Origin of the sequence: Streptomyces sp. NPDC051041 (genome assembly GCF_044456065.1) — a bacterium.
Taxonomy (GTDB): domain Bacteria; phylum Actinomycetota; class Actinomycetes; order Streptomycetales; family Streptomycetaceae; genus Streptomyces; species Streptomyces glaucus.
Genome location: NZ_JBITFM010000006.1, coordinates 115,343 through 171,306 on the forward strand (window position 1 = coordinate 115,343; position 55,964 = coordinate 171,306).

At 72.9% G+C, this 55,964-nt stretch carries 50 protein-coding genes, 2 tRNA genes and 1 pseudogene (2 of these 53 running past the window's edge); 30 read left to right on the top strand and 23 right to left on the bottom strand.

The window, feature by feature from the left end:
* A protein-coding gene (locus ACIBAI_RS12925) for a protein kinase (protein WP_399033612.1) crosses the window boundary here: on the bottom strand, positions 1-293 show its beginning. Its footprint begins 1,414 nt before the window's first position; the window shows 293 of its 1,707 coding nt (coding positions 1-293); its start codon is at positions 291-293; its stop codon lies off the left edge, out of view.
* 203 nt (positions 294-496) lie between these two features.
* Complete coding sequence (locus ACIBAI_RS12930; RefSeq protein WP_344600595.1) at positions 497-1,045, bottom strand: DNA-binding protein; 549 nt, start codon at positions 1,043-1,045, stop codon at positions 497-499.
* Positions 1,046-1,227: 182 nt separating this feature from the next.
* Here ACIBAI_RS12930 and ACIBAI_RS12935 point away from each other — a divergent pair.
* A tRNA-Ala gene (locus ACIBAI_RS12935) sits at positions 1,228-1,300 on the top strand.
* Between the two features lie 555 nt (positions 1,301-1,855).
* Here ACIBAI_RS12935 and ACIBAI_RS12940 read toward each other — a convergent pair.
* Entirely contained in the window at positions 1,856-2,569 is a 714-nt protein-coding gene (locus ACIBAI_RS12940) for a DUF5324 family protein (RefSeq protein WP_399033614.1), read from the bottom strand.
* 374 nt (positions 2,570-2,943) lie between these two features.
* Between ACIBAI_RS12940 and ACIBAI_RS12945 the strand changes: the two genes are divergently transcribed.
* On the top strand, positions 2,944-3,477 hold the full coding sequence (locus tag ACIBAI_RS12945) for a peptidylprolyl isomerase (RefSeq protein WP_399033616.1): 534 nt from the start codon (positions 2,944-2,946) through the stop codon (positions 3,475-3,477).
* 106 nt (positions 3,478-3,583) lie between these two features.
* A complete protein-coding gene (locus tag ACIBAI_RS12950; RefSeq protein WP_399033618.1) occupies positions 3,584-4,471 on the top strand; it encodes a rhomboid family intramembrane serine protease in 888 nt (295 codons plus the stop codon).
* A 254-nt stretch (positions 4,472-4,725) separates the two neighbouring features.
* Here ACIBAI_RS12950 and crgA read toward each other — a convergent pair whose 3' ends face one another.
* Positions 4,726-4,980, bottom strand: a complete 255-nt coding sequence (gene crgA, locus ACIBAI_RS12955; RefSeq protein WP_344600588.1) for a cell division protein CrgA — start codon at positions 4,978-4,980, stop codon at positions 4,726-4,728.
* Between the two features lie 153 nt (positions 4,981-5,133).
* Here crgA and ACIBAI_RS12960 point away from each other — a divergent pair, with 153 nt between their 5' ends.
* The 5 genes from ACIBAI_RS12960 (at position 5,134) to ACIBAI_RS12980 (ending at position 8,909) form a co-directional block, all read left to right on the top strand.
* Positions 5,134-5,913 (top strand): DUF881 domain-containing protein, encoded by a 780-nt coding sequence (locus ACIBAI_RS12960; protein WP_399033621.1) that lies wholly within the window; start codon positions 5,134-5,136, stop codon positions 5,911-5,913.
* Between the two features lie 261 nt (positions 5,914-6,174).
* Complete coding sequence (locus tag ACIBAI_RS12965; RefSeq protein ID WP_344600584.1) at positions 6,175-6,372, top strand: hypothetical protein; 198 nt, start codon at positions 6,175-6,177, stop codon at positions 6,370-6,372.
* Positions 6,369-7,007, top strand: coding sequence for an aminodeoxychorismate/anthranilate synthase component II (locus ACIBAI_RS12970; RefSeq protein WP_399033622.1), 639 nt, complete (start codon positions 6,369-6,371; stop codon positions 7,005-7,007). The genes ACIBAI_RS12965 and ACIBAI_RS12970 overlap by 4 nt, the downstream gene beginning before the upstream one ends.
* Entirely contained in the window at positions 7,004-8,134 is a 1,131-nt protein-coding gene (locus ACIBAI_RS12975; RefSeq protein WP_399033624.1) for a class E sortase, read from the top strand. Before ACIBAI_RS12970 ends, ACIBAI_RS12975 begins: the two co-directional genes overlap by 4 nt.
* Before the next feature lie 13 nt (positions 8,135-8,147).
* Complete coding sequence (locus ACIBAI_RS12980; RefSeq protein WP_399033626.1) at positions 8,148-8,909, top strand: class E sortase; 762 nt, start codon at positions 8,148-8,150, stop codon at positions 8,907-8,909.
* 398 nt (positions 8,910-9,307) lie between these two features.
* On the opposite strand, the gene pknB is transcribed toward ACIBAI_RS12980, so the two are convergent.
* The 6 genes from pknB to ACIBAI_RS13010 all read right to left on the bottom strand — a co-directional run bounded on the left by pknB (position 9,308) and on the right by ACIBAI_RS13010 (position 18,060).
* The gene (pknB, locus tag ACIBAI_RS12985) at positions 9,308-11,335 is read right to left on the bottom strand and encodes a Stk1 family PASTA domain-containing Ser/Thr kinase (protein WP_399033628.1); all 2,028 of its coding nucleotides are present in this window, start codon (positions 11,333-11,335) and stop codon (positions 9,308-9,310) included.
* Positions 11,336-12,083: 748 nt separating this feature from the next.
* Entirely contained in the window at positions 12,084-13,562 is a 1,479-nt protein-coding gene (locus ACIBAI_RS12990; protein ID WP_399033629.1) for a peptidoglycan D,D-transpeptidase FtsI family protein, read from the bottom strand.
* Complete coding sequence (locus tag ACIBAI_RS12995; RefSeq protein ID WP_399033630.1) at positions 13,559-14,995, bottom strand: FtsW/RodA/SpoVE family cell cycle protein; 1,437 nt, start codon at positions 14,993-14,995, stop codon at positions 13,559-13,561. Before ACIBAI_RS12995 ends, ACIBAI_RS12990 begins: the two co-directional genes overlap by 4 nt.
* Positions 14,996-15,023: 28 nt before the next feature.
* Positions 15,024-16,574 carry a Stp1/IreP family PP2C-type Ser/Thr phosphatase gene (locus ACIBAI_RS13000; RefSeq protein ID WP_399033631.1) on the bottom strand — a complete coding sequence of 517 codons (1,551 nt, stop codon included), beginning with the start codon at positions 16,572-16,574 and terminating at the stop codon, positions 15,024-15,026.
* Positions 16,575-16,706: 132 nt separating this feature from the next.
* The gene (locus tag ACIBAI_RS13005) at positions 16,707-17,216 is read right to left on the bottom strand and encodes an FHA domain-containing protein (protein WP_399033632.1); all 510 of its coding nucleotides are present in this window, start codon (positions 17,214-17,216) and stop codon (positions 16,707-16,709) included.
* Between the two features lie 10 nt (positions 17,217-17,226).
* The gene (locus ACIBAI_RS13010) at positions 17,227-18,060 is read right to left on the bottom strand and encodes an FhaA domain-containing protein (protein ID WP_399033633.1); all 834 of its coding nucleotides are present in this window, start codon (positions 18,058-18,060) and stop codon (positions 17,227-17,229) included.
* Positions 18,061-18,733: 673 nt separating this feature from the next.
* Here ACIBAI_RS13010 and ACIBAI_RS13015 point away from each other — a divergent pair.
* A tRNA-Leu gene (locus tag ACIBAI_RS13015) sits at positions 18,734-18,820 on the top strand.
* 442 nt (positions 18,821-19,262) lie between these two features.
* Here the strand turns inward: ACIBAI_RS13015 and ACIBAI_RS13020 are convergent.
* Positions 19,263-19,794, bottom strand: a pseudogene (locus ACIBAI_RS13020) (NUDIX domain-containing protein).
* Between the two features lie 299 nt (positions 19,795-20,093).
* Positions 20,094-20,747 (bottom strand): FMN-dependent NADH-azoreductase, encoded by a 654-nt coding sequence (locus tag ACIBAI_RS13025; protein WP_399033635.1) that lies wholly within the window; start codon positions 20,745-20,747, stop codon positions 20,094-20,096.
* A gap of 236 nt (positions 20,748-20,983) precedes the next feature.
* Between ACIBAI_RS13025 and ACIBAI_RS13030 the strand changes: the two genes are divergently transcribed.
* The 4 genes from ACIBAI_RS13030 to ACIBAI_RS13045 all read left to right on the top strand — a co-directional run bounded on the left by ACIBAI_RS13030 (position 20,984) and on the right by ACIBAI_RS13045 (position 24,629).
* Positions 20,984-21,346 carry a winged helix-turn-helix transcriptional regulator gene (locus tag ACIBAI_RS13030; RefSeq protein ID WP_399033637.1) on the top strand — a complete coding sequence of 121 codons (363 nt, stop codon included), beginning with the start codon at positions 20,984-20,986 and terminating at the stop codon, positions 21,344-21,346.
* A gap of 276 nt (positions 21,347-21,622) precedes the next feature.
* Positions 21,623-23,056 (top strand): DUF2252 domain-containing protein, encoded by a 1,434-nt coding sequence (locus tag ACIBAI_RS13035; RefSeq protein WP_399033639.1) that lies wholly within the window; start codon positions 21,623-21,625, stop codon positions 23,054-23,056.
* Between the two features lie 217 nt (positions 23,057-23,273).
* Entirely contained in the window at positions 23,274-24,119 is an 846-nt protein-coding gene (locus ACIBAI_RS13040; protein ID WP_399033641.1) for a hypothetical protein, read from the top strand.
* Positions 24,120-24,299: 180 nt separating this feature from the next.
* Positions 24,300-24,629 (top strand): rhodanese-like domain-containing protein, encoded by a 330-nt coding sequence (locus ACIBAI_RS13045; RefSeq protein WP_399033967.1) that lies wholly within the window; start codon positions 24,300-24,302, stop codon positions 24,627-24,629.
* A 349-nt stretch (positions 24,630-24,978) separates the two neighbouring features.
* Here the strand turns inward: ACIBAI_RS13045 and ACIBAI_RS13050 are convergent, their stop codons facing one another.
* From ACIBAI_RS13050 to paaA, 5 genes are read right to left on the bottom strand one after another with little or no spacing between them, the layout of a single operon-like run.
* Entirely contained in the window at positions 24,979-26,037 is a 1,059-nt protein-coding gene (locus ACIBAI_RS13050; protein WP_399033642.1) for a 2Fe-2S iron-sulfur cluster-binding protein, read from the bottom strand.
* Positions 26,037-26,600 carry a 1,2-phenylacetyl-CoA epoxidase subunit PaaD gene (gene paaD, locus ACIBAI_RS13055; protein WP_399033969.1) on the bottom strand — a complete coding sequence of 188 codons (564 nt, stop codon included), beginning with the start codon at positions 26,598-26,600 and terminating at the stop codon, positions 26,037-26,039. Before paaD ends, ACIBAI_RS13050 begins: the two co-directional genes overlap by 1 nt.
* Entirely contained in the window at positions 26,597-27,328 is a 732-nt protein-coding gene (gene paaC, locus ACIBAI_RS13060) for a 1,2-phenylacetyl-CoA epoxidase subunit PaaC (RefSeq protein WP_399033644.1), read from the bottom strand. The genes paaD and paaC overlap by 4 nt, the downstream gene beginning before the upstream one ends.
* Entirely contained in the window at positions 27,325-27,612 is a 288-nt protein-coding gene (gene paaB, locus ACIBAI_RS13065) for a 1,2-phenylacetyl-CoA epoxidase subunit PaaB (protein ID WP_344600550.1), read from the bottom strand. Before paaB ends, paaC begins: the two co-directional genes overlap by 4 nt.
* A complete protein-coding gene (gene paaA / locus ACIBAI_RS13070) occupies positions 27,609-28,637 on the bottom strand; it encodes a 1,2-phenylacetyl-CoA epoxidase subunit PaaA (protein ID WP_399033647.1) in 1,029 nt (342 codons plus the stop codon). The genes paaB and paaA overlap by 4 nt, the downstream gene beginning before the upstream one ends.
* 324 nt (positions 28,638-28,961) lie before the next feature.
* Here paaA and ACIBAI_RS13075 point away from each other — a divergent pair, with 324 nt between their 5' ends.
* Genes ACIBAI_RS13075 through ACIBAI_RS13085 form a run of 3 tightly spaced genes read left to right on the top strand, consistent with a single transcriptional unit; the run spans position 28,962 to position 31,713 of the window.
* On the top strand, positions 28,962-29,753 hold the full coding sequence (locus tag ACIBAI_RS13075) for a DUF5819 family protein (RefSeq protein ID WP_399033649.1): 792 nt from the start codon (positions 28,962-28,964) through the stop codon (positions 29,751-29,753).
* Positions 29,750-30,961: an HTTM domain-containing protein gene (locus tag ACIBAI_RS13080; protein ID WP_399033651.1), complete on the top strand. Its 1,212-nt coding sequence runs from the start codon at positions 29,750-29,752 to the stop codon at positions 30,959-30,961. The genes ACIBAI_RS13075 and ACIBAI_RS13080 overlap by 4 nt, the downstream gene beginning before the upstream one ends.
* The gene (locus ACIBAI_RS13085) at positions 30,958-31,713 is read left to right on the top strand and encodes a TrmH family RNA methyltransferase (RefSeq protein ID WP_399033654.1); all 756 of its coding nucleotides are present in this window, start codon (positions 30,958-30,960) and stop codon (positions 31,711-31,713) included. The genes ACIBAI_RS13080 and ACIBAI_RS13085 overlap by 4 nt, the downstream gene beginning before the upstream one ends.
* Here ACIBAI_RS13085 and paaN read toward each other — a convergent pair.
* Positions 31,710-33,401 (bottom strand): phenylacetic acid degradation protein PaaN, encoded by a 1,692-nt coding sequence (gene paaN / locus ACIBAI_RS13090; RefSeq protein ID WP_399033655.1) that lies wholly within the window; start codon positions 33,399-33,401, stop codon positions 31,710-31,712. The two genes, ACIBAI_RS13085 and paaN, sit on opposite strands and share 4 nt — an antisense overlap.
* Before the next feature lie 211 nt (positions 33,402-33,612).
* Between paaN and ACIBAI_RS13095 the strand changes: the two genes are divergently transcribed.
* Both ACIBAI_RS13095 and ACIBAI_RS13100 read left to right on the top strand, forming a co-directional pair.
* Entirely contained in the window at positions 33,613-35,130 is a 1,518-nt protein-coding gene (locus ACIBAI_RS13095) for a 3-hydroxyacyl-CoA dehydrogenase (protein WP_399033656.1), read from the top strand.
* A complete protein-coding gene (locus ACIBAI_RS13100; protein WP_344600536.1) occupies positions 35,127-35,714 on the top strand; it encodes a TetR/AcrR family transcriptional regulator in 588 nt (195 codons plus the stop codon). Before ACIBAI_RS13095 ends, ACIBAI_RS13100 begins: the two co-directional genes overlap by 4 nt.
* 12 nt (positions 35,715-35,726) lie before the next feature.
* Here the strand turns inward: ACIBAI_RS13100 and ACIBAI_RS13105 are convergent, their stop codons facing one another.
* A complete protein-coding gene (locus ACIBAI_RS13105) occupies positions 35,727-36,236 on the bottom strand; it encodes an Lrp/AsnC family transcriptional regulator (protein ID WP_399033658.1) in 510 nt (169 codons plus the stop codon).
* A 175-nt stretch (positions 36,237-36,411) separates the two neighbouring features.
* Between ACIBAI_RS13105 and pdhA (ACIBAI_RS13110) the strand changes: the two genes are divergently transcribed.
* Genes pdhA (ACIBAI_RS13110) through ACIBAI_RS13135 form a run of 6 tightly spaced genes read left to right on the top strand, consistent with a single transcriptional unit; the run spans position 36,412 to position 43,715 of the window.
* The gene (pdhA, locus tag ACIBAI_RS13110) at positions 36,412-37,554 is read left to right on the top strand and encodes a pyruvate dehydrogenase (acetyl-transferring) E1 component subunit alpha (protein WP_399033660.1); all 1,143 of its coding nucleotides are present in this window, start codon (positions 36,412-36,414) and stop codon (positions 37,552-37,554) included.
* Positions 37,551-38,555: an alpha-ketoacid dehydrogenase subunit beta gene (locus ACIBAI_RS13115; RefSeq protein ID WP_344600530.1), complete on the top strand. Its 1,005-nt coding sequence runs from the start codon at positions 37,551-37,553 to the stop codon at positions 38,553-38,555. The genes pdhA (ACIBAI_RS13110) and ACIBAI_RS13115 overlap by 4 nt, the downstream gene beginning before the upstream one ends.
* Positions 38,555-40,126, top strand: coding sequence for a 2-oxo acid dehydrogenase subunit E2 (locus tag ACIBAI_RS13120; RefSeq protein WP_399033662.1), 1,572 nt, complete (start codon positions 38,555-38,557; stop codon positions 40,124-40,126). Before ACIBAI_RS13115 ends, ACIBAI_RS13120 begins: the two co-directional genes overlap by 1 nt.
* Before the next feature lie 54 nt (positions 40,127-40,180).
* Positions 40,181-41,188 (top strand): DUF6457 domain-containing protein, encoded by a 1,008-nt coding sequence (locus tag ACIBAI_RS13125; RefSeq protein WP_399033664.1) that lies wholly within the window; start codon positions 40,181-40,183, stop codon positions 41,186-41,188.
* On the top strand, positions 41,185-42,621 hold the full coding sequence (locus tag ACIBAI_RS13130; protein WP_399033665.1) for a molybdopterin molybdotransferase MoeA: 1,437 nt from the start codon (positions 41,185-41,187) through the stop codon (positions 42,619-42,621). Before ACIBAI_RS13125 ends, ACIBAI_RS13130 begins: the two co-directional genes overlap by 4 nt.
* A complete protein-coding gene (locus tag ACIBAI_RS13135) occupies positions 42,618-43,715 on the top strand; it encodes a potassium channel family protein (RefSeq protein ID WP_399033667.1) in 1,098 nt (365 codons plus the stop codon). Before ACIBAI_RS13130 ends, ACIBAI_RS13135 begins: the two co-directional genes overlap by 4 nt.
* Positions 43,716-43,952: 237 nt before the next feature.
* Here the strand turns inward: ACIBAI_RS13135 and ACIBAI_RS13140 are convergent, their stop codons facing one another.
* Entirely contained in the window at positions 43,953-44,801 is an 849-nt protein-coding gene (locus tag ACIBAI_RS13140) for an ABC transporter permease (RefSeq protein ID WP_399033669.1), read from the bottom strand.
* Positions 44,798-45,805: an ATP-binding cassette domain-containing protein gene (locus ACIBAI_RS13145; protein ID WP_399033671.1), complete on the bottom strand. Its 1,008-nt coding sequence runs from the start codon at positions 45,803-45,805 to the stop codon at positions 44,798-44,800. The genes ACIBAI_RS13140 and ACIBAI_RS13145 overlap by 4 nt, the downstream gene beginning before the upstream one ends.
* Before the next feature lie 315 nt (positions 45,806-46,120).
* Between ACIBAI_RS13145 and ACIBAI_RS13150 the strand changes: the two genes are divergently transcribed.
* Positions 46,121-47,101: an NAD(P)H-quinone oxidoreductase gene (locus tag ACIBAI_RS13150; RefSeq protein ID WP_399033672.1), complete on the top strand. Its 981-nt coding sequence runs from the start codon at positions 46,121-46,123 to the stop codon at positions 47,099-47,101.
* A 52-nt stretch (positions 47,102-47,153) separates the two neighbouring features.
* Here ACIBAI_RS13150 and ACIBAI_RS13155 read toward each other — a convergent pair whose 3' ends face one another.
* A complete protein-coding gene (locus tag ACIBAI_RS13155; protein ID WP_399033674.1) occupies positions 47,154-47,306 on the bottom strand; it encodes a hypothetical protein in 153 nt (50 codons plus the stop codon).
* A gap of 993 nt (positions 47,307-48,299) precedes the next feature.
* On the opposite strand from ACIBAI_RS13155, the gene ACIBAI_RS13160 reads away from it, so the two are divergent.
* Positions 48,300-48,839, top strand: a complete 540-nt coding sequence (locus tag ACIBAI_RS13160) for a bacterial proteasome activator family protein (RefSeq protein WP_344600800.1) — start codon at positions 48,300-48,302, stop codon at positions 48,837-48,839.
* A 135-nt stretch (positions 48,840-48,974) separates the two neighbouring features.
* Here the strand turns inward: ACIBAI_RS13160 and ACIBAI_RS13165 are convergent, their stop codons facing one another.
* Entirely contained in the window at positions 48,975-50,624 is a 1,650-nt protein-coding gene (locus ACIBAI_RS13165; protein ID WP_399033675.1) for a protein kinase, read from the bottom strand.
* A 391-nt stretch (positions 50,625-51,015) separates the two neighbouring features.
* Here ACIBAI_RS13165 and ACIBAI_RS13170 point away from each other — a divergent pair, with 391 nt between their 5' ends.
* From ACIBAI_RS13170 to ACIBAI_RS13185, 4 genes are all read left to right on the top strand, one after another.
* The gene (locus ACIBAI_RS13170) at positions 51,016-52,668 is read left to right on the top strand and encodes a protein kinase (protein ID WP_399033677.1); all 1,653 of its coding nucleotides are present in this window, start codon (positions 51,016-51,018) and stop codon (positions 52,666-52,668) included.
* A gap of 526 nt (positions 52,669-53,194) precedes the next feature.
* Entirely contained in the window at positions 53,195-54,388 is a 1,194-nt protein-coding gene (gene pdhA / locus ACIBAI_RS13175) for a pyruvate dehydrogenase (acetyl-transferring) E1 component subunit alpha (RefSeq protein ID WP_399033679.1), read from the top strand.
* A 1-nt stretch (position 54,389) separates the two neighbouring features.
* Entirely contained in the window at positions 54,390-55,370 is a 981-nt protein-coding gene (locus ACIBAI_RS13180) for an alpha-ketoacid dehydrogenase subunit beta (protein WP_344600506.1), read from the top strand.
* 10 nt (positions 55,371-55,380) lie between these two features.
* A protein-coding gene (locus ACIBAI_RS13185) for a dihydrolipoamide acetyltransferase family protein (protein WP_399033680.1) crosses the window boundary here: on the top strand, positions 55,381-55,964 show its 5' end (the start). 829 nt of this gene lie beyond the right edge of the window; only the first 584 of its 1,413 coding nucleotides appear in the window; the start codon lies at positions 55,381-55,383; its stop codon lies off the right edge, out of view.

The following is a 55,964-nucleotide window of genomic DNA, read 5'->3' on the forward strand; positions in this document are numbered from 1 at the left end:
GGGCCGTAGTCCCCGACCAGGTGGACCAGCGAACCGCCGGCGACCAGGTCCATGGTGAACAGGACCTTGTCGTCGTCGGCGGCCCAGCTGGCGGGCGCGAGCACATGGGGGTGGTCGATCCGCAGCGCCTGTTCGCGGACGAAGCGCAGCAGCGAGTGCGCGTCGCTCTGCTGGAGCACCTTGGCGGCGACATAGCGCCGGCGACGGTGGTCCCAGGCGCGCCAGACGGCGCCGACCCCGCCGCGTCCGATCGGGTCGACCAGTTCGTACCGGCCGGCGAAGACCTCACCCATGGCTCTGCGTCGCTCCTCCCCCTGCGGTTCCCCCCGGTGCCTCCCCCTCGACGAGCGGTACGACTCCCCCTCGCGTCTCCCGCCCCGCGCGGTTCCCGCGCGGACTTCCTCCGACGCCCTCTCCCGCCGGGCGACACGGCCCCCTCGTGTCACGTCCGGGCGCGGACCCGGCTGCCGAACCCCCTCGGCGCCGGGGCGTGGGATCAGTTCTGGTGGGACTGGTAGTGCGCGACCGCGTCGGAGGTGCGGCCGGCGCCGTACACCCGGAGGAACTCTGCCAGTTCGGGGTGGGTCGGGGCGAGGGTGTCCGCGGCGTCGATGATGTCGCCCGCGGCCGCCACCGAGCGCAGCAGCGACTGGATCTCCCGGACCACCCGCTTGACCGTGGGCGCGCCCGAACTGCTCGTCGTCTGCGTGGTGTTGCTGAGGACCGAGCCCCCCTGCGACTTCTTGATCTCCTCCATGCGCTCGGTGGCCTCGGCGGCGCTGACGCTGCCGTCGGCGACCTGCGCCGCCAGGTCCTGCAGCAGCTGCACCCGCTGGACCACCGCGGGATTGCCGATCTTCGCGCGCTGGCCGCTCATCAGCTGCGACAGCATCGGCGCCGACAGTCCCAGTACCCCCGCGAGACGAGCCTGGTTGAGACCAAGATCGTCGATGAGCCTACGGAAGAGCGCCCCCAACGGCTCCCCGTACCAGTTCCGCTGCAGTTCCCGCGCTCTCGCGGTGGCTTCCTGCTGTGCGGCGTCCATTGCGTCTCCCCATCGCTTCCCCGGATACCCCGGTTCGCTGTAGCGAACCACGCCGAGCATCTTACGGAGCGTGGTCGGCCACGGGGACCCCCAATCCTTTTGCGGAATCCGGGGGGAGACCCGGTACTCTGGTCTGCGGCATCCGCCGGTCGCGGTTCCTCCGGCCGGACGCCTCCCTTCCGGGGGCCTTAGCTCAGTTGGTAGAGCGCTGTCTTTGCATGGCAGATGTCAGGGGTTCGACTCCCCTAGGCTCCACTCGGTGAGACCCCTCCGACCTGCGGGAACGCGGTGAGAGGGGTCTTTTCGTCCCGGTCCTGCGCGCCGGCGTGTCAGCAGGCGGCGCCGACGGACGCCCACCGGGGCCCTGGTGCGCGGCAGGACTTCGGAGCGGCGCCTTTCTCCCGTGAATCCCCTGGTGCCGCGGTGTCCGACGGTGCTCGCGGCGGACCCGGGAGGGGGCGGAAGCGGTGAGCGGAAACGGCGGACGGCTCGCTTCTCGCCATCGGGGAGTACCCGGTGCGGCCCGCCGGAAGGGGGCGAGCGCCGGGCGGGGGCGGCCGCCGCCCGGCTGGAGGAGTGCGTACGGCGAAGCAGCGGGGTGTCCTCCCCGCGGGGGCGGACGCGGTCGCCGGAGACCGCCCGGCCCCCGAGGCACGGCCCGCCGAGGCGGGTCTCCCCCGGACACGGACCGTGACCCGGCGTCCCGTGAAACGCCGTCAGGCGGCACGTCCCCGCCGGACGCCACCGCGGGGCGGGGGACCGCAAGTCCCCCCCCCCGCGGCCCGGTTCGCTTCGGTGGACGCCGGCGGTTCAGCCCCGCTCGTCGCGGTCGGCCGCCTCCTCGTCGGCCTGCTTGGCCTGGACCTCGGGGTCGAGTTCGGACTGGCCGCTGCCGTCGACCGAGGCCAGCCGGCCGGACTCGGGAACCTCCGCCGACGCGGGCGGCTCGACCAGCCAGTCCGGGTTGGCCTGCTTGTCCCACCACTTCCAGGCGGCGAAGACACCGCCCGTGACAACGCCCAGCACGGCCAGGGCCTTCACGGCACGGCCGGCCCTCGCCCGCCGCCGGTGCTTGCGGACCAGCTTCTCGATCTCCTTGGCCGAGACCTGCCCGCGCAGCGCGGCCAGCGCGGCGGCGCCACGCGCGGCGGCCTCCTCCTTGACGGGGACGGCCGCGGCCACCGCCTGCTCGATCCTCGGCCGGGAGTACTCGGCTGCCTGCCGGGCGGCCTTGCGCGTGCGGAGCGCCGCTTCCTGGGCGGCGTAGTCGATCTTCGGCGGCACATGGGCGAGAGCCTGGGAACGGGCCTGCTCCAGCCGCGGCGCCACATGGACGCCGTACTGGGCGCGGGCCTGCCCGGCGGCCTGCGTCACCTTGGGCGCCAGCCGTACGCGTGCCTCGTGCGCGTAGTGCGCGGCCCTGTCCTTGGCCGTGTCGGCGTAGGGCGCCACCACTTCCGCGGCGTGCAGCACGCTCTCCTTCGCCGAACCGGTGGCGGCGCGCACGCTGTCGATGCGGGTCACGGGTTCCTCCTCCTCGGTGGCGTACGGTGATTCGACTTTCCACCCTTTTACGGATCATGCCTGCCGACGCACCGCCAGGCATGTGAGGGCGGGCATCCGGGGCACAGGAGACGATTCCGGAATCATCCCGGTCGAGAGCCGATCCGGAGCCGATCACGGCCGACAGCGGATCAGCGGCGGATGAACAGGGGAAAAGGATCGTTTCATCGACAATGCCACGGATCGCCGCCGCGCGCTTCCGAACGCGGGAGTGCCCGGGCCGGACCCGGCGGGCGGCAGGCGCCGACGGCGGCCCGAAAACCGGCCGCCGGGCGACGTACGGCCCGGTCCGTGCGAGGATCGGGGAGGCACAGGAAGACAACGGAAGGCAGATCGTGGCTGAGCAGCTCTACGCCACCCTGAAGACCAACCACGGCGACATCGAGGTCCGGCTCCTGCCGAACCACGCGCCCGAGACGGTCCGGAACTTTGTCGAGCTCGCCAAGGGCGAGCGCGAGTGGACCCACCCCGCGACGGGCCAGAAGTCCACGGCGAAGCTCTACGACGGCACGGTCTTCCACCGGGTGATCAGCGGCTTCATGATCCAGGGCGGTGACCCGCTGGGCAACGGCACCGGCGGCCCCGGCTACCAGTTCAAGGACGAGTTCCACCCGGAGCTCTCCTTCGACAAGCCCTACCTGCTGGCCATGGCCAACGCGGGTCCGGGCACCAACGGCTCGCAGTTCTTCATCACCGTCTCCCCGACGACGTGGCTGAACCGCAAGCACACGATCTTCGGCGAGGTCGTCGACACGGCCAGCCAGAAGGTCGTCGACTCCATCGCCACCACCCAGACCAACCCGCGCACCGACCGGCCGCTCAAGGACGTCGTCATCGAGACGGTCGTCGTCGAGACCCGCGAGGGCTGAGACCGGAAGCCGTGGGAACCAATCGCCCCGCTCGTCCGTATGGACGGGCGGGGCGGTGCGTTGACCACGACGACTGCGCGTTGACCACGACGACTTAGGGAATCCCATGGACCAGGCAGCAGGCGGCAGCCCGCAGGACGCCCGGAGCCTCCCCGTCTGCTACCGCCACCCCGACCGCGAGACCGGCGTCCGCTGCACCCGGTGCGAGCGTCCGATCTGCCCCGAGTGCATGGTCGACGCCTCCGTCGGCTTCCAGTGCCCCGACTGCGTCCGCAGCGGCGGCGGCACCGGGCACGCCCCGGGCGCCTCCCGGCCCCGCACGCTCGCCGGCGGCACCGTCACCGCCGATCCCCGCCTCCTGACCAAGATCCTGCTCGGGATCAACGTGGCGGTGTTCGTCGCCGTGCACGCCTGGCCGTCCCTGCTGGACCACCTCGTCCTGATCGGCGGGTGGCCCCCGGCGCCGTACGGGCCCACCGAAGGCGTCGCCGAGGGGGAGTGGTACCGCCTGGTGACCTCGGTGTTCACGCACGAGGCCGTCTGGCACATCGCCTTCAACATGCTCAGCCTCTGGTGGCTCGGCGGTCCCCTCGAAGCGGCCCTCGGCCGCGTCCGCTATCTGGCGCTGTACCTGGTCTCGGGCCTGGCGGGCAGCGCCCTGACCTATCTGCTGGCCGCGCCCACCACGGCCTCGCTCGGCGCCTCCGGCGCCATCTTCGGCCTCTTCGGCGCGACGGCCGTCCTGATGCGCCGGCTCAACTACGACATGCGCCCGGTGATCGCCCTGCTGGTGATCAACCTGATCTTCACCTTCGGGTGGAGCAACATCGCCTGGCAGGCTCACATAGGCGGTCTCGTCGCCGGTGTCGTGATCGGCTACGGCATGGTGCACGCCCCGCGTGAGCGGCGCGCTCTCGTCCAGTACGGCACCTGTGCGCTGGTCCTTGCCGTGGTCGTCGTCCTCACCCTGTTGAGGACGCTCCAGCTCACCTGAGCGTGACGTTGTCCACAGCCTGTGCCGGATCTTGTGCATACCGTGGGGGAACGACCGCGCCCCCTGTCACTGACTGATGTTTCCACAGGTCAGGCAGGGGGCGAACGGGTTTTCGGGGGATGCGGGTTCGTTCCGCCAGGCGTGTGTGTCCAATGAGTTATCCACAGATCGTCTTCCTTTTCCCCATGTGGAAAAGGCTGTGGATAACTCAGCGGATAGCCTTGGGCAGAGCCGTGGTCACCGCGCGGCGGACGTCACTTCCACTGGGTGGAGACGCCGAATCCGGCGGCGATGAATCCGAATCCCACCACGATGTTCCAGTTGCCCAGCTTGTCGATGGGCAGCGAGCCGTCGGTGACGTAGAAGACGACGATCCACGCCAGACCGATGAGGAACATGGCCAGCATGACGGGCGCGACCCAGGCCCGGCTGTCGAGCTTGATGGCGGTCGCCTGCTTCGCCGGCGGCGGCGTGTAGTCGGCCTTCTTGCGGATACGTGACTTCGGCACGAGGGTCTCTCCTGTCGATGCGCTGCGTGGCCGCGCAGGGAACTGGGTCGGGGCTCGGGGCAGCGTACAAGGGACGTACACGGGGACTCCGAGCGCTCCCCCGGGCGTCCGTTAGCGTAGTGCTTCCGTGGCGCCGAAGGAGATAAGGGTACGTTGAGCAATTCTGCCGACTCCCCCGGGACGGTTTCCAGCCCCGCCCGCAGGCACCGTTTCCGGCCCGTGCGCGTGCTCACCGCGGGCGTCTTCGCCCTCGCCGGGCTCATTTTCTTCACCAGTTTCAACACCGCCAGGGGCACCGACATCCGCACGGACGCCTCCCTGCTCAGACTGTCCGACCTCATCCAGGAGCGCAGCCGCGAGAACGGCGAGCTGGTCGAGTCCAACGCGGCCCTGCGCGAGGACATCGAGTCCCTCGCCGAGCGGGACGACGGCAGCACCGCGGCGGAGGACGACAAGCTGGCGGAACTGGAGAAGCGGGCCGGCACCCAGAAGCTCACGGGCGAGGCGATCACGGTGACGCTCGACGACGCCCCGCCGGACGCCACCGCCAAGCTCCCCGGCTACCCGGAGCCGCAGCCGGACTACCTGGTGATCCACCAGCAGGACCTCCAGGCCGTGGTGAACGCCCTCTGGCAGGGCGGCGCCCGGGGCATCAAGGTCATGGACCAGCGGCTGATCTCCACCAGCGCGGTGCGCTGCGTGGGCAACACCCTGATCCTCCAGGGCCGCGTCTACTCACCCCCGTACAAGATCACGGCGGTCGGCGACCCGGAGGAGCTGAAGCAGGCGCTCGCCGCGTCCCCGGCGATCCAGAACTACATGGTGTACGTCAACGTCTACGGCCTCGGCTGGGAGGTGGAGGAGAAGGGGACGGTGACCCTCCCCGGCTACTCGGGCGCGGTGGACCTGCACTACGCCCGCCCCGTCGAGTGAGACCGCGCCCCGTCCCGCCTCCGCGCGCCCCGCGGCCCGGTTTCACGTGGAACAAACCGGCGCCCGGGCGCCGGCGTCCCGCGGAAGCGTCCACGTACCGGATCGGCGGAGGCGGGAGCCCGTGCGGGGCCGTGCCGCCGGGCGCCGAGGTGATCGACCCTGCGTCGCGCGGGACGGGGTACCCGCGTTCCGGGCGCCGTCCGATGCTTCCGGAGACCGGGAAACCGGGGGCTCCCCGCCGCTAGTCTGGTGGCGTACGGCGTGAGTCTGGTGCCGTGGTGCGACGGAAGGGACGGCATGTACGGCTGGATCTGGCGGCATCTGCCGGGGAACGCATGGGTGAAGGCGCTGATCTCACTCCTGCTGATCGTTGCCGTGGTCTACGTCCTGTTCCAGTACGTCTTCCCGTGGGCCGAGCCGCTGCTTCCCTTCAACGATGTGACGGTGGACAACCAGTGAGTGCGCGGATTCTCGTCGTCGACAACTACGACAGCTTCGTCTTCAACCTGGTGCAGTACCTGTACCAGCTGGGCGCCGAGTGCGAGGTGCTGCGCAACGACGAGGTGTCGACGGCGCACGCCCAGGAGGGGTTCGACGGCGTGCTGCTGTCGCCGGGCCCCGGCACCCCCGAGGAGGCGGGCGTCTGCGTCGACATGGTGCGGCACTGCGCGTCGACCGGCGTACCGGTCTTCGGCGTGTGCCTGGGCATGCAGTCGATCCAGGTGGCGTACGGCGGTGTGGTGGACCGCGCGCCGGAGCTGCTGCACGGCAAGACCTCGCCGGTCGAGCACGCGGGCAGGGGCGTCTTCACCGGGCTGCCCTCGCCGTTCACCGCGACCCGCTACCACTCCCTGGCCGCCGAGCCGGCGACCGTGCCGGCCGAGCTGGAGGTCACGGCGCGGACCCCGGACGGCATCGTGATGGGCCTGCGCCACCGCGGACTCCCCGTCGAAGGCGTGCAGTTCCACCCGGAGTCGGTGCTGACCGAGCACGGGCACCGGATGCTGGCCAACTGGCTGACGGAGTGCGGCGACCAGGACGCGGTGGCGAGGTCGGCGGGGCTCGCCCCGGTGGTGGGCAGGGCCACGGCGTGACCGCGCTGCGCCCCGAGCGCGAGTCCGGCGCCTCCTACGGAGGGGCCGGCGGGGAGCCCTTCACCGGCGCCCCGGCCTCCGCCGCGGGCGGTGCGGACCGGCAGGGGACCTCGTACGGGCAGCAGCCGTACGAGGGGCCCGGCGCGCTCGGGGACTGGTACACGCAGCAGGCGCCCGCCGGGGCCGCGTACGAGCAGCCGTACGTGCCGCCCGGCGACGACGAGACGGTGGCGCTGCGGGTCCCCGGCCCGACGCCCGTGCGCGAGACGGGGCCCGCCGCCCCGTCGGCGGCTTCCGCGGCCCCGGCGGTGCCGGGCGGTCGCGCGGCCCGCAGAAAGGCCGCCAGACGGCGGCACGGGCGCCGTGGCGGCGCCGCCCGGCGGGAGGAGAGCCCGCGGCGGCCCCAGGCGCCGCTCTCCCGCGTGGAGGCCCGCCGGCAGGCGCGGGCGCGCAGGCCCGGCCCGGGCGTCGTCGCCAGCCGGGTGATCGGCGAGCTGTTCATCACGACCGGTGTGCTGATGCTGCTGTTCGTCACCTACCAGCTGTGGTGGACGAACGTCCGGGCGCACGCGCAGGCGGACAAGGCGGCCAGCAGCCTCCAGGACGACTGGGAGAGCGGCAGGCGCAACCCGGGCGCCTTCGAACCGGGGCAGGGCTTCGCCCTCCTGCACATCCCGAAGCTGGACGTGGTGGTGCCGATCGCGGAGGGCACCAGCAACGAGAAGGTGCTCGACCGGGGGATGGTCGGCCACTACGCCGACGGCGCGCTGAAGACGGCGATGCCGGACGCCGAGACGGGCAACTTCGGGCTCGCGGGCCACCGCAACACCCATGGCGAGCCGTTCCGGTACATCAACCGTCTACAGCCCGGCGACGCGATCGTCGTCGAGACGCAGAACAAGTACTTCGTCTACAAGATGGCCTCGATGCTGCCGGTGACGTCACCGAGCAACATCAGCGTTCTCGACCCGGTCCCGAAGGGATCGGGCTTCACCGCACCCGGCCGCTACATCACGCTGACGACGTGCACGCCGGAGTTCACCAGCAAATACCGGTTGATCGTCTGGGGCAAGATGGTCGAGGAACGGCCGCGCAGCAAGGGCAAGCCGGATGCGCTCGTCAGTTAAGGGCGGAAGACCAGTGGCAGCGACCACCGAAACGGACCACGAAGAGCACACCGGCGCGCCCGGGTCACCGCCGGCCGGGGCACGCCGCCGCGGCGCCGGCCCGGTCGCCGCGGCCGTCGGCGTCTTCGGCGAACTCCTCATCACCGCGGGCCTGGTCCTCGGCCTGTTCGTCGTCTACTCGCTGTGGTGGACGAACGTCGTCGCCGACCGCGCGGCGGACGAGCAGGCCGACAAGGTCCGCGACCACTGGACCCACGAGTCCGACGACGGGCGCCCCGCCTCCTTCGACAGCAAGAACGGCATCGGCTTCCTGCACGTGCCCGCGATGGCCAAGGACGAGATCCTGGTCGAGAAGGGCACCTCGATGAAGGTGCTCAACGACGGGGTGGCCGGCTACTACACCGACCCCGTCAAGGCGACGCTGCCGACCTCGGGGAAGAACGGCAACTTCTCGCTGGCCGCCCACCGGGACGGCCACGGCGCGAAGTTCCACAACATCGACAAGATCGAGAAGGGCGACCCGATCGTCTTCGAGACGAAGGACAAGTGGTACGTCTACAAGGTCTACGCCATCCTCCCGGAGACCTCGAAGTTCAACGTCGAGGTCCTCGCCCCGGTCCCGAAGGAGTCCGGCCGGAAGAAGGCCGGGAAGTACATCACCCTGACGACCTGCACGCCGCTCTACACCAGCCGCTACCGCTACATCGTCTGGGGCGAACTGGACCGCGTGGAGAAGGTGGACAGCGACCGGACCCCGCCGGAGGAACTGCGCTGACGGCCAAGCCGTGAATCCCCGGCGCCGGTGAACGGCTCCCCCGGCCGCTCGCTCCGGCGGAGCCGCACCGCGACGGCCACGGCCCGGAGAGACGGCCGGCGGCCCGGTGGGCGCGGGGGGACCCGTCCCCTCACCCCCGGCCCGGCTGGTGTGCCCCGGCCGCGGAGGCCGGTGCCGGACACGTCGGCGCGGCCTGTCCCCGTACCGGTGTGCCTGCCGCCGTACCGATGCGCCTGCCGCCGTACCGGCGCGCTCGGCGCCGCGGGTGGCGGTACGGGACGCCGCGGCCGGCGGGGCGCGACCGCCGCGGGGCCCGGAGTTCCATGCCGTGGCGATCCGCACAGCAGTGCGCCCCGGCGGTGGATCCCGCCGGGGCGCAACCGGATCGCGTACGGCGGTCAGCCGGTGAGGCCGCCGAAGAAGCCGCCGTTGTTGTTCCCGCCGTTGTTCCCGTTGTTTCCGTTGTTCCCGTTGTTGCCGCCGAAGCCCACGGTCGTCAGGGTGACCGCCGTGCCGGCCGGGTCGTCGACCTCCTGGTCGCCCTTCGGGTCCTGACCGGTGACGATCGCGGTGTCGCCCTGGTCGCTGCCGCCGGCGAACTGGATGTTGGTGAAGCCGGCCGCCTGCAGGATCTGCTTGGCCTGCGCCACCGTCCTTCCGCGCACGTCCGGCACCTTGGCCTTCTGCTTCTCCACGGCCTTGCCGATCTGGATGGTCACCTTGGAGCCGGGGTCGACCTGCGTGCTCGCCGACGGGACGGTCTGGACGACCTTGCCGTCCTGGTTGGCGTCGGTGGTGTCGACCTCGGTGCACTCACCGACCAGGCCGTTGGCCGTCATCTGCGCCTTGGCCGCGTCGCAGCTCTGGCCGAGGACGTCCGGAACGGTCGACTGCTGCTTCTCCTTCGCGACCGTCAGCGTGATCGTCGACCCCTTCTGCACCTCCTCGCCCTTGATCGGGTCCTGGTCGAGGACGGTGTTCGGCTCCTCGGAGGACTCGCGGGTCTGCGTCTTGACCGTGAACTGGTAGTCGTCGCCCTCCAGCTTGGACCTGGCCTCGTCGAGGCTCAGTCCGATCACGCTCGGCACCGCCACCTTCGGCGCGCCGGTGGAGACCACCAGCTTGATCGTGCTGTTCTTCTCGACCTCGGTCCGGGGCTGGACGTCCTGGTCGCAGATCCTGCCCTTGGGCTGGTCCTCGCACTCCTTCTGCGTGAACGACAGCTGCAGGTCCGAGTTGGCGGCCTGCTTCTCGGCGTTCTCCCGCGTCTCGCCGACGAAGTTCGGCACGGGGACCATGTCGTTGCCCACACCGCCGTTGCCGCTGGACGCCCACCGGCCGATCAGGATGGCGCCGACCAGGACGAGGACGCCCGCCACGACCAGCAGGACCGTGGACGTGCTGGACTTCTTCTGGCGGCGCCGGTCGGGCCGGTCGTCGTAGCCGTAGCCGCCGTCGTCCGGGTTCATCGGCGGCAGCATCGTCGTGGCGCCGGCTCCGGCGTCGGAGCGCAGGGCCGTCGTCGGCTGGTCGTCGGGGTAGCCGCCGTAGCCCACCGAGCCCATCGCGGCGGTGGCCGCGACCGGCTGGCCGTCGAGGCAGGCCTCGATGTCGGCGCGCATCTCGTCGGCCGACTGGTAGCGGTAGTCGGGGTCCTTGACCAGCGCCTTCATCACGATCGCGTCCATCTCGGGCGTGATCTCGGGGTCGAAGACGCTCGGCGGCTGCGGCTCCTCCCGCACATGCTGGTAGGCGACCGCGACCGGGGAGTCGCCGACGAAGGGCGGGCGGACGGTCAGCAGCTCGTACAGCAGGCAGCCGGTCGAGTACAGGTCGGAACGGGCGTCGACCTGCTCGCCCTTGGCCTGCTCCGGGGAGAGGTACTGGGCGGTGCCGATGACGGCCGCCGTCTGCGTCATCGTCATGCCGGCGTCGCCCATCGCGCGGGCGATGCCGAAGTCCATCACCTTGACCTGGCCGTTGCGCGTCAGCATGACGTTGGCCGGCTTGATGTCGCGGTGCACGATGCCGTTGCGGTGGGCGTACTCCAGGCCCTGGAGGATGCCGATGGTCATCTCCATGGCCCGCTCGGGCAGCAGCTTGCGGCCGCTGTGCAGCAGCTCGCGCAGCGTGGAGCCGTCGACGTACTCCATGACGATGTACGGGATGGAGACCCCGTCGATGTAGTCCTCGCCCGTGTCGTAGACCGCGACGATCGCGGGATGGTTGAGCGAGGCGGCCGACTGGGCCTCCCGGCGGAACCGGGCCTGGAAGGACGGGTCGCGCGCCAGGTCCGCGCGCAGCGTCTTCACCGCCACGGTGCGGCCGAGACGGGTGTCATGCGCGAGGTAGACCTCCGCCATGCCACCACGACCGAGCACCTGGCCCAGTTCGTACCGGCCGCCGAGGCGACGCGGCTCTTCCATAAGCTACCTACCAGCCCTCTCCGTCGGTCCCGACCGCACCCTCGTGTGGTCCGGCGGTGTGCTGTCCGGGCCTACGCTACCGGGCGCGCCCACCCTGTTCCGCACCGCGCCGAAACCTGATATCGGACCGGTATCGCGCTTTAGACCGGAAGCGCCGGGCGACCCCGCGGTTATCGATCACTTAGGGTCTCTAATTGTAGCGTGCGGTAGTGAATCAGTTGCGGAATCCCAGGGCAACAGAAGGGGAAAACCGGCAGAAACCGGCCGATTCCAGAATCGGCGTTGAAAAGGTTTTGTGAGTCGGCTTACCGCGCGGAGTGTGATGAATTCCGCCCGTGTGGCCGGAAAACCTGCGCGGCCGGAAAGCCGATCGCGCCCTGCTGTGCGGCGGGTAACAGGGCGGGCGGAGGACGGCCGGCCGCGGTGCCTCCGGTCGCTCGCCCGGGCGGGCCGGGCCGCCGCCCCACCGGACGCGTCGGCCCGCGGAGGTCCCGAAGAGGCCGGGGCCGCGTATTCGCGGCGGTGGTCCGGGTTTCCCGGGCCGGGTCGTCCGGCGTCCGGACGACCCGGCCCGGTGTTTTCGTACACCGGAGCCGACATCGTCATCGCCGCGGCAGACGCACCCGGGCGCAGTTTGTTTGTTTTCCTCCCCGTTGGCATGAACGGTGAAAAACTAATACGTCCGGGCCGGCGGGAGCGGGCCTTTACGCCTTCCCGCTCGGGAGCCGCGGCCGCCTCCCCGGGGGCTTCACGACCCCGACTTGCCCTTCACCACGGCCTCCATCACGGCCTTCGCGATCGGCGCCGCGAGGCCGCCGCCGGAGATGTCGTCACGGTTGGCGTTCTCGTCCTCGACCACGACGGCCACGGCCACCGGCGAGCTGCCGTCACCGCTCTTGGCGTACGAGATGAACCAGGCGTAGGGGTTCTCGCTGTTGTCGACGCCGTGCTGGGCGGTACCCGTCTTGCCGCCCACGGTGACGCCGGGGATCCGCGCGTTCTTGCCCGTGCCCTCCTCGACGACCGTCTCCATCATCGACTGCAGGATCTGGGCGTTCTCCGCCGACAGCGGCCGGCTCAGCTCCTCCGGCTCGGTCTTCTCGATGGTGTCGAGGCTCGGGGCCTGCAGCTCGTCGACCATGTACGGCTTCATCAGCGTGCCGTTGTTGGCGACGGCCGAGGCGACCATGGCCATCTGCAGCGGGGTGGCCGCGGTGTTGAACTGGCCGATCGAGGACAGCGCGGTCTGCGACTGGTTCATGTCGTCGGAGAAGACGGAGGCGGTGGTGCGCACCGGGATGAACTGTTCCTCGGTGAAGCCGAACTTCTTGGCCGTCTCCAGCATCTTGTCGTTGCCGAGGTCGGAACCGATCTTGCCGAAGACGGTGTTGCAGGAGTACTGGAGGGCGACCCGCAGGGTGGCGTTCTCGCAGGGGATGTTGCCCTCGTTCCGCAGCGGGGTCGTGGTGCCCGGCATGATCCACGGCAGCGGGGTCTCGGTCTTCTCGTCCGCGCTCGTGTACTTCCCGTGCTCCAGGGCCGCCGCCGCGGTGACCACCTTGAAGGTGGAGCCGGGCGGGTAGACCTCGCGCAGCGCCCGGTTCAGCATCGGGTCGTCCGGGTTGTTCTCCTTCTGGAGCTTCTTCCAGGCGTTCTCGTCCGACTCGCTGCCCCCGGCGATCGTCGAGGGGTCGTACGACGGGTAGGACGCCAGCGCCAGGATCTTGCCGGTGGACGGCTCGATGGCGGCGACGGCGCCCTTGCCGCCCTGCGCCTCCAGACCCTCGTACGCGGCCTTCTGCGCGGCGGCGTCCAGGGTGGTGACGACGTTGCCGCCCTCCTTCTTCTTGCCCGTGATCATGTCGAGCGTGTTGCGGAAGAAGAGCCGGTCGTCGTTGCCGGTGAGGATGCCGTCCTCGATGGACTCCAGCTGGTTGGCACCGTAGGCCTGCGAGACGAAGCCGGTGACCGGCGCCCACATGGCGCCGTCCTTGTAGGTGCGCTTGTACTTGAAGTCGCCCGAGGTGGTGGCGTGGCCGGTGATGGCCTTGCCGTCGACGATGATGTCGCCGCGCGGCGTGGCGTACCGCTCGATGGCCACCCGGCGGTTGTTCGTGTCGTTCTTCAGACTGTCGGCCTTGACGTACTGCAACCAGTTGTCACGGATCAGCAGGGTGAGGACCAGCAGGCCGCAGAAGACCGCGATCCGACGCAGGGGTTTGTTCACGGGCGCACCACTTGAGTCATCTCGGCATCGGGGTTGGCGGCGGGAGCGGGTGCCGGGCGGCGGGCGGTGTCGCTGATGCGCAGCAGCACGCCGATCAGCGCCCAGTTGGCGATCACTGAGGAACCGCCGTACGCCAGGAACGGCATCGTCATGCCGGTCAGCGGGATCAGGCCCATGACGCCGCCGGCGACCACGAAGACCTGGAGGGCGAAGGCGCCGGACAGGCCGATGGCGAGCAGCTTGCCGAACGGGTCGCGGGCGGCGAGGGCGGTGCGCACGCCGCGCTCCACGATCAGGGCGTAGATCAGCAGCAGGGCCATGACGCCCGCCAGGCCCAGCTCCTCGCCGAAGGTGGCGAGGATGAAGTCGGAGTTGGCGGCGAACCGGATCAGGTCGGAGTGGCCCTGGCCCCAGCCGGTGCCCAGGGTGCCGCCGGATCCGAAGGCCCACAGCGCCTGCATGGCCTGCTCGGAGTGGCCGGCCACGCCCTCGCGGCTGAGCGTGTATTCCTTCATCGGGTCGAGCCAGGCCTGGACGCGCTGCTGGACGTGCGGCTCGAAGCTGGCCACGCCGACCGCGCCGGCCGCGGACATCAGCAGGCCGAAGACGATCCAGCTGGTCCGTTCGGTGGCGACGTACAGCATGATCACGAACATGCCGAAGAACAGCAGCGACGTCCCCAGGTCGGTCTCGAAGATCAGGATGAGGATCGAGATCGCCCAGACGACGAGGATCGGGCCGAGGTCGCGGCCGCGCGGCAGGTACAGGCCCATGAAGCGACGGCTGGCGAGCGCGAGTGCGTCCCGCTTCACCATCAGGTAACCCGCGAAGAAGATCGCCAGAACGATCTTCGCGAACTCGCCGGGCTGGATGGAAAAGCTGCCGACCTGGATCCAGATCTTGGCGCCGTAGATGTTCCGGCCGAGGCCCGGCACCAGCGGCAGCAGCAGCAGGAACAGCGCACCGACCATGGAGATGTAGGTATACCGCTGCAGGACGCGGTGATCCTTGAGGAAGATCAGTACGGCGATGAACAGCGCGATTCCCATCGCCGTGTACATCAGTTGCCGGGGCGCGGCCGTGCCCGCCTGCTCGATCTGTTGGAGCAGCTTGGACTGGTCCAGCCGCCAGATGGCGACGAGCCCGAGCCCGTTCAGCAGCGTGGCCAGCGGCAGCATCAGCGGGTCCGCGTACGGCGCGAACTTGCGGACCACGAGGTGGCCGACGCCGGCCAGCAGGCCGATGCCCAGGCCGTAGCTCAGCAGCCCGGAGGGCACCTCGCCGTTGATGGCCAGGCCCACGTTGGCGTAGGCGAACACCGGGATGACGACGGCGAACACCAGCAGTGCGAGCTCGGTGTTGCGCCGGCTGGGCGCTCCGATGGCGCCGATCGTGGACGTGTGGTGCGTCGGCGAGTTCGTAGTACTGCTCATCGTGTGACGGGGGCCTCTCACGGCTTGCCTACTGCTTACCGCACAGCGAGACGACCTTCTGCTCCTCCTCCGAGAGGCTGGGGCCGGGGCTGGGAGTAGGTGCGGTCGTGGACGGGTTCGGGTTCGGGGCGGCCGACGCCGAACCGGACGGGGCACCGCCCGGCGGGGTCGGCGTCGGCGTGGCCTTGGACGTGAAGGAGGCGGGTGTGGTTCCCGTGGTGCCTCCGGCCTCGCCCTGGCCCGTCTCGGCGTTCCTCTCGCTCTGCGCGGCGCGCCGCTGCGCCTCCTTCTTGCACGCGGAGGCCTGCACCGACAGTTCCTCGATCTTCGCCTGGGCGTTCTTCAGACCGCCCTCGGCGATGGTCGCCTTGACCAGTTTCTGCTGGTAGGGCGGGAGGTACTTGAGTTCGATCTCGGGGTGGTCCCGCTCGACCTGCGACAGTTTCACCCAGGCCAGGTCCTGGCTGATGCCCCGGTACAGCGCGACGTGCTCGCCTTTGGCGCCGACGTAGTACTGGGTCTGCGTCCAGCGCCAGCCGCTGTACAGGCCGCCGCCGATGACGGCGAGGGCGAGGCCGCCGTAGAGGGACCTCTTCAGCCACTTGCGGCCCTTGCCGGGCTTGGTGAAGTCGTCGTCGCCGTAGCCGAGGCCGGCCGCCGGGATGTAGCCGGTGGTGTCGCCGCTGCCGGGCGGGCCGAACTCGCCGCCCCGTCCGGATCCCCGACGGCCCAGGCCGGCGGCGCGGCCGGCGGGCGTCTGCAGGTAGCCGTTGTCGTTCAGCTGGCTCTGGTTCTCGGCGACCGCGCCGACCACGACCGGGGCGTCGGACAGCTGCCCCGCGAGGGTGTCGCCGGTGTCCAGGTCGAGGACGTCCGCGACGATCACGGTGATGTTGTCGGGGCCGCCGCCGCGCAGCGCGAGCTGGATCAGCTCCTGCACGGTCTCCTCGGGGCCCTGGTAGCTGGCGAGGGTGTCCTCCAGCGTCTGGTGGGAGACCACCCCGCTCAGCCCGTCGGAGCAGATGAGGTAGCGGTCGCCGGCCCGGACCTCGCGGATGGACAGGTCGGGCTCGACGTGGTCGCCGCTGCCCAGCGCACGCATCAGCAGGGACCGCTGCGGGTGCGTGTTGGCCTCCTCCTCGGTGATCCGCCCTTCGTCGACGAGGCGCTGCACCCAGGTGTGGTCCTGCGTGATCTGCGTCAGCACGCCGTCCCGCAGCAGGTACGCCCGCGAGTCGCCGACGTGGACCAGGCCGAGCCGCTGGCCGGTCCACAGCAGCGCGGTCAGCGTGGTCCCCATGCCCTCCAGGCTGGGGTCGTCCTCGACCATCTGGCGCAGCTGGTCGTTGGCGCGCCGCACGGCCGTGCCGAGCGAGGTGAGCAGGTCGGAGCCGGGCACGTCGTCGTCGAGCGCGACGATGGTGGAGATCACCTCGGAGGAGGCGACCTCGCCGGCCGCCTGGCCGCCCATGCCGTCCGCGATGGCGAGCAGGCGCGGGCCGGCGTAACCGGAGTCCTCGTTGCCCTCCCGGATCATGCCCTTGTGCGATCCGGCGGCGAAGCGCAGTGACAGACTCATGCGCACCTCGCCTGTCGGCTCCGGGTACAGCCGGTCGTGTCGAGCCACACTGCCCACCCTCCGGTCGGGAGCGCGCCGGGGCCCGGGGTGGGGACCGCCACTGCGTGCTCGCTCCGCTCGCTCATTGTCGTACTACTTCCGCAGCTCGATGACGGTCTTGCCGATGCGGATCGGCGCGCCCAGCGGAATCGGTGTGGGGGTCGTCAGCCGGGTCCGGTCCAGGTAGGTGCCGTTGGTGGAGCCCAGGTCCTCCACGATCCACTGGCCGTCGCGGTCCGGGTAGATCCTGGCATGGCGGCTGGAGGCGTAGTCGTCGTCCAGCACGATCGTCGAGTCGTGCGCCCGGCCCAGCGTGATGGTCTGGCCCTGCAGCGCGACGGTGGTGCCGGTGAGGGTGCCCTCGGTCACGACCAGCTTGGTGGGGGCGTTGCGGCGCGCGCGGCCGCCCGCGGGCTGCTGGCGCTGCTGCGGCGGCGCATGGCGCGCGGCCTGCGATGCGCGGCCCGCGTCACGCCGCGACCCGCGCTGGGTGACGCGCGTACCGAACAGATCGGTGCGGATGACCTGCACGGCCACGATCACGAACAGCCACAGAACGGCCAGAAAACCCAGCCGCATGACCGTGAGGGTCAGCTCTGACATTGCCCCCGGATCACCCTTCGGCTTGCCTGTAGATAACGGTGGTACTGCCCACGACGATCCGCGAGCCGTCGCGGAGCGTAGCGCGGGTGGTGTGCTGCCCGTCCACCACGATGCCGTTGGTGGAGCCGAGATCCTGGATCGTCGAGGGCGTTCCGGTCCGGATCTCGCAGTGCCGGCGGGACACGCCGGGGTCGTCGATCCGCACGTCGGCGTCGGTGCTGCGGCCCAGCACCAGCGTCGGGCGGGAGATCTGGTGGCGGGTGCCGTTGATCTCGATCCAGTAGCGGGTGCGTCCGCCCGGCGCGGGCGCGGCGCCGGGCCGCTGGGCGCTCACGGGCGGCGGGTAGCCGTAGCCGCCGGGCGGCGGCGCGGCGGGCATCGGCGGGGCGCCCGAGGGAGCCGCGGGCGGGTAGCCGTAGCCGCCGGGGCCGCCGGCCGGGGCGGCGGGCGCGGCGGCCTGCTGGCTGCTGGAGGAGGCGAGCGTACGGCTGCGCACCCGGTACAGGCCGGTGTCGAGGTCGTCCGCCTTCTCCAGGTGGACCTTGATGGGGCCCATGAAGGTGTAGCGCTGCTGCTTGGCGTAGTCGCGCACCATGCCGGCGAGCTCGTCGCCGAGCTGGCCGGAGTAGGGGCTGAGCCGCTCGAAGTCCGGGGCGCTCAGCTCCACGATGAAGTCGTTGGGCACGACGGTGCGGTCGCGGTTCCAGATGGTCGCGTTGTTGTCGCACTCGCGCTGGAGCGCTCCAGCGATCTCCACGGGCTGCACCTCGGACTTGAACACCTTGGCGAAGGTGCCGTTGACCAGACCTTCGAGACGCTGCTCGAATTTCTTCAGGACTCCCATGGGGCACCTCCTCCGTCGCTGCCGTCCTGTGTACTGCCCGCAGTACCGCTTCGCGTACTGCCTACCTGGTACTGCTTACTGATCGTATCCACGCGCCGGTGAATCGGGTGGTTCCCCCTGTCGGCCCGGTCGACCGGTGTCGACGGGTGCCGACGCCTGCCGAGGTTCCCTGCGGAGTCGCCCTTCGAACTCCACCGGCAGTACGCGCGCGTACTGCCGTGCGCACTTCTGCCATGGATCGTAGAGGCGGCCGTAGACCAGTGTCCCGCACCCGGCTGTGGACCCCGACCGGCTCCTGGCCGGACGGGGGGACCGGTACGAGGTTGATACGTGAACCGGTTGCCGCCGGGGCGCGGGTTGGTTGCCCCTCCGGCGCGCATCCGGCCCTCTTCTTCCTCGGGGGCGCGGCTCGTCCCCCGTGACGCGTGCCTCGGGACGCCGGGCGGGCCGGGTGCCCTCCCGGCGGGGCCGGGAGCCGTCCGGGGCGGCGGTGCTGGTGGGCGGCTGTTCGGCGCCTGCATGGGGGTGTCGTCCGGGGTGTGGTCGGAAGGGGGATCCGGTCCGGAGCCTGCCCGGCGACAAGGGATGTGAACCCACCCCGATCAGCGTGCTAATGTTCTCGGTGTCGGAAGGCGCCAGCCCGAAAGGGCCGGAGCCGGAGGACACACCCAATGCGCGGGTGGCGGAATAGGCAGACGCGCTGGATTCAGGTTCCAGTGCCCGCAAGGGCGTGGGGGTTCAACTCCCCCCTCGCGCACCAGGGAGCACCGGTGAAAGTGCTCCTGACGCACCGAAGGAACGGGCGGCATCATGATTACGATGCCGCCCGTTCCTGTTTCCACCGGTGTGATGCTTGTCTCCGGGGTTGCGGAAACGGGCCGTCGAGCGGACCGGGGAACCGGCGGGGCGCCGGCGATCCGCGCGGTGCCGCGGGTCCCCGGCCGGGCCGTTTCCGGCGCGCGCTCTGTGACGAAGCTCTCAGGGCGCGGTGAGCGGCCCGCGGGTCCGGCCGCCCGGGAGCAGAGGGCTCCGGCGCCGGCGTCCCCGCCGGTGCCCGGCGGGAGGAGTACCCGTCCCGCCCGGCCCCGGCGCGGTGCCCGCCGGTCCGTGCCCGCCCCGCAACAGGCCGCCGGGCAGGTCCGGGCCGCCGCACCCGGAGCCGCCGGCGAGGATCCCGGAAGCCGGACGCGCGGGTGCGTGGCTTACGCCTCCTGGTCCAGCAGGAGCGCCATCACGCCGACGAGCGTGGCGCTGCTGACGATCTCCCTCCGGGCGACCATGCCGCGGATGTCGCTCAGCGCGATCCACTCGAGCCGGTCGGACTCGTTGCGTTCCACGGGCTCGGCGACGCGCCGCGCGCCGTCCGCGCGGAACACGAAGTGCTGGGAATCGGTGATCCCCGCCGCGGGCTGCGCGTAGATCAACTCCCGCATCCCGTCCGGGCGCCACCCGGTCTCCTCCTCCAGTTCCCGGGCGGCGGCGGCCACCGGGGTCTCGCCGTCCTCGACCAGGCCCATGGGCAGCTCCCAGGCCCAGGTGTCGGTGACGAAGCGGTGCCGCCACATCATCAGGACGCGCCGCCGGTCGTCCACGGCCGCTGCGACGGCGACGTCCCGCAGCCGCACCACGTGGTAGTCCGCCCGGGTGCCGTCCGGCTGCTCGGCGTCCAAGGAGCGCACCCGCACCCAGGGGGGTGTCGTACAGCGTGTGCTCGCCGTGGACGGTCCATCGCATGTCGTGCCTGCTCTCGTCCGGGGACGGGTGCGTCCGGTGGTCCTCGTCCGGCGATCGTCCCAGCAGGGAGGCGTCCGGCGTGCCGGACCCGGCCGTCGGCGCGACGCGGTGAGCGCCTTCCGCCCCGCCCTGCCGCTGCCGGCGGGGCGGGGCGGCGCTCGACGGAGTCTCGGCGGAGTCCCGTCGGGGCTCGTCGGGGACTCCTGTCCTGTGCGGGCGTGCCTTGTGCGGGGGTGAGGGCGCTTCGCCGGTCCCTTTCCTCTGGACGCGTCGGCTTCCTCCTGGACGCGTCGGCGGACCTACGCGGCGAAGCGCTGGGCCAGCTTCTTGGCCTTGGCGGCGGCGTCCTGGAGGGCGCGTTCGCGGGACGCCTCGAAGAGCGGGATCAGCTGGGCCATCTCCGGGTTGTGCGGGGCCATGGTGAGCTCCGGGACGATGAAGTCGAGGTCGGCGCCGAGCGCGTCGGCGAAAACCGCCGTCAGGTAGTTCTGCACGTATTCGTAGGGTTCGCGCGGGGTGCCGGGCGCGTAGGAACCGCCCCGGCTGGCGACGACGGTGACCGGCGTGCCCTTGACCTTCGACTCCCCGGTCGCGGCGGTGCGGCCGAGGAGGATCACGTTGTCCAGCCACGCCTTGAGGGTCGACGGGATCGAGAAGTTGTACATCGGGGCGCCGATCAGCACCGCGTCCGCCCGCTCCAGCTCCTCGATCAGACGCACGCGCTCGGCGAAGGCGGCGGCCTGCCCGGACGTGTGCGTGGCCGGATCGGCGAAGCCGGCGCTGTGGGCGTCGGCGGTGATGTGCGGGACCGGGTCCGCGGCGAGGTCCCGGTAGATCACCGTGCCCTCCGGGTGCTGCTCCTCCCAGGTGCGGCGGAAGGCGTCCGTCACGGCCCGGGACGCGGAGACGTCGGCGGGAAACACGGACGAGTCGATGTGCAGGAGCGTGGCCATGCGGTTCTCCAGGTGAACGGTGAGGTGGGTGGCGGGTCCGTGAACCGCGGGCCGAGTGGCGCGGTCCGGGCGCCGTGAGCCGAACAGCCGTCGGCCGGGCCGGGCGGGGCGGTCCGAGCAGGGCGAGCCGGGCCGCGACGCCTCGGTGACGTGGGCTGATGATTCGTACAGAACTATTGATAACACAGTCGCTTACTTTTTTTCAGCCATCTGTGGTGGGGCAGTACCCTGAGGGCATGACGGTCGAGCGGAGTCACGACGCGGCGGGGTGCAAGCGGGTGGACGGCGGCATCACCCGCGTCTTCCAACTGCTCGGCAAGCGCTGGACCGGCCCGATCGTGTCCGTCCTGACCGGCGGACCCGCGTACTTCGTGGACCTGCGCAGGGCGATCCCCGGCATCAGCGAGCGCATGCTCTCCGACCGGCTCACCGAACTGGCCGCGGCGGGCCTCGTCGTGCGCGAGGTGGCCGAAGGGCCGCCGCTGCGGGTCTCCTACCGGCTGACGGAGGCGGGGGCCGCGCTGAAGCCGGCGCTCAGGGAGCTGGCGGTGTGGGCGGAGAAGCACTTGCCCGAGGGGGCGCTCGGGCCCGGGTGCTGAGGCGTCCGCGGACGGGACGGCTCGGGGCTCCGGACACCGAGCGGGGCGGGTGAGGCGGCTGGACCCGGTCGGGCGGATGGTTGCCGCGGTGACGCCGACGGCTCGAGCGCCGGGGGGCTGAGTTCCGATCGTCCGGCTCCGGGTGGTCTCCCCGGGTGCCGGAGCCGGCCGGTTTCCACATCTGTGGGGTTGTCCACAGGGTCTGACGCGTTCCGGCCGTCGGCTGTACGGTCTGCACGAGTTGATGTTCGTGCGGGTGCGGGGGAGGCGGTCGGTATGACCAGAAGCGGTTCGGAGGCGACGACTCGGGCGCCGTCGGCGTGGGAGCGTCGGCTGCCGCGGGTTCCGGGCTTCGCCGAATGGCCCGCCGCGGGGTCCTCCAAGGAGGAGGGCAAGGCACTCCGGAAGCGGGTGCCGCGCCGGGCGCACGCCGCGCTGGACCCGGACGCGGCCCGCCCCGACGCGGTGCGCGCCGTCGAGGAGTCGAACCGCGGCCGGATTCCGGAGCTCGTCCCCATGAGGATCGGCCGGATGGCGGCCACCCCCTTCGCCTTCCTGCGCGGAACGGCGGGACTCATGGCGTACGACCTGGCGCGCACGCCCACGACCCGGATCGGCGCCCAGATCTGCGGCGACGCCCACGCGGCCAACTTCGGCCTGTACGGCGACGCGCGCGGCGGCCTCATCATCGATCTGAACGACTTCGACGAGACGGTCCGCGGCCCCTGGGAATGGGACCTCAAGCGCCTCGCGGCCTCGCTGGTGCTCGCGGGCCGTGAGGCGGGCGCGGACGAGGACGCCTGCCGCCGGGCGGCCCACGACGCGGTGGGCGCCTACCGCCGCACCATGCGGCTGCTCGCCAGACTGCCGGTGCTGGACGCGTGGAACGCCATCGCCGACGAGGAACTCGTCTCCCACACCGACGCGCACGACCTGCTCGGCACCCTGGAACGGGTCTCCGAGAAGGCCCGGGCCAACACCAGCGGGCGCTTCGCGGCCCGATCGACCGAGCCCACCGAGGACGGCGGACGCCGCTTCGTCGACGCCCCGCCGGTGCTGCGACGCGTTCCGGACGCGGAGGCGGCGGCGGTCGCGGCCTCCCTGGAGCAGTACCTGACGACGCTCCCGGAGGACCGGCTCCCCCTGCTGGCCCGGCACGCGGTGCACGACGTCGCGTTCCGCGTCGTCGGCACCGGCAGCGTCGGCACCCGGTCGTATGTCGTGCTGCTCCTGGACCACCGCGGCGAAGCACTCGTGCTCCAGGTGAAGGAGGCCCGTCCGTCGGCGCTGGTGCCGCATCTGGTGACGGCCGGCTTCGAGACGCCGTCCGCCGAGCACGAGGGCCGACGGGTGGTCCTCGGCCAGAAGCGCATGCAGGTCGTCAGCGACATCCTGCTGGGCTGGACGACGGTCGAGGGACGGCCCTTCCAGGTCCGGCAGTTCCGCAACCGCAAGGGCAGCGTCGACCCCACGGCGCTGACCACCGACCAGATGGACGACTACGCCCGCATGACCGGCGCCCTCCTGGCCCGCGCCCACTCCCACAGCGCCGACCCACGCCTGATCGCCGGGTACTGCGGCAAGAGCGAGGAGCTGGACGAGGCCGTGGCCGCCTTCGCCGTCGCCTACGCCGACCGCACCGAGGCCGACCACGCCGACCTGGTGACGGCGGTGCGGGCCGGTCGGATCGCGGCGGAGCCGGGTGTCTGAGGGAAGGCGACCGCGTGCGTGAGTGCGCGGGGCCGCGGGCGGTCGCGCCCCCCACCGGCGCCTCGACGGCCCGGGACGCGGGGCACGCCTCTCCGCACCGAGTGGCGGTCCCGCCCGGGCGGCGGCGGCCGCACGGCCGGCCCTGAAGGAATCCGCACCGGACCTCCCGGCCCCGGTGCGAGCCGGGCACGGCGGTTCCGTGGCCTACGCTGGTCGGGTGACGACCCCGGAAGCTGAGCAGGGTGGTGGCGGCGCCGGTGAGGAGCGGGTGACGCCCCAGAGCGGCGCACGGCCCGAGGAACGGCTGGAGCAGGCCGTTCGGACCGCCGAGCGGGCACTCATCGAGTACGAGATCGCGGTGGAGACCTTCCGCGTGGAGGTCGAGAACTTCTCCCGGTTGCACGAACAGAGACTCGGCCCGATGTACGCGCGGCTGGAGGAGCTGGACGCCCAGATCCTGGAGGCCAGGGCCGCCCGCACCGGTGACCCCGAGGACCGGCGCCGGGCGGACGAGGCGCGGGCCCGGCTGATGCCGATCCCCGGTGTCGAGGAACTGCTGCACGGCTGGATGGACGGCAGCGGTCTGTTCCCCGAGGCCACGGCGATGCTCACGGACCAGGCGGTGCGGCCTCCGCAGCGGGTGCGGCCCAGCGAGGAGGCCCGCAAGCTCTACCGCGAGCTGGCCCGCAAGGCCCACCCGGATCTGGCGCAGGAGGAGGGCGAGCGCAAGCGGCGCGAGGAGTTCATCACCCGGGTCAACGCCGCCTACGCACGCGGAGACGAGAAGGAGCTGCGGGAGCTGGCCGAGGAGTGGGCCGCCGGACCGCAGCTGAGGCGGAGCCCGAGCCGCGGCGAGGAACTCTACGCCCGCCTCGAATGGCTCGTCCAGCGCAAGGAGCTGCTGACGCTGATGGCGAAGGAGCTGGAGGAGAGCGCGATCGGCGCGATGCTCCGGCTGGCTCCGGACGACCCCGACGGCCTGCTGGACGAGATCGCCGAACAGCTGAAGGCCCAGATCACGGAGCGGGAGTCCGAGCTGGCGGCGGTGCTGGGACAGGTGTGAGCGCGGTGATCGCCGGCGCTGCCGCCGGGACGGCCTCCGGTGCGCTCGGGACGAACCGGCCCCGGGGCGCCGGGTGGGTCCTGAACGCCGCGGGTGGTGCCGGTGCCGGCCCGTGGTGGTGGGGCGGGCGGTGCGCCGGGCAGGTCGGGTAGCGTCGAAGGCATGAGTTTCGGAGCTGGTGTGCCCACGGTCGAGGTCGCGGACCTCAAGGACGGCGACTTCCTGCTGGACGTCCGTGAGGACGACGAGTGGCAGGCGGGTCACGCCGAAGGAGCGCTGCACATCCCCATCAGCGAGTTCGTGGCCCGGTACGGGGAGCTGGCCGAGGCGGCCCCGCAGGACGGCCGGGTCCATGTGATCTGCCGCTCCGGCGGCCGGTCGGCGCAGGTCACGATGTACCTGCTCCAGCAGGGCATCGACGCGGTGAACGTCGACGGCGGCATGCAGGTGTGGGCGGCAAAGGGCCGCCCCGTCGTGAACGACAAGGGCGAACCGGGATACGTCCTCTAGGACGGCCGCTCCCCGCCGGGCGCCCCGGCGGGTCCGTTCCCTGCGGTCGGCCCGGTGGGCGTGTTCCGACGTCCGGGCCGGGAGGCACGCGGAGGGAGTGCCGCCACCAGGTCGCCCAAGAGCTCCTCGTGTGCTTACGGCCGTGCTCGGGTGACAGCGCGCCCTCCGGCAACCGGGACCGGGCGGGCGGCGGGCCCTCCGGGGACGGCGCGCGCCCACAGCGGGAACGGCGTCTCCGCAAAGGGCTTCCAGACGCCCGGAAGGATGCCCGGGCGTCTGGAGAGGGATCCGGAGGTGCGGGAGGGGCCCAGGTGTCCGGGACGTCCGGCGTGCCGGTGCGGCGCGGTCCTCACCTGTCGAAGTCCAGCTCCACCTTCTCCGTCACCGGATGCGACTGGCAGGCGAGCACGTATCCGGCCTCCGTCTCCTCCGGTTCCAGCGCGAAGTTGCGGTCCATCCGTACCTCGCCCGAGACCAGGAAGGCCCGGCACGTGCCGCACACCCCGCCCTTGCAGGCGTAGGGCGCGTCGGGCCGGTTGCGCAGCACCGTCGCCAGGAGGGACTCGCCCTCCCGCACCGGCCAGGTCCCGCCGCGGCCGTCGAGGCGGGCGGTCACCGTGCTGTGGGCGGGAGCCGGGGGCGGGGAAGCGGAGGCCGTGCCGGCGTCCACGTGGAAGATCTCCTCGTGGATGCGGGTGCGCGGCACACCGAGTCCGCGCAGCGCCCGCTCGGCCTCCTGGACCAGCCCGAACGGCCCGCACAGGAACCATCCGTCCACCCGCTCCACCGGCAGCAGCGACGGAAGCAGCCCGGTCAGCCGCTCCCGGTCCAGCCGGCCGGACGGCAGCCCCGCCTGCTGCTCCTCGCGGGAGAGGACGGTGACCAGCTGCAGCCGCTCCGGGTAGCGGTCCTTCAGGTCGGCGACCTCTTCCAGGAACATCGTCGAGGCGGACGTACGGTCGCTGCGTATCAGGCAGAACCGGGCCCCGGGCTCGCGCGCCAGCAGGGTCGAGACGATCGACAGCACCGGGGTGATGCCGCTGCCGCCGAGGATCGCGGCGTACAGGCCGGGCGCGGGCTCCAGCGTGAAGCGGCCGGCCGGGGTCATCACCTCCAGTTCGTCACCGGCGCCGATCTCCTTCAGGGCGTACGTGGAGAAGGCCCCGCCCTCGACCAGCCGCACGCCCACCCGCAGTTCCCGGGGTCCCTCGTTGCCCGGTGCGGGGGAGCAGATCGAGTAGGTGCGCCGTATCTCCCGCCCGTCGGCCGTGCGGCGCAGGGCGAGGTGCTGGCCCGGAGCGTGCCGGTACTCCTCGCGCAGGTGCGGGGGCACGGCGAGGGTGAGGGCCACGGAGTCGTCGGTGAGCCGGTCGACCGCGGCCACCCGGAGCCGGTGGAAGCGGGCCATCACAACTCCTTGAAGTGGTCGAACGGCTCACGGCACGACAGGCAGCGCCGCAGTGCCTTGCAGGCGGTGGACGAGAAGCGGCTGAGCAGCTCGGTGTCGGAGGAGCCGCAGTGCGGGCAGCGGACCGGGCCGGTGGCCACGGGAGCCCCGGCGGGACCGGGCTTCCGCGCGGCCGCCGGGAGCGTGCGGGGCGGGCCCAGTGCCACGGGGACCGGGCCGGCCGCCCGCCGGGCGCGCGGCGGGGCTATGCCGTGCTCTCGCAGCTTGCGCCGCCCCTCGTCGGTGATGTCGTCCGTCGACCAGGCGGGTGTGAGCACCGTGCGGACCGTGACCCGCCGCATGCCGTGCCGGCGCAGTACCCGCTCTATGTCGAGGGACATCGCCTCGATCGCCGGACAGCCGGTGTAGGTCGGGGTCAGCTCCACCTCGGCCGTGTCCGTGCCGTGGACGTGCACCGCGCGCAGCACACCCAGTTCGCGCAGGGTCAGCACGGGCAGTTCCGGGTCGGGCACCGACCCGGCGAGCTGGAGGAGTTCCGCCTCCAGCGGTGTCGCGGCCGTCACCATGACGCCCCCGGGTGGCTGCGGTGCAGATGCTGCATCTCGGCGAGCATCCGCCCGAAGGGCTCGGTGTGCAGGCCCTGCCGGCCCGCCCCGGCCGACCACGCTCCCGAGCGCGGTCCCTCGGGCACCGTCAGCGTGGCCCGGCGCAGCACGTCCCCGACCGTCTCCAGCCAGGCCGCCTCCATCCCCGCCCAGTCGGCGTCGAGGCCCTCCACCGGCTGGAACATCTCGCCGGTGTACCGCCACAGCGCCGCGCACGCGCGGTGCATCCGCTCATGGCTGACGTCCGTGCCGTCGCCGAGGCGCAGGGTCCACTGCTCGGCGTGGTCGCGGTGGTAGGCGACCTCCTTGACGGCCTTCGCGGCCAGGGGTGCGAAGGGGCCGTCCCCGGCGGCCAGTTCGGCGTACAGCAGCTGCTGGTAGGCCGAGAAGTACAGCTGGCGGGCGATGGTGTGGGCGAAGTCGCCGTTCGGCTGCTCGACGAGCTGGAGGTTGCGGAAGGCGCGCTCCTCGCGCAGATACGCCAGCTCGTCCTCGTCGCCGGCCATGGACAGCAGCACCCGGGCCTGGCCGAGCAGGTCGAGGGCGATGTTGGTGAGGGCGACCTCCTCCTCCAGGGCGGGAGCGTGACCCGCCCACTCCGCGAGGCGGTGGGAGAGCACCAGGGCGTCGTCGCCGAGGGCCAGGGCCGCCGCCGTGGGGACGGTGGTCGTCTCCGGTGCCGTCACAGGTGGCGCACCCCTTCCGGGATCTCGTAGAACGTCGGGTGCCGGTACGGCTTGTCGGCGGCCGGTTCGAAGAACGGGTCCTTCTCGTCCGGCGAGGACGCCGTGATCGCCGACGACGGGACGACCCAGATCGACACGCCTTCGCCGCGCCGGGTGTACAGGTCGCGGGCGTTGCGCAGGGCCAGCTCCGCGTCCGGCGCGTGCAGGCTGCCGGCGTGGGTGTGGGACAGGCCGCGGCGTGACCGTACGAAGACCTCCCACAGGGGCCAGTCGGTGGTGCTCATGCCCGCGCCTCCTCGCGCTCGCCGGAGTTCCCGCCGGTGTGTTTCGCCGCGTACGCCGCGGCCGCCTCCCTGACCCAGGCGCCCTCCTCGTGGGCCCGCCTGCGCTGGGTCAGCCGCTGTTCGTTGCAGGGGCCGTTGCCCTTGAGGACCTCCCGGAACTCCGTCCAGTCGATCGGGCCGAAGTCGTAGTGCCCGCGCTCCTCGTTCCACTTCAGGTCCGGGTCGGGGAGGGTGAGGCCGAGGGACTCGGCCTGCGGGACGCAGATGTCGACGAAGCGCTGGCGCAGCTCGTCGTTCGAGTGCCGCTTGATCTTCCAGGCCATCGACTGGGCCGAGTGCTGTGAGGCGTCGTCGGGCGGGCCGAACATCATCAGGGACGGCCACCACCAGCGGTTCACCGCGTCCTGCGCCATGGCGTGCTGTTCGGGCGTGCCGCGGCTGAGGGCGAGCAGCAGCTCGTACCCCTGGCGCTGGTGGAAGGACTCCTCCTTGCAGATGCGGACCATCGCGCGGGCGTACGGGCCGTACGAGCAGCGGCACAGGGGGACCTGGTTGGTGATCGCGGCGCCGTCCACCAGCCAGCCGATCGCGCCGACGTCCGCCCAGGTCAGGGTGGGGTAATTGAAGATCGAGGAATACTTCTGGCGGCCCGAGTGGAGCTTGTCGAGCAGCTCGTCGCGGCTGACGCCCAGGGTTTCGGCGGCGCCGTACAGGTACAGACCGTGCCCCGCCTCGTCCTGGACCTTCGCCATCAGGATGGCCTTGCGGCGCAGGGAGGGCGCGCGGGTGATCCAGTTGGCCTCCGGCTGCATGCCGATGATCTCGGAGTGCGCGTGCTGGGCGATCTGCCGGACGAGCGTCGCGCGGTAGGCGTCGGGCATCCAGTCGCGCGGCTCGATGCGCTCGTCGGCGGCCACGGCGGCGTCGAAGGCGCGCTGGTACGCGGCGGTTTCGTCGGTGCCGTCCGGGGTGCCGTACGCCGTGGTGCCGGCCCCGGCCGTCTGCTGCGCGGCTGCTGTCGCCATGCGGTCCCCCTCGCCCTGGGCTCTGCCGGGAACATCCTCCCGACCGATCGTTCGGTTGATGTGACTCCATGGTGAGCCGGGGGCCGGGAGGTGTCAACCGCTGTGGACGGTCCGCGGGGCCGCCCGGACGGCGGCGCGCCGCGACGGTCCGCGACGGCGGTGTGGCGACGGCCACGCGGGGCGGGTCCGCCCGGGGCTGTGCCCGGGCGGGCGGTCCTGAGTACCGTTCCCGTTCGAGTGCCGCGCAGCGGTGCGCGGGCGGCACGGGGCCCCGCGGACGGGTGGGCGGGCGAGACGGCGGACCGGGATCGGGAACGGGGCGGAATGGACGCGTACGACACGGGCTCGAACGCCCGGCACGGGCCGGACGCGCCGGGCGGCCCCGTCCGGCCCGGGGACGCCCGGCCCCCCGCGCCCAGGGCGCCGCACGATCCCACGCTCCCCGTCCCCGCCCCGCTCCCCGGGCCCCGCACCGGCGTCGCCGCGCTCTCCCTGCGCTGCCGGATGGTCGCCGCGCTGGCGCTCGCGGTCGTCGCGGGCGTGGTCTGTGTGCATCTCGGCATGACGTTCCTGCACGTCGCTCCGCCGAACACGGTCAGCAAGCGGCACGGCGCGGCGATCGACGACTGGATCTACCCGGAGTTCGAGCAGAACTGGAAGCTCTTCGCGCCGAACCCGCTGCAGCAGAACATCGCCGTACAGGTCCGCGCCGAGGTGCGGACGGCGGACGGCGGGGTGCGCACGACGGGCTGGTACGACCTGTCCGCCCAGGACGGGCGGGCCGTCGACGGCAATCCGCTGCCGAGCCACACCCAGCAGAACCAGCTGCGCCGCGCCTGGGACGTCTTCGTCGCCACGCACGACGGCGACAACCGCCCGGTGGGCCTGCGCGGCGCCCTGGCCGAGACGTATCTGCGCCGCCTCGTGGTGCTGCGCCTGGACCGCGTGGCCGCGGCCGGGCCGGGCGGCGTCGTCGACCGCGTCCAGGTCCGCTCGCGCACCACTCCCGTGCCGCCGCCCGCATGGAGCCGGGAGAAGGTCCCGGACCGGCCGGTGTACCGGACGCTGTCCTGGTGGCCGGTGCCGGCGGGCGAGGCCGAGGGGGGTGCCGGGTGAACCGCTTCGCCCTGGCAGTCTCACGCGGCATCGCCCGGGTCACCGAGGCCGCCCTCGGCCCGTACCAGACCGCGGTGATCCGCATCGGCTTCAGCGCGACCTGGCTGCTGTTCCTGCTGCGCGAGTTCCCCCACCGCCGGGAGCTGTACGGACCCGACGGTCCCTGGAGCCGGGAGCTCGCCGAGCAGCTGATCGCGGCGAACGGCGCCTTCACCGCCCTGATGTGGTCCGGCGGCCGGCTCTGGTTCGAGGCCGTCTACGCGCTGGCCGCGCTGGCCGCCGCGCTGCTGTTGCTGGGCTGGCGCACCCGCACCCTGTCGGTGCTCTTCATGGTGGGCGTGCTCTCGCTGCAGAACCGCAGCGTCTTCGTGGGGGACGGCGGAGACAACGTCCTGCACCTGATGTGCGTCTACCTGGTCTTCACGCGCTGCGGCCAGGTGTGGTCGCTGGACGCCCGCCGGGGGCGGCGGGCGGCTCGGGCACGCGCGCGCGGCGAGCGGGTCGTCGACCGGACCGGGCCCGTCCTGTGGTGCGTGCTCGGCGTCGCGCTGGTCGCGGTGACCCTGGCGGGCCGGATGGACGGCGACCGGTTCGTGCCGGCGCTGCTGTGGACGGTGTGGCTCGGGCAGGGCCTGTGGTGGCTGGCCGGGCGCCGCGCCGGGAGCGCCGAGCCGCGGCTCCTGCTCGACGTCGTGGCCAACATCGTGCACAACGGCGCACTGCTGGTGATCATGGCCGAGACCTGCCTGATCTACGCGACCGCCGGCTGGTACAAGGTCCAGGGCTCGCGCTGGCAGGACGGCACCGCCGTCTACTACCCCCTGCACCTCGACTCCTTCTCGCCCTGGCCCGCGCTCGCCGGCCTGCTGTCCGCCAGCGGCACGGTGGTGATGCTCGTGACGTACGGCACGGTCGTCGTGCAGGTCGCCTTCCCGTTCACCCTGTTCAACCGGCGGGTGAAGAACGTCCTGCTGGCCGTCATGATCATCGAGCACGCGGCGATCGCCGTGGTGCTCGGGCTGCCGTTCTTCTCGCTGGCGATGATCGCGGCCGACGCGGTCTTCCTGCCGACGCCGTTCCTGCGCCGCCTGGGCGGCTGGGCGGCACGCGCGAGGGGAGGGCCGCTCCCGGGCCGGGGCCGGGCAGCGGCGCCCCGGCAGCACACCCCGAAGGACGCCGGGCATCCGCACGTAGGCTTCACGTCATGACCGATCCCGTACGTCTCTGGCGCCGGCTCGCCGACGCCTCCGTGCTGCTCGACGGCTTCCACGCCCTCAAGCACGCGGTGCGTTTCGGCGCCGAGGTGCCGGTGGCGGTCACCGACGACCGCCGGGCCGCCCTCGCCCTCGCCGACGAACTGGCCCCGGACGTGCGGGACGCGTTGGACGCGCTCCTGGCCGAGGTCCCGACGGCGACGTACCGGAGCCTGGTGCCGCGCCCGCACCCCACCGCGGTCGCCGCCCTGGCGGTGCGCCCCCCGCGCGCGGCCCACCTCGGCAGGCTGGCGCGCCTGCCCCGCACCGCGCCCGTGGTGGTCCTCGACAACCCGCGCAACCTGGGCAACGCGGGCGCCGTGATCCGGCTGGCCGCCGGTTTCGGGGCGACCGGCGTGGTCACCACCGGCACGCTCGACCCGTGGCACCCCACGGTCGTGCGCGGCGGGGCGGGGCTGCACTTCGCGACCGCCGTGGAGCGGCTGGACGTGGACGAGCTGCCGCCGGGCCCGGTGTTCGCCCTCGACCCGGAGGGCGAGGACATCCGGGGGCTGAAGCTGCCGGACGAGGCGCTGCTCGCCTTCGGTTCGGAGCGCAGCGGGCTGTCCCGGGCGCTGCGCGCGCGTGCCGATCATCTGGTGGCGCTGCCGATGCGCCCCCAGGTCTCCAGCTACAACCTCGCGACCAGCGTGGCCATGACGCTGTACCACTGGAGCGCCACCGGGGGCGCACCGCACCCGCGTTAGGCCTCCCGGCGCACCTCCACCACCCGGAACCGGTTCGCCACGAACGCGCCGTCGCACAGGGCGGCGTTGGCGGCCGGGTTGCCGCCCGAGCCGTGGAAGTCGGAGAAGGCGGCCGTCTGGTTGACGTACACCCCGCCGGTGAGGTTGAGGGACAGCTGGGCGGCCTCCTCCAGGCAGACCTCCTCGACCGCCTGCTCGACCCCGGCGTCGGTGGTGTAGGCGCCGACCGTCATCGCGCCCTTCTCCCGGATGCCGCGCCGCAGCAGCTCCACCGCGTGCGCGGCGGAGTCGACCGCCACGGCGAAGGAGACCGGCCCGAAGCACTCGCTCATGCAGACGGCCTCGTCGTCCGGCTTGGCGCCGTCCAGCTTCACGATCACGGGCGTGCGGACGACCGCGTCCGGGAACTCCGGGTTGGTCACCTCCCGTGAGGCCAGGGCGACCTCGCCGAGGCTCGCCGCGGCCTCCAGACGGGCCTTGACGTCCGGGTTGACGATGGCGCCCAGCAGGGCGTTCGCGCGTGCGTCGTCACCGAGCAGGCCCTCCACCGCGCGGGCCAGGTCGGCGACCACCTCGTCGTAGGACTTCGGGCCCTCGTCGGTGGAGACGCCGTCCCTGGGGATCAGCAGGTTCTGCGGCGTGGTGCACATCTGGCCGCTGTACAGCGACAGGGAGAACGCCAGGTTGGCGAGCATGCCGCGGTAGTCGCCGGTCGACTCCACGATCACCGTGTTGACGCCGGCCTTCTCCGTGTAGACCTGCGCCTGGCGGGCGTTGGCCTCCAGCCAGTCGCCGAAGGACGTCGAGCCCGTGTAGTCGATGATCCGGATCTCCGGGCGCGTGGCGAGGGCTTTGGCGATGCCCTCGCCGGGGCGCTCGGCGGCCAGCGCCACCAGGTTCGGGTCGAAGCCCGTCTCGGCGAGCGCCTCGCGGGCGACGCGCACCGTGAGCGCGAGCGGCAGCACCGCGCGCGGGTGGGGCTTGACCAGCACCGCGTTGCCGGTGGCGAGGGAGGCGAACAGGCCCGGGTAGCCGTTCCACGTGGGGAAGGTGTTGCAGCCGATCACCAGGCCGATGCCGCGCGGGACCGGCGTGAACGTCTTGGTCAGCGCGAGCGGATCGCGCTTGCCCTGGGGTTTGGTCCACTCGGCGGCGCCGGGCGTGCGGACCTGCTCCGCGTACGCGTAGGCCACCGCCTCCAGGCCGCGGTCCTGGGCGTGCGGGCCGCCCGCCTGGAACGCCATCATGAACGCCTGGCCGGAGGTGTGCATCACCGCGTGCGCGAACTGGTGCGTGCGGTCGCTGATCCGCTTGAGGATCTCCAGGCAGACCAGCGCGCGCGTCTCCGGGCCCGCGTCCCGCCACGCCCTCTGGCCGGCCCTCATGGCGGGCAGCAGCACGTCGACGTCCGCGTGCGGGTAGGTCACCCCCAGCTCGACGCCGTACGGGGAGACCTCGCCGCCCACCCAGTCGTCCGTGCCGGGCTGGCCGAGGTCGAGGCGGGTGCCCAGGAGGGCCTCGAAGGCGGCCTTGCCCGCCGCCGCGTCCAGGCTGCCGTGCTCGCCGTAGGCCTTGGGGTGCTCGGGGTGCGGGGACCAGTACGCGCGCGTGCGGATCGCTTCCAGCGCCTGGTCGAGGGTGGGCCGGTGCCGGGCGATCAGCTCGTGCGCCGTGAGTGCGGCGGTCATGGGTGACCAACTCCTCGTCTCAAGAGCTCCTCGTCGAGCTCGTGGCCTGGCGGAAACCTGGGCGGATGGCCGGAGGGCGGGGCGCGGGGCGCCTCGTTCCGGGAAGTGGCGGGCGACGGACGGGCGGACAGAGTTAGAGTAACCGAACGATCGGTCGGGACAAGGGGGTCCGCCGCATCTGTGGACAACCTCGTGCGGGAGGATCGCGCACATGACAGCACTCGACCTCAGCAGCCCCGTGGCCGTCGTCGGCACCGGCACCATGGGCCAGGGCATCGCCCAGGTCGCGCTGGTCGCGGGCCACACCGTACGGCTGTACGACGCCGTCCCCGGACGCGCCCGGGAAGCGGCCGCGGCGATCGGCGCCCGCCTCGACCGGCTCGTCGAGAAGGACCGGCTCACCAGCGCCGGCCGGGACGCGGCCCGGGCCCGGCTGCACCCCGTGGAGGACCTCGCCGGGCTCGCGGACTGCTCCCTGGTCGTCGAGGCGGTGCTCGAGCGGCTCGACGTCAAGCAGGAGCTGTTCCGGGAGCTGGAGGGCGTCGTCGCCGAGGACTGCCTGCTCGCCACCAACACCTCCTCCCTGTCCGTCACCGCCGTCGGCGGCGCCCTCGCCCACCCGGGCCGCCTCGTCGGCCTGCACTTCTTCAACCCCGCGCCGCTGATGCCCCTGGTCGAGGTGGTCTCCGGGTTCGCCACCGACGTCTCCTCGGCCACCCGCGCGTACGAGACGGCCCGCGCCTGGGGCAAGACCCCGGTCGCCTGCGCCGACACGCCCGGATTCATCGTCAACCGCATCGCGCGGCCCTTCTACGCCGAGGCCTTCGCGGTGTACGAGGCCCATGCCGCCGACCCCGCCACCATCGACGCCGTGCTGCGCGAGTCGGGCGGCTTCCGGATGGGCGCCTTCGAGCTGACCGACCTGATCGGGCAGGACGTCAACGAGTCCGTCACGCACTCCGTGTGGCGGTCGTTCTTCCAGGACGCGCGGTTCGCGCCGTCGCTCGCCCAGCGCCGCCTGGTGGAGTCCGGCCGCCTCGGCCGCAAGGCCGGCCAGGGCTGGTACGACTACCGCGACGGCGCCGAACGCCCCGAGCCGCACACCGCGGAGCGGTGCGAACCGCCCGCCTACGTCGTCGCCGAGGGCGACCTGGGCCCGGCCTCGGAACTGCTGCCGATGATCCGCGAGGCGGGCGTCCGGGTCCGCGAGGAGGACGAGGACAACGGCACCCGGCTGGTGCTGCCCGGCGGCGGCCAGCTGGTCCTCGCCGACGGGCAGACCTCCGTGGAGTTCCAGGACGTCGTCTACTTCGACCTCGCCCTCGACTACCGCAAGGCCACCCGCATCGCCCTGTCCGCCTCCCAGGACACCTCCCCGCGGACGCTCTCCGACGCCATCGGCCTGTTCCAGGCGCTCGGCAAGAAGGTCAGCGTCATCGGTGACGTCCCCGGCATGATCGTCGCCTGCACGGTCGCGCGGATCGTCGACCTCGCGTACGACGCCGTCGCCAAGGGCGTGGCCACCGAGGAGGACATCGACACCGCGATGCGCCTGGGCGTCAACTACCCGCTCGGCCCCTTCGAGTGGAACCGCCGCCTCGGCCGCGACTGGGCGTACGGCCTCCTCGACGACCTGCACCTGCGCGACCCCTCGGGGCGCTACGCGCCGTCCCTGGCGCTCTACCGCCACGCGCACGCCTCCGACAAGCGGGAGGGCGGTTCCTCATGACCACGGCCAGGCGCGACACGTACACGCCGGAGACGCTGCTGTCCGTCGCCGTGCGGGTCTTCAACGAGCGCGGCTACGACGGCACCTCCATGGAGCACCTCTCCAGGGCGGCGGGCATCTCCAAGTCGTCGATCTACCACCACGTCACGGGCAAGGAGGAACTGCTGCGCCGGGCCGTGAGCCGGGCCCTGGACGGGCTCTTCGGGATCCTCGACGAGGAGCCCGCGCGCGTGGGGCGGGCCGCCGGGCGCCTGGAGCACGTCGTGCGGCGCATGGTCGAGGTGCTCATCGCCGAACTGCCCTACGTCACGCTGCTGCTGCGGGTGCGCGGCAACACGGACACCGAGCGATGGGCCCTGGAGCGCAGGCGGGAGTTCGACCACCGGGTGGCCGGGCTGATGAAGGAGGCCGCCGCCGACGGGGACATCCGCGGGGACGTGGAGGTGCGGCTCGCCACGCGGCTGGTGTTCGGCATGGTCAACTCGATCGTCGAGTGGTACCGGCCGGACGGGCGCGGCATGGGGGAGCGCGAGGTGGCCGAGGCCGTGGTGCGGCTGGTGTTCTCCGGGCTCCGCGAGGGCTGACGCCGGGGGCCGTCACCCCTGGGGCTCCAGGTCCTCCTCCTCGAACACCAGCAGCGTGCGGGTGCTGAGCACCTCGGGGATGGCCTGGAGCCGGGTGAGCACCAGTTCGCGCAGGGCCCGGTTGTCGGGCGTGTGCACCAGCAGCAGGACATCGAAGTCGCCGCCCACCAGGGCGATGTGCGAGGCGCCGGGGAGCTGTCTGAGCCGTTCGCGCACCGTGCGCCAGGAGTTCTGGACGATCTTCAGGGTGACGTAGGCCGAGGTGCCCTGCCCGGCGCGCTCGTGGTCGACGCGGGCGCCGAAGCCGCGGATCACACCGTCCTCGACGAGCCGGTTGATCCGCGCGTAGGCGTTCGCGCGCGAGACGTGCACCCGCTCGGCGACCGATCGTATCGAGGCGCGGCCGTCCGCCTGGAGGATGCGCAGGATGTCCTGGTCGATGGCGTCCAGGGGGCGGGGCGGCGGCGGGGGGCCGGTGTCCTCCGGGCCCGCGGCGCCCTCGGCCATTTGTTCAGATGCCATGTCCCCCCGCCTCCCTACCATGGACGTGCTGCGTTCATCCCAGGCTGTGCAGAACCGTTTGTCCACAGCCCGGTGGTGCCTGTAGCCAAAATGTGCCGTCGACCGAACAATCGGTAGGTGAGGCGTGTCACACCCGTGACGCGCCGCAGAGCCGCTCCCACGAGGAGGTGCCGTCATGACGGTCATGGAGCAGCGAGGTGCGTATCGGCCGGCGCCGCCGCCCGCCTGGCAGCCCCGCACCGATCCCGCGCCGCTGCTGCCCGACGCGGAGCCGTACCGGGTCCTCGGCACGCCGGCGGCCGCCGAGGCCGATCCCGAACTGCTGCGCACGCTCTACGCCCAGCTGGTCCGCGGCCGTCGCTACAACACGCAGGCCACGGCCCTGACCAAGCAGGGCCGGCTCGCGGTCTACCCCTCCAGCACCGGCCAGGAGGCCTGCGAGGTCGCCGCCGCGCTGGTCCTGGGGGAGCGGGACTGGCTCTTCCCCAGCTACCGCGACACGCTCGCCGCCGTCGCCCGCGGCGTGGACCCCGTGGCGGCGCTGACCCTGCTGCGCGGCGACTGGCACACCGGCTACGACCCCCGCGAGCACCGCGTCGCCCCCCTGTGCACCCCGCTCGCCACCCAGCTCCCGCACGCCGTCGGCCTCGCGCACGCGGCCCGCCTCAAGGGCGACGACGTGGTGGCGCTGGCGATGGTCGGTGACGGCGGCACCAGCGAGGGCGACTTCCACGAGGCGCTGAACTTCGCCGCCGTGTGGCAGGCCCCGGTGGTCTTCCTGGTCCAGAACAACGGCTTCGCGATCTCCGTCCCGCTCGCCAAGCAGACCGCGGCCCCGTCCCTGGCCCACAAGGCCGTCGGCTACGGCATGCCCGGCCGCCTGGTCGACGGCAACGACGCCGCCGCCGTGCACGAGGTGCTCGGCGACGCCGTGCGGCACGCGCGCGCGGGCGGCGGCCCCACCCTCGTCGAGGCGGTCACCTACCGCGTCGACGCCCACACCAACGCCGACGACGCGACCCGCTACCGCGGTGACGCCGAGATCGAGGTCTGGCGCGAGCACGACCCGATCCTGCTGCTGGAGCGGGAGCTGACCGGACGGGGCCTGCTCGACGAGGCCGGCGTCCGGGCCGCGCGGCAGGACGCCGAGGACTTCGCCGCCGCCCTGCGCGAGCGCATGAACCAGGACCCGGCGCTCGACCCCATGGACCTGTTCACCCATGTGTACGCCGAGCCGACCGCCCAGCTCGGGGAGCAGCGCGAGCAGTTGCGGGCCGAGCTGGAGGCGGAGGCCGAGTCGGAGGGGGCGCGCCGATGACCACCGTCGCCGTCAAGCCGGCCACCATGGCGCAGGCGCTCACGCGCGCGCTGCGCGACGCGATGGCCGCCGACCCGGGTGTCCACGTCCTGGGCGAGGACGTCGGCACCCTCGGCGGCGTCTTCCGGGTGACGGACGGGCTCGCCGCGGAGTTCGGCGAGCACCGCTGCACGGACACGCCGCTCGCCGAGGCGGGCATCCTCGGCACGGCCGTCGGCATGGCGATGTACGGCCTCAGGCCGGTCGTGGAGATGCAGTTCGACGCGTTCGCCTACCCCGCGTTCGAGCAGCTGGTCAGCCATGTGGCCCGGATGCGCAACCGCACGCGCGGCAGGATGCCGATGCCGCTGACCGTCCGCGTCCCCTACGGCGGCGGCATCGGCGGCGTCGAGCACCACAGCGACTCCTCCGAGGCGTACTACATGGCGACTCCGGGGCTGCACGTCGTCACGCCCGCGACCGTCGCCGACGCCTACGGGCTGCTGCGTGCCGCCATCGCCTCCGACGACCCGGTCGTCTTCCTGGAGCCCAAGCGGCTGTACTGGTCGAAGGACGCCTGGAACCCCGAGGAGCCCACGCCCGTTGAACCGATAGGCCGCGCGGTGGTGCGGCGCTCAGGGCGGAGCGCCACGCTCATCACGTACGGGCCGTCCGTACCCGTCTGCATGGAGGCGGCCGAGGCGGCCCGGGCCGAGGGCTGGGACCTCGAAGTCGTCGATCTGCGCTCCCTGGTGCCGTTCGACGACGAGACGGTGTGCGCCTCGGTGCGGCGGACGGGACGCGCGGTCGTCGTCCACGAGTCGGGTTCCTTCGGGGGTCCGGGCGGGGAGATCGCGGCCCGGGTCACGGAGCGCTGCTTCCACCACCTGGAGGCGCCGGTGCTGCGTGTGGCCGGGTTCGACATCCCGTATCCGCCGCCGATGCTGGAGCGCCACCACCTGCCCGGTGTGGACCGGATCCTCGACGCCGTGGGGCGTCTGCAGTGGGAGGCCGAGAGCTGATGGCACAGGTGCTGGAGTTCAAGCTCCCCGATCTCGGTGAAGGACTCACCGAGGCGGAGATCGTGCGCTGGCTGGTGCAGGTCGGGGACGTCGTCGCCGTCGACCAGCCGGTCGTCGAGGTCGAGACGGCCAAGGCGATGGTCGAGGTGCCCTGCCCCTACGGCGGAGTCGTCACGGCCCGCTTCGGCGAGGAGGGCACGGAGCTGCCCGTCGGGGCGCCCCTGCTGACGGTCGCGGTGGGCGGGCCGGCCGGCGCCGCGGGGACGGACGGCCCGGGCGGCGGCCGGGCGGAACCCGCCGGCGCCGCGTCGCCGGAGCCCGCCGGCGCCGTGCCGACGGCGGACTCCGGCACCGGGGGCTCGGGCAACGTGCTGGTCGGCTACGGCACGTCGCAGGCGCCGGCGCGACGGCGACGGGTACGGCCGCGGCAGCCGGCGTCCGCGACGCCGGGACCGCGGGCCGCGGCGGACGGGCCGGCCGGGTCCGCGGTCCCGGTCGGCGGACCCGCCGCGGCGGACGGGCGGCCCGGCGCCGCCGGTGCCGTGCCCGGGCCCGCCGTGGCGCCGACGGCGGTGAACGGGAGCGCCGCCGCCCCCGGAGCGGAGCCCGGCCGCCCGGACGCCGCCGAGGCGGCCGACGGCCCCGTCCCCGTCATCTCGCCGCTGGTCCGCAGGCTGGCCCGGCAGAACGGCCTGGACCTGCGGGAACTGACCGGCTCCGGACCGGACGGACTGATCCTGCGGGCGGACGTGGAGTACGCGCTGCGTGCCGCCGCCGCACAGGGCCGTACGGCGGCGCCGGCCACCGCCGCGGAGCCGCACGCGCGCGAGGCGCGGCCGGCGGCGGCCACGGCGCCCCCCGCCCCCGCGCCCGTCTCCCCCGGTGGCGTCCGCATCCCCCTCAAGGGCGTCCGGGGCGCGGTCGCCGACAAGCTCTCCCGCAGCCGGCGCGAGATACCGGACGCGACCTGCTGGGTGGACGCCGACGCCACCGAGCTGATGCGGGCGCGGGCGGCGATGAACGCGGCGGGCGGGCCGAAGATCTCCCTGATCGCCCTGCTGGCCCGGATCTGCACCGCCGCACTGGCCCGCTTCCCCGAGCTGAACTCCACCGTCGACACCGCGGCCCGGGAGGTCGTCCGGTTCGACCACGTCCACCTGGGCTTCGCCGCGCAGACCGACCGGGGACTGGTCGTGCCCGTCGTCCGGGACGCGCATACGCGGGACGCCGAGTCGCTGACCGCGGAGTTCGCCCGGCTCACCGAGGCGGCCCGGGCGGGCACGCTGACGCCCGCGGACCTCACCGGCGGGACCTTCACGCTGAACAACTACGGGGTGTTCGGCGTCGACGGCTCCACGCCGATCGTCAACCACCCCGAGGCGGCCATGCTCGGCGTCGGGCGCATCGTGCCCAAGCCCTGGGTGCACGAGGGCGAGCTGGCGGTGCGGCAGGTCGTGCAGCTGTCGCTCACCTTCGACCACCGGGTGTGCGACGGCGGCACGGCGGGTGGTTTCCTGCGGTACGTGGCGGACTGCGTGGAACAGCCGGCGGTGCTGCTGCGGACGCTGTGAGCGCGGCGGCTCCCCCGCGTTCCCCGTGATCGGACCGCCCCGCATACTCGGAGGGTGACCGCGTACGAGCCCCCGGGCGGCCCCGGTGCCGAGGCCTACGACGCCGTCGTGCTCGCCGGGGGCGCCGCCCGGCGGCTCGGCGGCGTGGACAAGCCCGGCGTGCGCGTCGGCGGCCGGGCCCTGCTCGACCGGGTGCTGACCGCCTGCGCCGACGCCCGCACGACCGTGGTCGTCGCCGAGCCCCGGGCCACCGCGCGTCCGGTGCTGTGGGCGCGCGAGACCCCGCCCGGCGGCGGTCCGCTCGCCGCGCTGGAGGCCGGGCTGCGCCGCACCACCGCCCCGTACGTCGTCGTCCTCTCCGCCGACCTGCCCTTCCTCGACGGCGGCACGGTACGGCGGCTGCTGGGCGCCCTCCGGGAGAACGACGGCGGGCCGCTCACCGCCTCCGGCCGAAGGCCGCTCACCGCCCCCGACGGCGTGCTGCTCACCGACCCCGACGGCCGCGACCAGCCCCTCGTCGCCGCGTACCGGGCGGAGTCCCTGCGCCGCCGGCTCACCGGACTCGCCGCCGGACACGGCGGCCTCGCCGGGCTTCCCCTGCGACGGCTGACCGCCCGGCTCAACCTCACCCGCCTCCCGGACCCCGTCGCGTCCTTCGACTGCGACACCTGGGACGACATCGCCACCGCAAGGGCACGCATCAGGGAGCATGGGCACGTGTTGGATGAATGGATTTCCGCAGCCAAGGCCGAGCTGGGCATCGACCTCGACGTCGACACCGGAGTCCTGCTCGACCTCGCCCGTGACGCGGCCCACGGCGTGGCCAGGCCCGCGGCACCGCTGACCACCTTCCTCGTCGGTTACGCGGCCGCGCGGGCCGGGGGCGGGCCCGACGCGGTGGCCGAGGCCGCCCGCAAGGCCGCGGCCCTCGCCCTCCGCTGGGCGGACGAGGAGACCTCCGGCGCCCGGTCCGCCACCGGACCCGCCGGCGCGGAGCCCTCCGAAGGCCGCCCCGACGTGGCTCCCGACGCCACGCCCGACACCCGCCCGGACGCCGGATGACCGCCCGCGGCATCCGGACCGACGAGGACGCCGACGACCTCGACGCCGAGGAGGCGCTCGCTCCCGTGAAGCAGGACCACGGCCCCGCCCCGGACGGCCATGCTCCCGCACCCCCCGCGCACCGGGGACACCGGACGGCCCACGACTCCCGCGCCGCGCACGCCCGGTCCGGAGCGACCCCCTGGCCCGAGGCCCGCGACTCCCGCGCCGCGCACGCCCGATCCGGCGCCACACCCTGGCCCGAGGCCCGCGAGATTGCCGCCCGCGCCGTTCGCGCCGCCGTCCGGAGCGCCCGCCGCGTCCTCGTCCCGGTGCCCCTCGACGCGGCCCTCGGCCTCACCCTGGCCGCCCCTCTCACCGCCCTCACCGACCTGCCCTCCTTCGACACCTCCGCGATGGACGGCTGGGCGGTCGCCGGCCCCGGCGCCTGGGAGGTACGCGACGCGGGGGTGCTGGCCGGGCACGCGGAACCGGAGCCGCTCACCGACGGGACGGCCGTACGGATCGCGACCGGTGCCCGTATCCCGCCGGGCACCACCGCCGTTCTGCGCACCGAGCACGGCCGCATCGACGACCGGGGCCGCCTGCACGCCACCCGCGAGGTGGTGCCCGGCCAGGACACCCGCCCCCGCGGCCAGGAGTGCCGCAGCGGCGACCAGCTGCTGCCCGTCGGCACCCAGGTCACCCCGGCCGTCCTGGGCCTCGCCGCGGCCGCCGGGTACGACACGGTCACCGTCGTGCCCCGCCCCAGGGTCGACGTGTTCGTCCTCGGTGACGAGCTGCTCACCGGGGGCCTGCCGCGCGACGGCCTGATCCGGGACGCGCTCGGCCCGATGCTGCCGCCCTGGCTGCGGGCGCTCGGCGCCGAGGTCACCGCCGTCCGCAGGATCGGTGACGACGCCGAGGCGCTGCACGGGGCGCTCACGGCCTCCGGCGCCGATGTCGTCGTCACCACCGGCGGCACCGCCGCGGGCCCGGTCGACCACGTCCGCCCCACGCTGCGCCGGATCGGGGCGGAACTCCTCGTGGACGGCGTCCAGGTGCGTCCCGGTCACCCCATGCTGCTGGCCCGCACCAAGGAGAACCAGCACCTCGTCGGCCTGCCCGGGAACCCGCTCGCCGCCGTCTCCGGCCTGCTCACCCTGGCCGAGCCCCTGGTGCGGATCCTGGCCGCGCGCCCGGCTCCGCAGCCGTGCGCGATGCCGCTGGCGGAGGGGGCGCAGGGGCATCCGCGCGACACCCGGCTCATCCCCGTCGTGCTGCGCGGCGACCGTGCCGTGCCGCTGCACTACAACGGCCCGGCCATGCTGCGCGGCATCGCGGCCGCCGACGCCCTGGCCGTCGTCCCGCCGGGCGGGGCACGACCCGGCCAGGAGACGGAACTGCTCGACCTGCCCTGGGCGTCCCAGGGAATCGGGGTGTGTTTCACGTGAAACTTCCGCGCCAGGACACCATCGCCCGCCAGCCGGACGAACATCTCGTGACCCATCGGGTGCTGCTCCCGAGAAAGATCGTGGAGCACCCGATCCGCCAGGTGGCCAAGAGGCTGTCCATGGCCCTGGTGGTCCTCGTGGTGACCGCGGCCATCGTCTACGCCGACCGCGACGGCTACAAGGACAACAACGGCGACGGCGTCGATCTCCTCGACGCCTTCTACTACGCGACCGTCACCCTCTCCACCACCGGGTACGGCGACATCACCCCGGCCGGCGACGCCGCCCGGCTCGTCAACATCCTCGTCGTCACACCCCTGCGCGTGCTGTTCCTGATCATCCTGGTCGGCACCACACTCGAGGCCCTCACCGAACGCACCCGTGAGGAATGGCGCCTGAACCGCTGGAGGTCCACGTTGCGCGATCACACCGTCGTCATCGGCTTCGGCACGAAGGGGCGGTCGGCGATCCGGACCGTGTGTGCGACGGGGCTGAAGAAGGACCAGGTCGTGGTGGTCGACCCCAGCTCCAAGGTGATCGACGCGGCGGCGGCCGAGGGCTACGCGGGCATCATCGGCGACGCCACCCGCAGCGATGTGCTCCGACGGGCCGAGGTGCACAAGGCACGGCAGATCATCGTCGCCACCCAGCGCGACGACACGGCCGTGCTGGTGACGCTGACGGCCCGGCAGCTCAACCGCGGCGCGAAGATCGTGGCCGCCGTGCGCGAGGAGGAGAACGCGCCGCTGCTGAAGCAGTCCGGCGCCGACGCGGTCATCACCAGCGCCAGCGCGGCCGGCCGGCTGCTCGGCCTGTCGGTGCTCAGCCCCGCCGCCGGCATGGTGATGGAGGACCTCATCCAGCAGGGCAGCGGGCTCGACATCGTCGAACGGCCGGTCATAAAGGCCGAGGTGGGCAAGACGCCACGGGAGACGGACGACCTGGTGGTCAGCGTCATACGCGGGCACCGGGTGCTCGGTTACGACGATCCGGCCGTCGGGAAGCTGGAGCTGACGGACCGGCTCATCACCATCGTGCGGGCGACGCCGGGCACACAGGTCGCGCCCGACATGCGCCCGCTGCCGCGCGACTGAACCACTCGCCACGGGCGGCGCGCGGTTCGCCCCCGCCGTGCCGCCCGCGGCGGACCCGTGTGCCGCCCGCGGCGGATCCGCCTGCTCCCCGTGGGGGACCCGCGTACTGCCCGTGGTGGTCCACCGGTGTGCTGTGTCCGCGGTGCTGCGCCCGTGTGCTGTGTCCGCGGTGCTGTGCCCGTGCGCCGTGTCCGCGGGGATGCGCCCGTGGGCAGCTCGCGGGGGTGCGCCCGCGCGCTACTTGCGGTTGTACAGCCGCATCGTGACCGGCCCGAAGACCAGCAGGAACAGGCCCGCCCAGCCCAGCGACCAGGCGATCTCGCCCGTCGGCCAGTCGCCCGCCATCAGCCCGCGCACCGCCGACGACAGATGGGTGATCGGGCTGTTGTTGACGAACGCCTGCAGCCAGCCCGGCATGGTCCTCGGGTCGACGAAGACGTTGGACAGGAAGGTGAGCGGGAAGATCACCATCATGCTGACGCCCATCACCGACTTCTCGGTGCGCAGCATCAGCCCGAACATCGTCCAGATCCAGGAGAACGCGAACGAGAAGACGATCAGCAGCGCGATCCCGAGGACCACGCCCGCCACGCCGCCGTCCGGCCGGTAGCCGAGGATCACGCCGACGGTGAGCATCACCACGGACGCGATCGTGTAGCGCAGGGCGTCGCCGAGGAGATAGCCGACCATGGTCGACGGCCGCCAGACGGGCAGGCTGCGGAACCGGTCGAAGACGCCCTTCTCGATGTCGGTGTTGACCGAGACGCCGGTGTACATCGTGATCATCACGACCGACATCACCAGGATGCCCGGCAGCAGGAACTGGATGTACTCCTTCGGCGACCCGGCCAGCGCCCCGCCGAACAGGTAGGTGTACATCAGCACCATCATGATCGGGAACGCGGTGACGTCGAAGAGCTGCTCCGGCACGTGTTTGATCTTGAGCATCGCGCGCCAGCCGAAGGTCAGGGACGCCGACCAGGCGCTGGGCCGCGGCGGGCGCTCCCTGGCGATCAGCAGCGCGGCGAGCGACTCGGCGCTGACGGGGGCGAGTTCCTTGCTCCCGGTGGTCGTCGCGGTGCTCATGCCGCCACCTCGTCCTTCGGGTCGTCGGCGGTGCGGGTGTCGTGTCCGGTGAGGGCGAGGAAGACCTCGTCCAGGCTCGGCTGTCCGAGTGAGAAGTCGTCGACGGTGACGCCGGCGCCGGCCAGCTCGGTGAGGGCGCGGGCGGCCTGCTCGGAGGCGGTGCCGGCGTCGGCCGCCGTACCGAGCCGGGCGGTGAGCGCCACCGGGTCGGGGTCGGGCTGCACGTCCGCGCCGAGCGTCCGGCGCAGCACGTCGGCGGCGAGCGGCCGCTGGGCGGCGTCCCGCACCCGCAGGTGCACGGAGCCGGCGCCGACGGACGCCTTCAGCTCGCCCTTGGTCCCCTCGGCGATCACCCTGCCCTGGTCGATGACGGCGATCCGGGACGCCAGCTGGTCGGCCTCGTCCAGGTACTGCGTGGTCAGCAGCACGGTCGTGCCCTGGGCGACCACCGCGCGCACGATGTCCCACACCTGGTTGCGGCTGCGCGGGTCGAGCCCGGTGGTCGGCTCGTCCAGGAACAGCAGGTCCGGGGTGTTGAAGATGGACGCGGCGATGTCGATACGGCGCCGCATACCGCCCGAGTAGTGCTTGACCTGCTTGCCGGCCGCCTCCGTGAGTCCGAAGGCCTCCAGGAGCTGCGCGGCACGGCCGCGTGCGGCCTTCCTGCCGTGGCCGAGCAGGCGGCCGAGCAGGACCAGGTTCTCGATGCCGGTGAGGTCCTCGTCCACGGACGCGTACTGGCCGGTGAGGCTGACGCGGCCGCGTACCCGGTCGGCCTCGCGCACGACGTCGTGGCCGAAGACGTGGGCCTCGCCGCCGTCGGGCCGCAGGAGGGTGGCGAGCATCTTCACGGTGGTGGTCTTGCCGGCGCCGTTCGGGCCGAGGACGCCGTAGACCGTGCCCGCGGGCACGACCAGGTCGACGCCGTCGACGGCCCGGGTCTCGCCGAACGTCTTCACCAGGCCCGCCGTCTCGATCGCCGGACCGGACGTCTGCGTGCTCATCTGTCGGGGTCCTTCCGCGTGCTCGGGCTACGCATGGGGAGACCTTCACGGTCCCGCAAACTCATCGCTCCCGCACGGGGATTTCCCGGCGGACCGGCCGAAGGACCGATGGGGAGGGGACCGGGGACGCAGGACGGGAGCGGTGCCGGGGACGCAGGACGGGAGCGGTGCCGGGGACGCAGGACGGGAGCGGGACCGGGGTGCGGGGCGGGGCGGGAAGGGGGAGAGCGGGCGCGCAGGCGGATCCGGCCGTACGGAGGCGGAACCGGTCGTGGGGGACGGATGCGGCCGGGGGCCGGGGGTAGCGTCGCTCTCATGTATGCGATCACGATTCCCGAACCCGGTGGTCCCGAGGCGCTGGTCTGGGACGAGGTCCCCGATCCAGTGCCCGGCGAGGGCGAGGTCCTGGTCGAGGTGGTGGCCAGCGCCGTCAACCGCGCCGACATCCTGCAGCGGCAGGGCTTCTACGACCCGCCGCCCGGCGCCTCCCCCTACCCCGGCCTGGAATGCTCCGGGCGGATCGCCGCGCTCGGCCCCGGCGTCTCCGGCTGGGCCGTCGGCGACGAGGTGTGCGCGCTGCTCGGGGGCGGCGGGTACGCCCAGAAGGTGGCCGTCCCGGCCGGCCAGCTGCTGCCGGTCCCCGAGGGCGTCGGCGTGCGGCGGGCCGCGGCGCTGCCCGAGGTGGTCTGCACGGTCTGGTCGAACGTCTTCATGGTCGCCCACCTCCGCCCCGGCGAGACCCTCCTCGTGCACGGCGGTTCCAGCGGCATCGGCACGATGGCGATCCAGCTCGCCAAGGCCGTCGGCGCCCGGGTGGCCGTCACGGCGGGCACCCGGGAGAAGCTGGACCGCTGTGCCGAGCTGGGCGCCGACATCCTGATCAACTACCGGGAGCAGGACTTCGTCGAGGAGGTCGGGAAGGCCACGGACGGCGCGGGCGCCGACGTCATCCTGGACAACATGGGCGCCAAGTACCTGGACCGCAACGTCCGGGCCCTCGCCGTCAACGGCCGGCTCGCGATCATCGGCATGCAGGGCGGCGTCAAGGGCGAGCTGAACATCGGCACCCTGCTCAGCAAGCGCGCCGCCGTCAGCGCCACCTCGCTGCGCGCCCGTCCGCTGGACGAGAAGGCGGCCATCGTGGCGGCCGTACGGGAGCACGTGTGGCCGCTGGTCGCCGAGGGTCACGTACGCCCGGTCGTCGACCGCGACGTCCCGATGCCGGACGCGGCCGCCGCCCACCGGCTGGTGGAGGAGAGCGGGCACGTGGGGAAGGTGCTGCTGATCGCGCCGTAGAAGTGCCGGCCGCGCTGGGGCGGAGACCGGTGCGCCGCGGGCCGGAAGGAGGTCAGCTCCGGCGCAGGCGGAGGGCGACGAAGGCGAGGCCCAGGCCGAGGCCGATGAGGATCAGCCCGCTGCCGAGGGGCAGGATCCGCGGCGCGGTCCCGGTGCCGCGCTCGGCGTGCGCGACGGTCCGGGGTTCCGGTCGCGGCGAGGGCACACGGGGGACCAGTCCTGCCTCTCCCGGGGTGGCGGAGAGGACCGGCCGGTCGGGGACGGTCCCCTCGTCGTGCCGCACCGCTCCCGGCGGCCGGGGGCTCTTCCGCACCGTGGGCGCCTCCCGCCGCCCCGGTCGCTCCCGCCCCTCGCCCGCCCGGCTGCCCGCCTGGGAGGGCCGGGTGACGGAGACGGACGGGGCGGGAGCCGCCGGTTCGCGCGCCGCACCGCCGACCGGACCGGCCCGTCGGCCGTCGGCCGCGGGACCGGACGCGGAACGGGAGGCGGAGACGGAGGGGGAGGCGGACCCCGGACCGGGACGCGTCCCCGCACCCGGACGTACCCCCGCGCCAGGACGCGCTCCCGCACCCGGACGCGTCCCCGCACCCGGACGCGTCCCCGCACCCGGACGCGCCTCCGTGCCCGGACCCGTACCCGGACGCACCCTCACGCCCGGACGCGGCCCCGTACCAGGAGGGGCTCCCACGTCCGGACGCGGCCCCGTACCGGCACCCGGGGCGGGAGCGGGGGCGGAAGCCCGGACCGAGGCCGGTGCCGGGCGCGGGGCCGGTGCCGGAGGCGAGCCCGGGGCGGCGCCCGGAGGCCGAAGGCTCCCGGCGCGGTACGCCGCAGCGGCCCCGTGCGCCGACACGCGGCCGTGCGCCGCAGCGGCCCCGTGCGCCCACACAGCGCCGTGCGCCGACACGCTCCGGTGCGCCGCTCCGGCCGCATACGCCGTCCCGCCCCCGTGCGGCCCCGTTCCCGCCCCCACACCCACCCCCAGGGCAGCCACCAGTCCCGTCGCCCGAAGTGCGCGTTGCCATGGAGTCACGTCCGTGACCCCCTCCCGGTGCTCAGACGCCAAGATCAACGGGACAAGCCTCACATTCATCGGCGATTCCGGCATTTCTGGTTCCGCCGAGGGGTCGACGGCGGGGCGGATCTCTTTCCCCGGGGGTATCGCGGAGAGGGAGCCCGCATGGGAGACAATGGCGCCATGGAGATGCCGAGGAACGACAGGTCGCCGGAGAGCCCCCAGATCCTGGTCGTCGGCCAGGACGGTATGGCACTCAGCGGCGGCAACGGGGACGAGGACTCGCGCGAGACGCCGGTGACGGAACAGGTGGAGCAGCCCGCCAAGGTCATGCGGATCGGCAGCATGATCAAGCAACTCCTGGAGGAGGTGCGCGCCGCTCCCCTGGACGAGGCGAGCCGGAACCGGCTCAAGGAGATCCACGCCAGTTCGGTGAAGGAGCTGGAGGACGGCCTGGCGCCGGAGCTGGTCGAGGAGCTGGAGCGGCTCTCCCTGCCCTTCACCGACGACGTGACCCCGAGCGACGCCGAACTGCGCATCGCTCAGGCCCAGTTGGTCGGCTGGCTGGAAGGTCTCTTCCACGGGATCCAGACCACCCTGTTCGCGCAGCAGATGGCCGCGCGTGCCCAGTTGGAGCAGATGCGCCGCGCCCTGCCGGCGGGCCTCGGCCAGGACGGCGAGGACGGCCACAAGGGCGGCCGCTCGGGCGGGCCGTACCTCTGAGCGGTCCCGGCCGAGCGGTCCCTGCCGCTGCCGGGGGATCCCGGCGGTGCCCGGAGGCCCCGGGGGACGGGCGGCGCCGGCCGGCCCGGTGTGTCCCGGGGAGCGATCACCGATCGCTCCCCGGGACACACCGGGTCAGGACGACGGCGGGTTCCCCGTCGACACCTTGAGCGTGATCTCGGGCATGTCCGTCGGGTCGACGTCCGTGCCGGCCGGCGGGAACTGCTCCCGGACCGAGCCCTCGCCGTACGTGTTCTCGTCGATCTCCACGATCTTCATCTCCCAGCCGGCGGCCTGGAAGCACTCCTTGACCGACCCGATGTACTTGAAGGTGAAGTCCGGGAGCCGGATCTTGTCGGGGTCGTTGTAGGACTCCTGCGGCTCCTCGCACTTCTCCTTGTCGATCGTCTTCGAGGTGTCCGGCCCGCGGTAGCCCGCCGCCTTGGACGCCGACGCCGACGCGGTGGCGCCGCCGCCCCCGGCCTCGTCGTCGCTGCCGCCGCTCGTCATCAGGGCCGCGACCAGTCCGCCGACGGCCAGCAGGGAGACGGCGATCGAGCCGATGACCACCGGCCTGACGCCCCGGCCGCCGCCCGCCGGACCGCCCTGGCCCGCGGTCTGGGGCGCGATGGTGTACGGCGGCGGTGTCGAGGCGCCCTGGTGGGCGTACGCCGTCGGGGCCGGCGCCGGATAGCCGCCCTGCTGCGGGTAGCCGTAGGCGGGGGACGGCGTCGCGGTGCCGTACGGGTTCGGGGCCGGCGCCGGCTGGTACGGCGTCCGGACGTCGCCGGCGGGCGCCGGGGCGGCCTGGTCGACCGGCGGGAACACGGCGGAGCCGACGCCCGCGCCGCTCGGCGTCCGCGCGCCCGGCACGATGTTCGGCGGGGCCGCCTGGAAGGACGCCGCCACGCGCAGGCACTCGCTCCGCATGGCCTCGGCGCTCGGGAAACGTTCGTTCGGGTTCTTCTTCAGCGCGCGGGCGACCAGCGCGTCCACGGCCGGCGGCAGGGAGCGGTTGACCGAGGACGGGACCGGCGGCTCCTCCTGCACGTGCGCGTACGCGATGGCCAGCGGCGAGTCCGCGTCGAACGGCAACCGCCCGGTGACCAGCTGGAACAGCATGATGCCGACCGAGTACAGGTCGGAGCGGGCGTCGACGCCCCGGCCGAGGGCCTGTTCCGGCGAGAGGTACTGCGGCGTGCCGACGACCATGCCGGTCTGTGTCATCGACGTCACACCGGACTGCATGGCGCGCGCGATGCCGAAGTCCATGACCTTGACCACACCACGCTTGGTGATCATCACGTTGCCCGGCTTGATGTCGCGGTGGACCAGGCCCATCTCGTGGCTGATCTCCAGCGCGGCGAGCACGTCCGCCGTGATCCTCAGGGCCTGGTCGGCGGGCATGGCGCCGTGCTGCCGGATGTCCGCGTCGAGCACCGAGCCCAGCGGGCGGCCGTCGACGTACTCCATCACGATGTACGGCGTCGGCGCGCCGGAGCCGGTGTCGAAGGCGGTGTCCTCGCCGGTGTCGAAGACCGAGACGATGTTGGTGTGTGTGAGTCTCGCCACGGCCTGGGCCTCGCGGCGGAAGCGCTCCCGGAAGGCCTGCTCCCGGCCCAGTTCGGTGTGGAGTGTCTTGATCGCGACCTGGCGGTCGAGCACGGTGTCGTGCGCGAGGTACACCGAGGCCATGCCGCCCTGACCGAGCAGGTCGCGCAGCTGATAGCGGCCGCCGGCGAGCGCCCGCCCCGCGTACTGGCCCTGTGCGCCGTCCTGGCTCATTCTCCTGCGTCCCCCGTAGCCTTCCCGGCGCCGACGATGCCGTCGACCGCGATGCCGTCGGCCGGCACCTCGATCGGATCGCCGATCACGATCACGATCGTTGATCGAAAGTGTTATTCCCGGCCAAGTCTGCCCGAGGCCACCGACACGTCAAGCGAGGTGCCCGTTCCGTGACCGTACGCGAAGGAAGCGTCGCGGAAGCGTTACAGCGGGCGTACGGCCGGTACACGAATTTGCACGGGGGCGGCCCCTGCGGGTTTCATGACCGGTCCGTCTCGTGCCGGTTCGGGCACCCGTCGCGGACCGGAGGCTTGCGCGGAGGCTGTAGCGTGGCCGACGGAGACCGTAACAACACCGCGCGCACCGCGGGCAGAAACGACGGCGAGGACTGATGGCACAGCAGCAGCGCGCCCAGGGCCCGTCCGACCCCGAGGCGACTGGCGGCGGTATGTCAGACGCGCCGGAGACCTGGGGCAACGGCGGGCTGGTCGGGGACGGCCGGTACCGGCTGACCCGCAGACTCGGACGGGGCGGCATGGCCGAGGTGTTCGCCGCCGAGGACGTCCGCCTCGGGCGTACCGTGGCGGTCAAGCTGCTGCGCTCCGACCTCGCCGAGGACCCGGTGTCCAAGGCCCGCTTCACGCGTGAGGCGCAGTCGGTGGCAGGGCTCAACCACCACGCGATCGTCGCCGTGTACGACTCCGGCGAGGACTTCGTCGGCGGCCAGTCCGTGCCGTACATCGTGATGGAGCTGGTCGAGGGCCGCACCATCCGCGATCTGCTGATGAACGCCGAGGCCCCGGGTCCCGAGCAGGCGCTGATCATCGTCTCGGGCGTCCTGGAGGCACTGGCCTATTCGCACCAGCACGGGATCGTGCACCGCGACATCAAACCGGCCAACGTGATCATCACCGACAACGGCGCCGTGAAGGTGATGGACTTCGGCATCGCCCGCGCCCTGCACGGGGCGTCGACGACGATGACGCAGACCGGCATGGTCATGGGCACCCCGCAGTACCTCTCCCCGGAGCAGGCGCTCGGCAAGGCCGTCGACCACCGCTCCGACCTGTACGCGACGGGCTGCCTGCTGTACGAACTCCTGGCACTGCGTCCCCCGTTCACCGGCGAGACCCCGCTGTCGGTGGTCTACCAGCACGTGCAGGACATCCCGACGCCCCCGTCGGAGGCCTCGGACGCCTGCCCGCCGGAGCTCGACGGCCTGGTCATGCGCTCCCTCGCCAAGGATCCGGACGACCGCTTCCAGACCGCCGAGGAGATGCGCGGCCTGGTCCAGTACGCGCTGCAGATGCTGTACGAGCAGGGCAGCCACACCGGCACCTGGAACACCGGCCCGGTCGAGGCGCACGACGGCCGGCACACCCCGGCGGCGGGCCTGGCGGGCACGGCCGTGCTGCCGCACCCCGGCGACTCGGGCGCCGGCACCACGCAGATCCCGCAGCCGATCCTGCCCGCCGGGTACGGCGGCGACGACGGCGGCTTCGAGGGGCACGGCAACCGGGGCGGCGGCCGCGGCAAGCTGTGGATCCTCGCGGCGCTCGCGGTGATCGCCGTCGTGGCGGGCGTCGCGCTGGCCATGAACAGCGATGGCGGCGACGGCGGGTCCGGCAAGCCGTCGAAGTCGCCGACCGCCTCGCAGACCTCCAAGGAGGCCTCGCCCAGCGAGGAGCCCAGCGACGCGGCGACGGACGAGTCCACCGACACCTCCCCGGAGGAGGACACCGGCACCGGCTCCAGCGGCTCGGGCTGGGGGGTCCCGTCGTACCAGCCGTCCTACCAGCCCACCCAGGAGCCGACGGGCGGGCAGCCGACGGGCGGCCAGCCGACGCAGACCCAGCCGACGAGCCAGCCCACCGAGACGACGGACCCGGCGTCCGGCGGCACGGGTGACGACGGCACCGGCGACGACGGCACGGGCACCGGCGGCACCGGCGACGACGGCACCGGCGAGGGCGACGCGGGCGAGGGCGACGCGGGTGACAACGGCCTGACGAGCGGCGGCGCTCTGGGCGGCGGCGGGAACTGACGGACGCGCCGGCCGGCCCGCACGCCGCCGGCGCTCGGGCGCGCGGGGGAGCCCGCGCGCCGCTCACCCTCCGGGCCGCACCCGCGTGGGGTGCCGGGGCGGCGCACGCAGGCGCGGCGCGCCGCGCGGGCGGCGACGGAGATCCTCCCGCGCGGCAGGCGCGGGCACCGAGGCGGAATGTCCGTTTCCGCCGTTCCGGCGCGAGCGATCCGCGTCACACGCGAACTCTTCCCGTGCCCGGGGTGACCGGGATAACGTGCCGTTGTTCCGGCCCCCTGCAAGGCTGTGACCAGTGCCTGTTCCCGATGTTGCCGATTTACTTGGATATCCAAGCAAAAACGCAGGTCAGGAGGGGTTTCACAGATATGTGGCGCACTGGGTAACGTGCCCTTTGCAGGGCGCTCGCCGGGGCACCTGTCACGCCTGTTCCCGACCGGGTCGCACCCACCCCGTGCGTCCGTCGGGCAGCAGGTGAGCCGTACTGGCACCCGGCGAACCCGGGCGCCGGACCGACGGAGGAGCACACGTGACCGTGGAGAGCACTGCCGCGCGCAAGCCGCGACGCAGCGCCGGAGGCAAGGCCGGCACCACCGGCACCAAGCGCACCACCCGCACCACAGCGAAGAAATCCCCGGACGCCGAGCCGGAGCTCGTGCAGCTGCTGACGCCCGAGGGCGAGCGCGTCGAGCACGCCGAGTACGACCCCTACGTCGCCGGCCTCACCCCCGAGGAACTCCGCGGCCTGTACCGCGACATGGTGCTCACCCGGCGGTTCGACGCCGAGGCGACCTCCCTGCAGCGCCAGGGCGAGCTGGGCCTGTGGGCCTCGCTGCTGGGCCAGGAGGCCGCCCAGATCGGCTCCGGCCGGGCCACCCGCGAGGACGACTACGTCTTCCCGACCTACCGCGAGCACGGCGTCGCCTGGTGCCGGGGGGTGGACCCGACCAACCTGCTCGGCATGTTCCGCGGCGTGAACAACGGCGGCTGGGACCCCAACAGCAACAACTTCCACCTCTACACGATCGTCATCGGCTCGCAGACGCTGCACGCCACGGGCTACGCGATGGGCGTGGCCAAGGACGGCGCCGACAGCGCGGTGATCGCCTACTTCGGCGACGGCGCCTCCAGCCAGGGCGACGTCGCGGAGGCGTTCACCTTCTCCGCGGTCTACAACGCCCCGGTGGTGTTCTTCTGCCAGAACAACCAGTGGGCCATCTCCGAGCCGACCGAGAAGCAGTCCCGCGTCCCGCTCTACCAGCGCGCGCAGGGCTACGGCTTCCCCGGCGTACGCGTCGACGGCAACGACGTCCTGGCGTGCCTGGCCGTCACCAAGTGGGCCCTGGAGCGGGCCCGCAGCGGCGCGGGCCCGACCCTGGTCGAGGCGTTCACGTACCGGATGGGCGCGCACACCACCTCCGACGACCCCACCCGGTACCGGGGCGAGGAGGAGCGGCTGGCCTGGGAGGCGAAGGACCCGATCCTGCGCCTTCGCCGCCATCTGGAGGCATCGGGCCACGCGGACGAGGGATTCTTCGCGGAGCTGGAGACCGAGAGCGAGGCGTTGGGCAGGCGGGTGCGCGAGGCGGTCCGCGCCATGCCGGACCCGGACCACTTCGCCATCTTCGAACACGCGTACGCGGACGGCCACGCGCTCGTCGACGAGGAGCGCGCCCGGTTCGCCGCCTACCAGGCGTCCTTCACGGACGCAGAGGGGGTCTGACATGGCTGTGGAGAAGATGGCCCTGGCCAAGGCGATCAACGAGTCGCTGCGCCGCGCCCTGGACACCGACCCCAAGGTCGTCGTGATGGGCGAGGACGTCGGCAAGCTCGGCGGCGTCTTCCGCGTCACGGACGGGCTGCAGAAGGACTTCGGCGAGAGCCGCGTCATCGACACCCCCCTCGCCGAGTCGGGCATCGTCGGCACGGCGATCGGCCTCGCCCTGCGCGGCTACCGCCCGGTGGTGGAGATCCAGTTCGACGGCTTCGTCTTCCCGGCGTACGACCAGATCGTCACGCAGCTGGCGAAGATGCACGCCCGCTCGCTGGGCAAGGTCAAGCTGCCGGTCGTCGTCCGCATCCCCTACGGCGGCGGCATCGGCGCGGTCGAGCACCACTCGGAGTCCCCGGAGGCCCTGTTCGCGCACGTGGCGGGCCTGAAGATCGTCTCCCCGTCGAACGCGTCCGACGCGTACTGGATGATGCAGCAGGCCATCCAGAGCGACGACCCGGTGATCTTCTTCGAGCCCAAGCGGCGCTACTGGGACAAGGGCGAGGTCAACACCGAGGCGATCCCGGATCCGCTGCACGCCGCGCGCGTGGTCCGTGAGGGCACGGACCTGACGCTGGTGGCGTACGGCCCGATGGTCAAGCTCTGCCAGGAGGTCGCGGACGCGGCGGCGGAGGAGGGCAGGTCCCTGGAGGTGCTGGACCTGCGCTCGGTCTCCCCGCTCGACTTCGACTCGATCCAGGCCTCGGTGGAGAAGACCCGCCGCCTGGTCGTGGTGCACGAGGCGCCGGTGTTCTTCGGCTCGGGCGCGGAGATCGCCGCCCGGATCACCGAGCGGTGCTTCTACCACCTGGAGGCCCCGGTGCTGCGGGTCGGCGGCTACCACGCGCCGTACCCGCCGGCCCGCCTGGAGGAGTCCTACCTGCCCGACCTGGACCGGGTGCTGGACGCCGTCGACCGCTCGCTGGCGTACTGAGGAGAGGGCCGTGACGACGATGACTGAAGGGGCCGTGCGCGAGTTCAAGATGCCCGACGTGGGCGAGGGACTCACCGAGGCCGAGATCCTCAAGTGGTACGTCCAGCCCGGCGACACGGTCACCGACGGGCAGGTGGTGTGCGAGGTGGAGACGGCCAAGGCGGCCGTCGAGCTGCCCATCCCCTACGACGGCGTGGTCCGCGAGCTGCACTTCCCCGAGGGCACCACGGTGGACGTGGGCACGCCGATCATCGCGGTGGAGGTGGCGGGCGGCGCCGCGGCCCCCGCGCCGGCGCCCGCCGAGCCGCAGCGGGAGGAGCCGGAGCCGCAGGGCCGCCAGCCGGTCCTGGTGGGCTACGGAGTGGCCGCCTCCGCCACCCGCCGCCGCCCCCGCAAGGGCGCGCAGCCCCCGGCGCCCCAGGCCCCGGCCCTCCCGGCCCAGGCCCAGCAGGCCGCGGCCGCGGTCCAGGCCGAGCTGAACGGCCACGGCGCGACGGCCGTCCCCCAGCGGCGGCCCCTGGCCAAGCCCCCGGTGCGCAAGCTGGCCAAGGACCTCGGCGTCGACCTGGCGACGGTCACCCCGACCGGCCCGGA

What these genes read in the sequence shown, in the direction of transcription:
- ACIBAI_RS13035 (WP_399033639.1), top strand. Translation starts at nt 21,623, where the DNA reads ATGACCAGAAGCGGTTCGGAGGCGACGACTCGGGCGCCGTCGGCGTGG.
- paaN (WP_399033655.1), bottom strand. Translation starts at nt 33,401, where the DNA reads ATGACCGCCGCACTCACGGCGCACGAGCTGATCGCCCGGCACCGGCCC.
- paaB (WP_344600550.1), bottom strand. Translation starts at nt 27,612, where the DNA reads ATGAGCACCACCGACTGGCCCCTGTGGGAGGTCTTCGTACGGTCACGC.
- ACIBAI_RS13170 (WP_399033677.1), top strand. Translation starts at nt 51,016, where the DNA reads ATGGCACAGCAGCAGCGCGCCCAGGGCCCGTCCGACCCCGAGGCGACT.
- ACIBAI_RS12995 (WP_399033630.1), bottom strand. Translation starts at nt 14,995, where the DNA reads ATGAGCAGTACTACGAACTCGCCGACGCACCACACGTCCACGATCGGC.
- ACIBAI_RS13115 (WP_344600530.1), top strand. Translation starts at nt 37,551, where the DNA reads ATGACCACCGTCGCCGTCAAGCCGGCCACCATGGCGCAGGCGCTCACG.
- ACIBAI_RS13010 (WP_399033633.1), bottom strand. Translation starts at nt 18,060, where the DNA reads ATGGGAGTCCTGAAGAAATTCGAGCAGCGTCTCGAAGGTCTGGTCAAC.
- ACIBAI_RS13005 (WP_399033632.1), bottom strand. Translation starts at nt 17,216, where the DNA reads ATGTCAGAGCTGACCCTCACGGTCATGCGGCTGGGTTTTCTGGCCGTT.
- ACIBAI_RS12950 (WP_399033618.1), top strand. Translation starts at nt 3,584, where the DNA reads ATGGACCAGGCAGCAGGCGGCAGCCCGCAGGACGCCCGGAGCCTCCCC.
- pknB (WP_399033628.1), bottom strand. Translation starts at nt 11,335, where the DNA reads ATGGAAGAGCCGCGTCGCCTCGGCGGCCGGTACGAACTGGGCCAGGTG.
- ACIBAI_RS13100 (WP_344600536.1), top strand. Translation starts at nt 35,127, where the DNA reads ATGACCACGGCCAGGCGCGACACGTACACGCCGGAGACGCTGCTGTCC.
- ACIBAI_RS13180 (WP_344600506.1), top strand. Translation starts at nt 54,390, where the DNA reads ATGGCTGTGGAGAAGATGGCCCTGGCCAAGGCGATCAACGAGTCGCTG.
- ACIBAI_RS13075 (WP_399033649.1), top strand. Translation starts at nt 28,962, where the DNA reads ATGGACGCGTACGACACGGGCTCGAACGCCCGGCACGGGCCGGACGCG.
- ACIBAI_RS13165 (WP_399033675.1), bottom strand. Translation starts at nt 50,624, where the DNA reads ATGAGCCAGGACGGCGCACAGGGCCAGTACGCGGGGCGGGCGCTCGCC.
- ACIBAI_RS13140 (WP_399033669.1), bottom strand. Translation starts at nt 44,801, where the DNA reads ATGAGCACCGCGACGACCACCGGGAGCAAGGAACTCGCCCCCGTCAGC.
- ACIBAI_RS13105 (WP_399033658.1), bottom strand. Translation starts at nt 36,236, where the DNA reads ATGGCATCTGAACAAATGGCCGAGGGCGCCGCGGGCCCGGAGGACACC.
- ACIBAI_RS13030 (WP_399033637.1), top strand. Translation starts at nt 20,984, where the DNA reads ATGACGGTCGAGCGGAGTCACGACGCGGCGGGGTGCAAGCGGGTGGAC.
- ACIBAI_RS13150 (WP_399033672.1), top strand. Translation starts at nt 46,121, where the DNA reads ATGTATGCGATCACGATTCCCGAACCCGGTGGTCCCGAGGCGCTGGTC.
- ACIBAI_RS13085 (WP_399033654.1), top strand. Translation starts at nt 30,958, where the DNA reads ATGACCGATCCCGTACGTCTCTGGCGCCGGCTCGCCGACGCCTCCGTG.
- pdhA (WP_399033660.1), top strand. Translation starts at nt 36,412, where the DNA reads ATGACGGTCATGGAGCAGCGAGGTGCGTATCGGCCGGCGCCGCCGCCC.
- ACIBAI_RS13050 (WP_399033642.1), bottom strand. Translation starts at nt 26,037, where the DNA reads ATGGCCCGCTTCCACCGGCTCCGGGTGGCCGCGGTCGACCGGCTCACC.
- paaA (WP_399033647.1), bottom strand. Translation starts at nt 28,637, where the DNA reads ATGGCGACAGCAGCCGCGCAGCAGACGGCCGGGGCCGGCACCACGGCG.
- ACIBAI_RS13160 (WP_344600800.1), top strand. Translation starts at nt 48,300, where the DNA reads ATGGAGATGCCGAGGAACGACAGGTCGCCGGAGAGCCCCCAGATCCTG.
- ACIBAI_RS13000 (WP_399033631.1), bottom strand. Translation starts at nt 16,574, where the DNA reads ATGAGTCTGTCACTGCGCTTCGCCGCCGGATCGCACAAGGGCATGATC.
- ACIBAI_RS13130 (WP_399033665.1), top strand. Translation starts at nt 41,185, where the DNA reads ATGACCGCCCGCGGCATCCGGACCGACGAGGACGCCGACGACCTCGAC.
- ACIBAI_RS12930 (WP_344600595.1), bottom strand. Translation starts at nt 1,045, where the DNA reads ATGGACGCCGCACAGCAGGAAGCCACCGCGAGAGCGCGGGAACTGCAG.
- ACIBAI_RS13120 (WP_399033662.1), top strand. Translation starts at nt 38,555, where the DNA reads ATGGCACAGGTGCTGGAGTTCAAGCTCCCCGATCTCGGTGAAGGACTC.
- ACIBAI_RS13025 (WP_399033635.1), bottom strand. Translation starts at nt 20,747, where the DNA reads ATGGCCACGCTCCTGCACATCGACTCGTCCGTGTTTCCCGCCGACGTC.
- ACIBAI_RS13095 (WP_399033656.1), top strand. Translation starts at nt 33,613, where the DNA reads ATGACAGCACTCGACCTCAGCAGCCCCGTGGCCGTCGTCGGCACCGGC.
- ACIBAI_RS13145 (WP_399033671.1), bottom strand. Translation starts at nt 45,805, where the DNA reads ATGAGCACGCAGACGTCCGGTCCGGCGATCGAGACGGCGGGCCTGGTG.